The organism is Pseudomonas sp. S2_E02, from assembly GCF_054668355.1.
In genome coordinates, this window is record NZ_CP162761.1 from 4,215,397 (window position 1) to 4,271,472 (window position 56,076).

The following is a 56,076-nucleotide window of genomic DNA, read 5'->3' on the forward strand; positions in this document are numbered from 1 at the left end:
CAGGAACTGGGGCGTTCGCAATCGCTGTTCAAGCACGGTTTCGTCAGCGCCCAGGTTATCGATCAATTGCAGTCGCGTATCGGCACCGGCAATGCTGCCGTGACGGCGGCCCGCGCCCAAGTGTCGGCGGTCGCTGCAGCGATCGGCGCGGCGCAGGCACAGGTCGCTCAACTGACCAGCGAAATCGACGACAGCAGCCTGCGCGCGCCGATTGATGGGGTGATCCAGTTGCGCATGGCCGAACCCGGCGAAGTGCTGGGGGCCGGTGGCCGCGTCCTGCTGTTGATTGATCCCAACGATCAGTACATGAACCTCTACCTGTCTGCCTCGGTGGCCGGGCGTCTGGCCGTAGGCGATGAAGCCCGGGTGCTGCTCGATGCCCTGCCCGACAAACCCTTGCCGGCGAAGATCAGTTTCGTCGCCGGCAAATCGCAGTTCACCCCCAAAGAGGTCGAGACCCGTGACGAGCGGCAAAAACTGGTGTTCCGCGTCAAGCTGCGCCTGATCCAACCCAGCGCCGTGCCGCAAGCCAAGCCCGGCATGCCCGGCGCCGGTTATGTGCGCATCGCGCCGATTGCCTGGCCGGCCAATTTGCAATGAATAGCCTCGCGGTTCAGGCGAACGCGATCGCGCACCGTTACGGCAAACAGCAAGCGCTGAGCGCTATCACCTTCAGCCTGCCCGCCGGCACCCGTTGCGGGCTGATCGGCCCCGATGGTGCGGGCAAGTCCAGCCTGCTCGGGCTGATCGCCGGCGTGAAGGCCTTGCAGCAAGGGCAACTGGACGTCCTCGGCGGGCAAATCCAGCAGCGCCGCCACCGCGACACGCTGTATGCGCGCATCGCCTTCATGCCCCAGGGATTGGGCGGCAACCTCTATCCCGAGCTGTCGATCCGCGAAAACATCCAGTTCTTTGCCACGCTGTTCGGCCTGTCGAAAGCCGACAGCGAGCAACGCATGCACAATCTGCTGCTCGCCACCGACCTGCTGAAGTTCGCCGAGCGCCCCGCCGGCAAGTTGTCCGGCGGCATGAAACAGAAGCTGGGCCTGTGCTGCGCGCTGATCCATGAACCGGATCTGTTGATTCTCGATGAGCCGACCACCGGCGTCGACCCGCTCTCACGCCGACGCTTCTGGGAGCTGATCGACGATGTACGGCGCGAGCGCCCGCAACTGACCCTGCTGGTTGCCACCGCGTATATGGAAGAAGCCGAACAGTTCGAGCATTGCCTGATGCTCGACAACGGCCAATTGATTGCCACCGGTCTGAGCCGCGAGTTGGCAGCCGTCACCCCCAGCGGCAAACTCGATGAAGCCTTCACACACTTCCAGGGCGACAGTCATCACGACGCTCAGCCGTTGGTCATTCCGCCGCGTACTGGCGGTACCACAGACATTGCCATCGAAGCCCACGACCTGACGCTGCGCTTCGGCGACTTCACTGCGGTGGATCACGTCAGCTTCGCCATCGGTCGCGGCGAGATTTTCGGTTTTCTCGGCTCCAACGGCTGCGGCAAGACCACAACCATGAAAGTCCTGACCGGGCTGATGCCGGCCAGCGAAGGCAGCGCGACACTGCTGGGCAATCCGGTGGACGCCAAGGATCTGGCCACGCGCAAGCGGGTCGGCTTCATGTCCCAGAGCTTTTCGCTGTATGGCGAACTCAGCGTGCGGCAGAACCTTGAGCTGCACGCCCGTCTGTTCGACTTGCCCAAGGCCGAAAGCGCGCAACGCATCGACGCATTGATTCAGCGCTTCAACCTGCTCAGCGTCGCCGATCAGCCGTCCGGTGCCCTGCCTCTCGGGCTGCGTCAACGCCTATCGCTGGCGGTCGCGGTGTTGCATCGTCCGGAAGTGCTGATCCTCGATGAGCCGACCTCCGGCGTCGACCCGGCAGCCCGTGATGACTTCTGGCGACTGCTGATCGAACTGTCCCGCGAGCAAGGCGTGACGATTTTTCTCTCCACCCACTTCATGAACGAAGCCCAGCGCTGCGACCGCATTTCGCTGATGCACGCCGGCAGAGTCCTCGCTTGCGACACCCCGGCAGCGCTGCAGCGTCAGTTTGCCGGAGAGACGCTGGAAGCCGCTTTCGTGACGTGTCTGGAACAGGCCCAAGGCAATACCCCATCGCCTCCCGCGAGTGAATCGCCGACAGCGCCTTCAGCGCCAGCCGCCGCGCCGCCAGACCAGCAACGCGGTTTCAGCCTCGGTCGCCTGCTGGCCGTGGCCAGTCGCGAAGGCAAGGAGCTGCTGCGCGACAAAGTGCGCATGGCTTTTGCGCTGGCGGGGGCGATTTTCATGATGGTGATTTTCGGCTACGGAATTTCCCTCGACGTAGAGAACCTCGCGTTCGCCGTTTACGATCAGGATCAAACCCCGCAGAGCCGAACCTATCTGGAAGCCTTTCGCGGCTCGCGCTACTTCGATGAGCGGCCGGCCATCCACGACGCTCAAGAGCTGCACCGCCGCCTGCAACGCTCGGAAATCAAACTGGCGCTGGAAATCCCGCCCGGCTTTGGCCGCGACCTGTACGCCGGACGCCAGCCTGCGGTGGCGGCGTGGCTGGACGGCGGCATGCCGTTTCGCGCCGAGACCAGCCGCAATTATGTCGAAGCCGTGCACCTGGCCAACCTGCAGCAGTTGGCCGAACAGAGCAGCCCCGCCATCAGCCACCAAGCGGGTGCCAGCCTGGAAACGCGCTTTCGCTACAACCAGGATGTGGTCAGCGTCAACGCTATTGGCCCCGGGGTCATGGCGCTGATTCTGGCGTTCATTCCGGCGATGCTCACCGCACTCGGCATCGTGCGCGAAAAAGAACTCGGCTCGATCACCAACTTCTACGCCACGCCCCTGACCCGCCTGGAGTTTCTGCTGGGCAAACAGGCGCCATACCTGCTGGTCAGTCTGGTCAATCTCGCGCTGCTGGTGGCGATGAACCGCTGGCTGTTTGGCGTGCCGTTCAAGGGCAGCCTGCTGACGCTGGCGTTTGGCGGCCTGCTGTATGTGCTGGCGACCACCAGCATGGGCCTGCTGATCTCGGCGTTCACCCGCACGCAAATCGCCGCGATCCTCGGCACCATGATCATTACCAGCCTGCCGACCATCCAGTTCTCCGGACTGATCGTGCCGCGTTCTTCACTGGAAGGAGCGGCTGCGGTGATGGGCATGCTGTTTCCGGCAGGACACTTTCTCGACATTGCCGTGGGGACGTTCACCAAAGCGCTGGACCTGCGGCAGCTGTGGCCGCAGTGCCTGGCGCTGTTCGGGTTCTTTGTCGGGTTCACCGGGCTGAGCCTGATCATGCTGAAAAAGCAGGAGGCCTGATGCACAAGTTCGCGCACATCCTGCGCCTGGGGCTCAAGGAACTGACCAGCCTGCGCCACGACAGCGTGTTGCTGCTGTTCCTGTTCTACGCCTTCACCGTGGCGATCTACATGCCTGCCGCCGGCTCGGTGATCGGCGTGCACAACGCCAGCGTGGCGATCGTCGACGAAGACCACAGCGCCCTCTCGCGCCAGTTGGCCCAGGCCCTGCAACCGCCGGAATTCCAGACGCCAGTGTTGCTCCCCTACCCGCAACTGGACCAGGTCATGGACAGCGGCCAGTACACTTTCGTGATCAACATTCCGGCGGGGTTTCAAACCGATCTACTGGCGGCGCGGCAACCGGCCATTCAGGTCAACGTCGATGCCACCGCGATGAGCCAGGCGTTCATGGGCGCTGGCTACATCAGCCGGATTTTCCAGCGCGAGCTACAGGCCTTTGGCGACCAGGACGATGCCGCGAGCAAAACGCCGATTCAACTGACCACCCGCGCGCTGTTCAACACCAACCTGGAGGGTGGCTGGTTTCTGGCGGTGATTCAGATCGTCAACAACATCACTATTCTGGCAATCATCCTCACGGGCACGGCGCTACTGCGCGAACGCGAACACGGCACGCTTGACCATTTGCTGGTGCTGCCGCTGACGGCGCTGGAAATCATGCTGGCGAAAATCTGGAGCAACCTGCTGGTGGTGGTGCTGTGCACCTGGCTGTCGCTGGAGGTGGTGGTCAAAGGCGCACTCGGCGTGCCGCTGTCGGGCTCGATGAGCCTGTTTTTGCTGGTGACTGCGGTTTACCTGTTTGCCAGTACCGCGTTGGGGATCTTTCTGGCGACACTCGCACGTTCGACGCCGCAGTTCGGCTTACTGGCGATTCCGGTGATCATCCCGATGTTGCTGCTGTCGGGTGGCAGCACGCCACTGGACAGCATGCCGCAATGGCTGCAGTGGGTCATGCAGGGCTCGCCGTCCACGCACTTTGTCAGCCTCAGCGCCGCGATTCTGTTTCGCGACGCCGGGCTGAGCGTGGTCTGGCCGGACTTGCTGGCGCTGACGGCCATCGGCCTGCTGTTCTTCGTCATTGCGCTGGCGCGCTTTCGCAAAAGCCTGGCGTCCTGAACAGCAGCCAACGCACTTACTGAATGATCAGGTTGTTGAACAACAGATCCTCAACCACCGGCTTGCCGGTCTCGTCATTCATCACTTGCTGGGTCTGCTTCAACGCTTCCTGACGCAGCTTCTCTTTACCCTCGATGCTGCCCATCCCCTCGGTGGTCTGCTGGGTGAACAGTGCCACCAGCTGATTACGGATCAGCGGCTCGTTGGCCTTGACCAGTTTGGTCGCCTCCTCACCGGTCACGCGCAATGCCACATCGGCCTTGTAAACCTTGAGCTTCGGCGTGCCGTCCAGCCCGTAGTTGCCCACGAACGGCGGGCTCAGGGTGATGTAGTTGACCTTCGGCGCCTCGCCTTCTTTGGCTTCTTCGGCCAGCGCTGCCACAGGCAGAGACAGGGCCAGCAACAACATGATCCACGCTTTCACAATTCGCTCCTTATCCGGTTTGCGGCCTAGCATAACGACCCGCCACGCAAGCACAAGCTTATGGCTGACTATCAGGGCCGGGCATGCTCGTTGACCCGTTGACTGACACACCTACACTTATCGGCCATCACTCCCAAAGGAATAGCCCTGATGAAAGCCGTGCTGTGCAAAGCCTTCGGCCCTGCCGAATCGCTGGTGCTGGAAGACGTCGCCAGCCCTGTCGCGAAGAAGAACGAAATCCTCCTGGAGGTGCACGCCGCCGGGGTCAACTTCCCGGACACGCTGATCATCGAGGGCAAGTACCAGTTCAAGCCGCCCTTCCCGTTCTCGCCGGGTGGTGAAGCGGCTGGCGTGGTCACGGAGGTCGGGGAAAAGGTCAGCCACCTCAAGGTCGGTGACCGAGTCATGGCGCTGACCGGTTGGGGCAGCTTCGCTGAACAGGTCGCGGTGCCGGGCTACAACGTCCTGCCGATTCCGCCGTCGATGGATTTCAACACCGCCGCCGCGTTCAGCATGACTTACGGCACCTCGATGCACGCCCTCAAGCAACGCGCCAACCTGCAAGCGGGGGAAACCCTGCTGGTACTCGGTGCGTCCGGCGGCGTCGGTTTGGCGGCGGTGGAAATCGGTAAAGCCATGGGCGCCCGCGTCATTGCTGCCGCCAGCAGCGCGGAGAAGCTCGCCGTGGCCAAGGCTGCCGGCGCCGATGAGCTGATCAACTACAGCGAAACCAGCCTCAAGGACGAAATCAAACGCCTCACCGACGGCCAGGGCGCCGACGTGATCTACGACCCGGTCGGCGGTGATCTGTTCGACCAAGCCATCCGCGCCATCGCCTGGAATGGCCGTCTGCTGGTCGTCGGTTTCGCCAGCGGGCGCATCCCGGAGCTGCCGGTCAACCTTGCCCTGCTCAAGGGCGCGGCGGTGCTCGGCGTCTTCTGGGGCTCCTTCGCCCAGCGCCAGCCGCAGGACAACGCGGCGAACTTCCAGCAGTTATTCGGCTGGTTCGCCGAGGGCAAGTTGAAACCGCTGGTGTCGCAGGTCTATCCGCTGAGCAATGCGGCGCAGGCGATCAATGATCTTGGCCAGCGCAAGGCTGTCGGGAAGGTTGTGGTGAAGGTTCGCTGAGACTCTTCAACGACCGGGCGACGCCGCAATGTCGCCCGGCATCAGATGTTCCTGAACCTTTTCGCTCTGTGACCCAACCAGCTTTCCCTTGTCATCGAAGCGCAGAACGATCAGCCAGTCGTAAACATCCACCGGCCATTTCGGCTGGCCGATCAGTGCCGGACCATCGCCGCCGAAAGCGGCAATCAGTTTATTGATGTGGCCGTGATGCCAAGCGATCAGCACTGTTTTCGCCTGATTGTTCTTGCGCAGCAGGCTGACCAGTTTGTCGACGTCGTTATTGGCGTAGGGCTGCTCGATGGGCAATTGCAGGCGCTGGGACAGTGGAATCAGTGTCTGACGCGGTCGGATGCTTTCCGGGCTGTCGGCGGTAGCGATCAGACGCTGGGGCGTGAGTGTCTGGTCGTCCAGTTGCAACGAGGTGAAATAGTCCGCGTAGGCAGCGGCGCGCTGTTCGCCCCGGGCATTGAGTTCACGGCCGACTTCAGGCTTTTCCGCATGACGGACGATCAATACGGTGACATTGCGCAGGCCTGGCGCTGCAGAACCCTGTGCGAAGCTCAACACCAGTACTGAAGCAGTCACCGCAGCAACCATCAACAGTCTGGGCAATAGCCTGCGAACTTTCGGGGTCATCGTTTATCTCGCGAAATCAGTCGATCTGTAAATCGCGAGTCTAAGTCACAACGTCCCGAGCGCGACGAAAACGCCCTGTTCTTACAGCTGAGCGACAGGTTCGTAAAGGAACGCGCGACTTCCAACATTTTCCGCTATTTGCTCGATGCGAACCGGTGCTATTTTCGGTAACGAAACTGTAACATTCGCATCCGCAGTCAAAACAAGAAATCTGGAGCTCTTGAATGTTTGCTTTCTTTCGTCCTGCCGCACATCAGGCTCCATTGCCTGAAGAAAAAATAGACAGCACGTACCGACGCCTGCGCTGGCAGATCTTCGCCGGTATTTTCTTTGGCTACGCCGGTTATTACCTGCTGCGCAAAAACTTCTCGCTGGCCATGCCGTACCTGATCGACGAGGGCTACAGCCGTGGTGATCTGGGTCTGGCGATGTCGGCGATCGCCATTGCCTATGGCCTGTCGAAATTCCTCATGGGCCTGGTGTCCGACCGTTCCAATCCGCGCTACTTCCTGCCGTTCGGTCTGCTGGTCTCGGCCGGGGTGATGTTCATTTTCGGTTTCGCGCCTTGGGCAACGTCCAGCGTGACCATGATGTTCATCCTGCTGTTCATCAACGGCTGGGCCCAGGGCATGGGCTGGCCGCCAAGTGGCCGGACCATGGTGCACTGGTGGTCGCAGAAGGAACGTGGCGGCGTGGTGTCGGTGTGGAACGTGGCGCATAACGTTGGCGGCGGCCTGATCGGCCCGCTGTTCCTGCTCGGCATGGGCTTGTTCAACGACTGGCACGCGGCGTTTTACGTGCCAGCAGCCGTGGCGCTGGGCGTGGCGGTATTTGCCTTCATCACCATGCGCGACACTCCGCAATCAGTCGGCCTGCCGCCCATCGAGAAGTACAAGAACGATTACCCGGAAGGCTACGACGCCAGCCACGAAGACGAATTCAGTGCCAAGGAAATCTTCGTCAAATACGTGCTGCGCAACAAAATGCTCTGGTACATCGCCATGGCTAACGTCTTCGTTTACCTGCTGCGCTACGGCGTACTGGACTGGGCGCCGACCTATCTCAAGGAAGCCAAGGGTTTCACCGTCGATAAAACTTCGTGGGCTTACTTCTTCTACGAGTGGGCGGGCATTCCCGGCACGCTGCTGTGCGGCTGGATGTCGGACAAGATCTTCCGTGGCAACCGTGGCCTGACCGGTATGGTGTTCATGGCGCTGGTGACCGTGGCGACCCTCGTTTACTGGCTGAACCCGGCCGGCAACCCGACCGTCGACATGATCGCGCTGTTTTCGATCGGCTTCCTGATCTACGGCCCGGTGATGTTGATCGGTCTGCAGGCGCTGGAACTGGCGCCGAAGAAAGCCGCCGGCACGGCTGCGGGTTTCACCGGCCTGTTCGGCTATCTGGGTGGTTCGGTCGCAGCCAGTGCAGCGATGGGCTACACCGTTGACCACTTCGGCTGGGACGGTGGTTTTGTGCTGCTGGTGGGCGCTTGCCTGCTGTCGATGGCGTTCCTGGCCCCGACGCTTTGGCACAAGCAAATCGCCAGTCAGAGCCGTGAAGCAGTCGCTTGATCGCTTTGTGATTTACAGCGCTTGAGCCGCGCCTCCAGATTACGGTCTGGCATGGCGTGGCTGCGCAGGGCGTGGGCGGTCTGCTCGACATAATCGCGAGTAGTGCCGTAACGCCCGCAAGCGCTTGCGAACACCTGGCTCAGCACGTGATCCGGCAAGTTGCCGGCATAGCTGGGCAGGTGTCGCTCCAATACGAATCCCAGGGCCTGCACCTGAGTGCCATCTTCGAGCCGGCAGTTGAGCCAGTGTGGCCGGTAGGACGGCACCGGCATCTCGCGTTTCCACAAGGCGTACAGCGCCGCGTCGAGATTATCTTCCGGCAAGCGATAGGCGAAGCCACTGCACGAACCGCCGCGATCCAGACCAAACACCAGACCGGGCATTTCCGGCGTGCCGCGATGCTCGTGCGACCACAGGTACAAACCGCGATGGTAACCATGCACGCGGCCGCGCACCCGCTCCACCGCCGAGCATTCAGGCCGCCAGATCAGTGAGCCATACGCGAACAGCCACACCGGCCCGCCCTTGTGGCGCGCCATGGTTGACTGCATGGAAGCGAGAAGTTGTTCGTGCGTCAGCTGCGGCCCAAGATCGAGCCGCGGAGGGTAATTCAAATTCAGAAAAGCGTTTTCAATGGCGCTCATGGCGAATAGCGTTCAGCTCCCCGCGGGTGAAGAATTACTTAATAGAACGCACCGCTGTAACAATAAGGCACATATGTTTTAAGGCAATTTGAGTGCCATGGCACAGTTCTTAATTGATTGCCTGATTGCTATATAACCTAGCGGCATTTATGCAATTACATAAATACCGATCGGCTATATAGCGAGTTATAACGAATCAGGAGCGGGGGGCGTAAGCGAACACGTCGGCGCGCATTTGATGAGCGTCCATACCCGCTTCAACCAGAGCGTCCAGCGTGCCGTAGACCATGGCCGGCGAGCCGCTGGCGTAGACGTGCAGCGGTTTCAGATCCGGGAAATCTTCACAGACTGCCTCGTGCAGCATGCCGCAGCGCCCTTCCCAACCGCATTGATCGCTGACGACTTTATGCAGGAACAGATTGGGTAATTTCAGCCACTCGTCCCAATGTTCGATCTCATAGAAATCTTCCGGACGGCGCACGCCCCAGTACAGATGCACCGGGTGTTTGAAGCCTTTGGCGCGGCAGTGTTCGATCAGGGCGTGAATCTGGCCCATGCCGGTGCCGGCGGCAACCAACACCAGCGGCCCGTCGGGCAGCTCGGCCAGATGCGTATCGCCGAACGGCAACTCGACCCGCACCATCGCATTGCGTTGCAGCTGTTCGATCAGGCTCAGTGCACTGGCTTCGCGCGCCAGCACATGGATTTCCAGATCACGCCCGCCGTGGGGTGCCGAGGCCATGGAGAACGCCGACTTCTCGCCGTTCTCGCGCTCGATCATCAAATATTGCCCGGCGTGATAACGCGGTGGCTTGCCCGCCGGAGCGCGTAGCCGCACACGCCAGGTGTCGCCGCCGACGTCCCGGCACTCGATGACCTGACACGACAGGCTGCGCACCGGCAGTTCTCCCAGCGCGAGCACGCCATCCCACAGCAGGATGCAGTCTTCCAGCGGCTCGGCTATGCAAGTGTAGAACTCGCCGTGGTCGTGCACTTTGCCATCCTGCGCGACGCGGCCTTCAACCAGCAACGCCGCACACACATGACAATTACCGTTGCGGCAGCTTTGCGGGCATTCGTAGCCCAGACGCCGCGCGCCGTCGAGAATCCGCTCACCGGGCTGTATCTCAAGCACTGCTCCGGAGGGCTGCAGGGTTACACGCATCAATCTATTCCTAACTGATTCCAGATGGCATCGATCCGTTGGGTGACGGCGTCGTCCTTGACGATCACACGACCCCACTCGCGAGTGGTTTCGCCCGGCCACTTGTGGGTGGCATCGAGGCCCATTTTCGAACCTAACCCTGAGATCGGCGAGGCGAAGTCGAGGTAGTCGATCGGCGTGTTATCGATCATCACCGTGTCGCGCTTGGGGTCCATGCGCGTAGTGATGGCCCAGATCACGTCGTTCCAGTCACGGGCGTTGATATCGTCGTCAGTGACGATAACGAACTTGGTGTACATAAACTGTCGCAAAAACGACCAGACACCGAGCATCACGCGCTTGGCGTGCCCCGGATACGACTTCTTCATGGTCACGATGGCCATGCGATACGAGCAGCCTTCCGGCGGCAGGTAGAAGTCGGTGATTTCCGGGAACTGCTTCTGCAGGATCGGCACGAACACTTCATTCAGCGCCACACCGAGGATCGCCGGCTCATCCGGCGGACGGCCGGTGTAGGTACTGTGGTAGATCGGTTTGATCCGGTGGGTGATGCGCTCGACGGTGAACACCGGGAAGCTGTCGACTTCGTTGTAGTAACCGGTGTGGTCGCCGTAAGGACCTTCGTCAGCCATCTCGCCCGGGTGAATTACGCCTTCGAGGATGATTTCGGCGGTGGCCGGCACTTGCAGGTCGTTGCCACGGCACTTGACCAGTTCGGTGCGATTACCGCGCAACAGACCGGCGAAAGCGTATTCGGAGAGGCTGTCCGGCACTGGCGTCACCGCGCCGAGAATGGTCGCCGGATCCGCACCCAGGGCGACGGACACCGGGAACGGCTGGCCCGGATGCTTCTCGCACCACTCGCGGAAGTCGAGAGCGCCGCCACGGTGGCTGAGCCAACGCATGATCACCTTGTTGCGGCCGATCACTTGCTGACGATAGATGCCGAGGTTCTGACGATCCTTGTTCGGGCCTTTGGTGACGGTCAGACCCCAGGTGATCAGCGGGCCGACGTCGCCGGGCCAGCAGGTCTGCACCGGCAGCATCGCGAGGTCGACGTCGTCGCCTTCGATGACCACTTCCTGGCACACCGCGTCTTTGACGACTTTCGGCGCCATCGAGATGATCTTGCGGAAGATCGGCAGTTTCGACCATGCGTCTTTCAAGCCCTTCGGTGGCTCCGGCTCCTTGAGGAACGCCAGCAGCTTGCCGATTTCGCGCAGCTCGCTGACCGATTCGGCGCCCATGCCCATCGCCACCCGTTCAGGCGTGCCGAACAGGTTGCCGAGCACCGGGATGTCGTAGCCGGTGGGTTTCTCGAACAGCAACGCCGGGCCCTTGGCCCGCAGCGTGCGATCGCACACCTCGGTCATTTCCAGCACCGGCGAGACGGGAATCTGGATGCGTTTCAACTCTCCGCGCTGCTCAAGCTGCTGCACGAAATCCCGAAGATCCTTGAATTTCATTGACGATGGCACCCTCAAAATAGGCGTACATCCTACCTGCTCTGACGGGCAAACAGCAGCCCGTCAGCGCCCGGGATCGCTCAATTGTGGCTAGTACCCAGCAGCAATGGTGCAAACAACGGGCTCAGTCTGGCACTGCCCACGTCCGAAAGATGATCGGCATCCTTGTATTGCGAGTGGCCATCGACATCAATGGCGCACAAGCCGTCCTTGCACATCAGCGAGGTCGGGTCGATAACATGCACGCCGGGATCCGCCGCACTCATCGAGCCGAACAGCTCGGTGAAAAACCGCTGGCGCGCCAGATGCTCGTTGAGCGGGCGACCGAGCCCTTGCGCCGAGCGCCCGATGCGCGCGAGGCTGGTCAGGCGGTCGATGTAGCTCTTGTGCTGCAGCGGCACTTCCTTGAACAGCCAGACTTGCACACCAGCCGCGCGCAGCTCAGCCACTTGCGCCTTGAGCCCGGCAGCCAGACGCTGTTCGGCTTGCGCCGGACTGTCCTTGCGCTCAAGCAGAAACTGTCTGTCGCCGTCGCCGTCTTCGCGACCATAAATGTACAGGCTCCAGTTCGCCGCCAGTACGACATCCTTGATACCTCGACTGAGCACCAGCGCCATGTTGCGTTTGTTGAAGTCCTGGCATTGAGGGCGCAGGCGGTCTTCGACAATCGGCGGGCAGGCCGTCAGGCTGTACAACCAGACCGGCTGCGCGTCGCGACCGAGAGTGCCGGCGATGGCCGGCAACAGTGCCGCCGTGTGACTGTCGCCCCAGAACATCTTGGTCGGAGCGACCTGTTCATCGCCGCCCAACCGACAGGCCTTGTCCAGCGTTTTGTCCGTGCTCAGCTGCATGCAATCCGCTTGCCCGGCCTTCCACTCCCGCGATTGCGCGTATTCCAGCGCCTTGCCGGTCAGACGCTGTGGCACACCGTCTGACGAGTTAATCACCGAGCCGGTAATCGCCAGCACGGTGATCGACAGCAAACCACCGACCAACATGGAATTCCGCTTGGCGAACACTCGTTTCTCACGAAAGGGCAGCTCGATATAACGCAGGCTCAACCACGCCAGGGCCAACGCCAGCGCCATCCAGCCAAGCGCCTCCAGCGGCTGGATGCCGTCGATGGAAATTGCATTGGCATACACATAAACCGGCCAGTGCCACAGATACAGGGAGTAGGACAGCAGGCCGACCCACACCAGAACGCGGACACTCAACAGACGGCTGGCCCACGTCGCACCTTGCGCGCCCGACCAGATCAACGCGGTAGTGCCCAATACCGGCAGCAATGCCGCCCAGCCCGGGAACACCGTGGACTTGTCAAAGGTGAATATCGCCAGCAGCACCGCCGCCAGTCCGGCCAGGCCCACCGACTGGCGCAGCCACGGCCGTGCGACGTGTTTCGACGCGGGCAGCACCGCCAGCATTGCTCCGCAGAGCAGCTCCCAGGCGCGGGTCGGCAGCGCGAAGAAGGCGAATTCAGGCCGGCGTTCGATATAAATGAGGTTCAGGCCAAACGACACCAACAGGACCGCGAACAGCATCCAGCGCCAATGACGGACATACCGCATCAGCAACACCATCATCAACGGGAAGAAGATGTAGTACTGCTCCTCCACCGCCAGCGACCAGGTATGCAGCAGCGGTTTGAGCTCCGACGCCGGCGCAAAGTAGCCGTCTTCACGCATGAACAGAATGTTGGAAATGAACAGCGACTGGTAACGAATCGTCCGCCCGAGTTCAGCCAGGTCTTTGGCCGTCAGCAACAGCCAGCCTAATGCCAGCGTCACGATAACCACGACGGTCAATGCCGGCAGGATACGCCGGGCACGACGGCCCCAGAAGTCCAGAAAACTGAAACGCTGAGCGCTGATTTCGCGGAACAGAATCGAGGTGATCAGGAAGCCGGAAATGACGAAGAACACATCAACGCCGACAAAACCACCGCTGAATGTAGTGAATCCGAAATGAAACAGTACGACGGGAATAACCGCCAGTGCCCGTAATCCGTCGATATCACGGCGATTGCCAAACGTGTGCATGAAAAAACCTTACCTGTTCTGGATACAAAATCCCTTGAAGGCGCGAAGTTATCAGCCGCGCAAACTTCAATCCAGATACAAATAATTCAAGGCAAAAAAAAGCGCCCTTTCGGACGCTTTTTTCAAACGGCTTGCGTATTACTTGCGCTTCATCGACAAGAAGAACTCGTCGTTGGTCTTGGTCGTTTTCAGTTTGTCGACCAGGAACTCGATGGCAGCCACTTCGTCCATCGGGTGGAGCAGCTTGCGCAGGATCCACATACGCTGCAGTTCGTCGTCGGCAGTCAGCAACTCTTCGCGGCGGGTGCCGGAGCGGTTGATGTTGATGGCCGGGAACACGCGCTTCTCGGCGATCTTGCGATCCAGAGGCAGTTCCATGTTGCCGGTACCCTTGAACTCTTCGTAGATCACTTCGTCCATCTTCGAGCCGGTTTCAACCAGCGCGGTGGCGATAATGGTCAGCGAGCCGCCTTCTTCGATGTTACGCGCGGCACCGAAGAAACGCTTTGGCTTCTCGAGGGCGTGGGCATCGACACCACCGGTCAATACCTTGCCGGAGCTCGGGATCACGGTGTTGTAGGCACGGGCCAGACGGGTGATGGAGTCGAGCAGGATCACCACGTCTTTCTTGTGTTCAACAAGGCGCTTGGCCTTCTCGATCACCATTTCAGCAACCTGCACGTGACGGGTCGGCGGCTCGTCGAAGGTCGAGGCAACCACTTCGCCACGCACGGTGCGCTGCATTTCGGTTACTTCTTCCGGACGTTCGTCGATCAGCAGCACGATCAGGTGAACTTCAGGGTTGTTACGGGCGATGTTCGCGGCGATGTTCTGCAGCATGATCGTTTTACCGGCTTTCGGCGGTGCAACGATCAGACCACGCTGGCCTTTGCCGATCGGGGCGCACAGGTCGATGACACGACCGGTCAAGTCTTCGGTGGAGCCGTTACCGGCTTCCATCTTCATGCGCACGGTCGGGAACAGCGGAGTCAGGTTCTCGAAGAGAATCTTGTTTTTCGCGTTCTCGGGACGATCGAAGTTGATCGTGTCGACCTTGAGCAGGGCGAAATACCGCTCGCCTTCCTTCGGAGGGCGGATCTTGCCAACGATGGTGTCACCGGTGCGCAAGTTGAAACGGCGGATCTGGCTTGGCGAGACGTAGATATCGTCCGGGCCGGCCAGGTAGGAAGCGTCAGCGGAGCGCAGGAAGCCGAAGCCGTCCTGGAGAATCTCCAGCACGCCATCACCGGAGATTTCCTCGCCGCTTTTCGCGTGCTTTTTCAGCAGGGAGAAAATCACGTCCTGCTTGCGCGAACGGGCCATATTTTCTATGCCCATCTGTTCGGCCAATTCGAGCAGTTCGGTAATCGGCTTTTGCTTGAGTTCAGTCAGATTCATATAGGAATGACGTAATCATTTATGGAGGGGGGGAAATTAAGCTTTTGGCTTAATGAGGCCGCGCCGCGGAGAAGGCGACAGGATCGCGAACTAATTCGAAAAGGAGTGCGTCGGCGACGGCTAGCAGGGGGCAATGGAGAAACCAGTGCGGGGCCGAATGTACCACCTGAGTTTCGGAGCGTCTAGCCCTGAATACGCAAAAAGCCCCGCTAATTTGCGGGGCTTTTTTTCAGGCACTTTACAGCGACGCTTAGATGTTGGCGTCGAGGAAAGCCGCCAGTTGCGACTTCGACAGGGCGCCGACTTTGGTCGCTTCAACGTTGCCGTTCTTGAACAGCATCAGCGTCGGGATACCACGCACGCCGTGCTTGGCCGGGGTTTCCTGGTTTTCGTCGATGTTCAGTTTGGCAACGGTCAGCTTGCCTTTGTAAGTCTCGGCAATCTCGTCCAGAACCGGAGCGATCATTTTGCAAGGACCGCACCATTCAGCCCAGTAATCGACCAGGACAGCGCCTTCGGCCTTGAGTACGTCGGCTTCGAAGCTAGCGTCGCTAACGTGTTTGATAAGATCGCTGCTCATGGAATTCTCCAGGTTGTAAGCAAAAAAACGTGGCCCATCATAGCCGCCCTTCCCCTGTTCAGGAAGCCGCAGTTGATTGAGTCTTGCTATGGCACTCGATGAGTTTGGGTATAGCTCAAGTCACGTCGTGGCGGGGGCAATGAAAGCAATTCCGGTACGCAGGGCGGCGTTGCGCACGTGTTCCTGCATGGCTTTTTGTGCCGCGCCCGACGCCCGGCGCGCGAGGGCGCGGAGGATCTTGCGGTGTTCCTGCCAGGTTTCCATGGCGCGTTCGGCACGGATGAACGGTAGTTTCTGGCTCTCCAGGAACATCTCGGCGCTGGCGGTAAGGATGCTCAGCATCGCCTGATTGCCGCTGGCCAAGAGGATTCGGCGGTGGAATTCGAAGTCGAGTTTCGCCGCCGCTTCAAAGTCACCGACCTTCAATTGGTCACGCATGGCCGCAACGTTGTCTTCGAGCGCATCCAGATCGAACGTGCTTAACGTGACCGCCGCCAGCCCTGCGGCGAAGCCTTCCAGCGCATAGCGCAATTGAAAGATGTCCAGCGGTGACGCTTGCGCCGCAAATGGCCAGCCCGGTGCCTGCGCACCACGCGGCAACTCTACGGGCGACTGCACGAACACGCCTTTGCCCGGCTGAATACTGACCACGCCCAGCGCACTCAGCGACGACAGCGCCTCACGCAACGATGCCCGGCTAACGCCCAGTTGTAGCGCCAGGTCCCGTTGCGACGGCAACGCATCGCCCGCACCGAAACCCTGCTCAGTGATCAGTTTGCGGATCGCTTGCAGCGCCACTTCGGGTACCGCACGGGAAATCGAGTTCATGGTTTTTCAGACGCGCCAGGCCAATGTGCGGCTAGTTGTAAAGCTATTCGCCGAGTCCGGCAAGTCGTGCCCCAGCAGGGTTCGGCAAACCACACCGGTGCGCCATGGCAGTGCGAAAAACAACCTGACTGTTCAGACCAGTAAGACCGAGCAAAGTCGCTGAAACTGCGGTCTGCGGGGGCGAAAACCACGTATTGGCACGGCCCATGCTCTGTCCGATCGCAGAAATCACTTCTCGCCGATCCGGAGATTGTCCATGACCAAGCGTTACAGCGCCCTCCTCGCCGCTCTGTTTTCCTCTCTGTTGCTCAGCCAGGCTCCCGCGCACGCCGACGGTCTCGACGACGTGGTCAAACGCGGCACGCTGAAAGTCGCCGTGCCCCAGGACTTCCCGCCATTCGGCTCGGTCGGCCCGGACATGAAGCCTCGCGGCCTGGACATCGACACGGCGAAACTGCTGGCCGATCAACTCAAGGTCAAACTCGAACTGACCCCGGTGAATAGCACCAACCGCATCCCGTTCCTGACCACCGGCAAAGTCGATCTGGTGATCTCCAGCCTCGGCAAAAACCCTGAGCGCGAAAAAGTCATCGACTTCTCCCGTGCTTATGCGCCGTTCTACCTCGCCGTGTTCGGCCCGTCAGATGCAGCCATCGCCAGCCTCGACGACCTCAAGGGCAAGACCATCAGCGTCACCCGTGGCGCCATCGAAGACATCGAACTGAGCAAAGTCGCCCCCGAAGGCGTGACCATCAAGCGCTTCGAAGATAACAACTCGACCATCGCCGCCTACCTCGCCGGCCAGGTTGATCTGATCGCCAGCGGCAACGTGGTCATGGTCGCCATCAGCGAAAAGAACCCGAAACGCGTGCCGGCGCTGAAAGTGAAACTGAAGGATTCGCCGGTCTACGTTGGCGTGAACAAGAACGAAGCGGCGCTGCTGGCCAAGGTCAACGACATCCTGACCACCGCCAAGGCTGACGGCGCACTGGAAAAGAATTCGCAGACCTGGCTGAAAGAGCCGCTGCCGGCCGATCTCTGATCGACTGCGCGGGAGACCTTCATGGCTTATCAGTTCGATTTCATGCCGGTAGTGGAAAACACCGACCTGTTGCTGCGCGGGGCGCTGTTCACCCTTGAGCTAACGGCCATCGGTGCGCTGCTCGGGGTCGGTGTCGGAGTTGTCGGGGCTTTGGTGCGGGCGTGGAACATCCGCCCGTTCTCGGCAATCTTCGGCGTCTACGTCGAGTTGATCCGCAACACGCCGTTTCTGGTGCAGTTGTTCTTTATCTTCTTCGGCCTGCCGTCGCTGGGCGTGCAGATTTCCGAGTGGCAAGCGGCGGTGCTGGCGATGGTGATCAACCTCGGTGCTTATTCGACGGAAATTATTCGCGCCGGCATTCAGGCAATCCCGCGCGGACAGCTGGAAGCCGCTGCGGCGCTGGCGATGACGCGCTTCGAGGCGTTCCGCCACGTGGTGCTGCTGCCGGCATTGGGCAAGGTCTGGCCGGCGCTGAGCAGCCAGATCATCATCGTCATGCTCGGTTCAGCGGTGTGTTCGCAGATCGCTACCGAAGAGCTGAGCTTTGCCGCCAACTTCATTCAGTCGCGCAACTTCCGCGCCTTTGAAACCTATGCGCTGACCACGCTGATCTACCTGTGCATGGCGCTGCTGATTCGCCAGTTGCTGAACTGGATTGGCCGACGCTATATCAGTCGAAGCGGGAGCCGCGTATGAGCGATTTCACCTTTTGGGACATCCTGCGCAACCTGCTCACCGGCCTGCAATGGACACTGGCGTTGTCGCTGGTGGCGTTCATTGGCGGCGGGATCGTCGGGCTGCTGATCCTGGTCATGCGCATCTCGAAAAACTCTGTGCCGAGCAGCATCGCCCGCACCTGGATCGAGCTGTTTCAGGGCACGCCGCTGTTGATGCAGTTGTTTCTGGTGTTTTTCGGCGTGGCGCTGGCCGGGATCGAAATCTCGCCGTGGATGGCCGCAGCGATTGCCCTGACCTTGTTTACCAGCGCTTATCTGGCGGAGATCTGGCGCGGCTGCGTCGAGTCGATCCCCCATGGCCAGTGGGAAGCCTCGGCGAGTCTGGCGCTGAATCCGCTGGAACAGCTGCGCTACGTGATCCTGCCGCAAGCACTGCGCATCGCTGTGGCGCCGACCGTGGGTTTCTCGGTGCAAGTGGTCAAAGGCACCGCGGTGACCTCGATCATCGGTTTCACCGAGCTGACCAAGACCGGCGGCATGCTCGCCAATGCCACGTTTGAACCGTTCATGGTCTACGGCCTCGTCGCCCTCGGCTACTTCCTGCTCTGCTACCCCTTGTCCCTCAGTGCGCGCTACCTGGAAAGGAGACTGCATGCCTCTGCTTAGAATTTCCGCCCTGCATAAATACTACGGCGATCACCATGTGCTTAAAGGCATTGACCTCAGTGTCGAGGAAGGCCAGGTGGTGGCGATCATCGGCCGCAGCGGCTCGGGCAAATCCACCCTGCTGCGCACCCTCAATGGGCTGGAGTCGATCAATGACGGCGTGATCGAAGTCGACGGCGAATACCTCGACGCCGCCCGCGCCGATCTGCGCAGCCTGCGGCAGAAAGTCGGCATGGTCTTTCAGCAGTTCAATCTGTTCCCGCACCTGACCGTGGGCGAAAACGTCATGCTCGCACCGCAAGTAGTGCAGAAAGTGCCGAAAGCCAAAGCGGCTGAGCTGGCCCGGGAAATGCTGGAACGCGTGGGCCTTGGGGAAAAATTCGATGCCTTCCCGGATCGGTTGTCTGGGGGCCAGCAACAGCGGGTAGCGATTGCCCGGGCGCTGGCGATGTCGCCGAAAGTGTTGTTGTGCGATGAAATCACCTCGGCGCTCGACCCGGAACTGGTCAATGAAGTGCTCAGCGTGGTGCGGCAACTGGCCAAGGAAGGCATGACGCTGATCATGGTCACCCACGAAATGCGCTTCGCCCGCGAGGTCGGGGATAAATTGGTGTTCATGCACCATGGCAAAGTCCATGAGGTGGGGGATCCGAAGGTGTTGTTTGCCAATCCGCAGACGGCAGAGCTGGCGAACTTTATTGGCACGGTGGAAGCGACAGCCTGAATCTGCCTCATCCTGATCGTTCCCACGCTCCGCGTGGGAATACAGCCAGGGACGCTCCGCGTCCCAAAAGCGGACGCAGAGCGTCCGGTGAGGCATTCCCACGCAGAGCGTGGGAACGATCAGGTTCGGGGTGCGCGCTCCGGCGGTTTGAACCGTGCGCGTTGGCGCCAGCGTTTGATCGTGGCACGATGACGGGGTTATCGACCGAGACCCCCTGACCATGCCGCAATCCCAAGCCAAGAATCTGTCCCTGATCGCCGCAATCGACCTGGGCTCGAACAGCTTTCACATGGTCGTGGCCAAGGCCCAGAACGGTGAGATCCGCATTCTCGAACGCCTCGGGGAGAAGGTTCAGCTCGCCGCCGGCATCGACGATGAGCGCCATCTCAACGAAGAATCGATGCAACGAGGCCTCGATTGCCTCAAGCGTTTCGCCCAACTGATCAACGGTATGCCGCTGGGCGCCGTGCGCATCGTCGGCACCAACGCCTTGCGTGAAGCGCGCAACCGCCTCGAATTCATCCACCGCGCCGAAGAAATCCTCGGTCATCCGGTGGAAGTCATTTCCGGCCGTGAAGAAGCGCGCCTGATTTATCTGGGCGTGTCGCACACCCTCGCCGACACCCCGGGCAAACGTCTGGTCGCCGATATCGGCGGCGGCAGTACCGAATTCATCATTGGCCAGCGCTTTGAGCCATTGTTGCGCGAAAGCCTGCAAATGGGCTGTGTCAGCTTCACTCAGCGCTACTTCAAGGACGGCAAGATCACCCCGGCCCGCTACGCCCAGGCGTATACCGCGGCGCGGCTGGAGATCATGAGCATCGAACACGCCCTGCATCGCCTGACCTGGGATGAAGCCATCGGCTCCTCGGGCACCATCCGTGCCATCGGCCTGGCGCTGAAGGCCGGCGGTCACGGCACTGGCGAAGTGAATGCCGAAGGCCTGGCGTGGCTCAAGCGCCGCCTGTTCAAGCTCGGTGACGTCGACAAGATCGATTTCGAAGGCATCAAGCCTGATCGCCGGACAATCTTCCCGGCGGGTCTGGCGATTCTCGAAGCGATTTTCGACGCCCTCGAACTGCAACGCATGGACCACTGCGACGGCGCACTGCGTGAAGGCGTGCTCTACGACCTGCTCGGCCGTCATCATCATGAAGACGTGCGCGAGCGCACCCTGACCTCGTTGATGGAGCGCTATCACGTTGATCTGGAGCAAGCCGCACGGGTTGAGCGCAAAGCCTTGCACGCGTTTGACCAGGTTGCGGTGGACTGGGAGCTGGATGACGGCATCTGGCGCGAACTCCTCGGCTGGGCGGCGAAAGTGCACGAAGTCGGCCTCGACATCGCTCACTATCACTACCACAAGCACGGCGCCTACCTGATCGAGCACTCGGACCTCGCCGGGTTCTCCCGTGAAGACCAACAGATGCTCGCGCTATTGGTGCGCGGCCATCGCCGCAACATTCCCAAGGACAAGTTTGCCGATTTCGGCGACGACGGTGACAAGCTGATTCGCCTCTGTGTGCTGCTGCGTTTTGCAATCCTGTTCCACCACATTCGTGGCACCCAGGCGATGCCGCAGGTGGTGTTGCATGCCAAGGGCAACACCCTCGATGTGGAGTTTCCGGAGAATTGGCTGGATGAGAATCAGCTGACTCAGGCGGATTTCGGGCTTGAGGCGGATTGGCTGACGCGGGTGGGGATTGTGCTCACTGTTCACTGATACCCAGCAAATTTGTGGATAACAGGTACAAAAAAGGCGATCCGCAGGGATCGCCTTTTTATTGGGTTCGGCTTGAAATTGGAGTTGGGCCTTCCCCTCACCCCAGCCCTCTCCCGAGGGAGAGGGAGCCGATTTGTGGGCTTTTCAAATCCTGAGTTCGACTCGATTTCTCAGGTCGGTTATAGCGTAAGACACCTCGGTCAGTCCCCTCTCCCTCTGGGAGAGGGTTAGGCGGGCGGCGTTCCGATGAGGGGCTTTTGACCTTCAAGGCCTCAACTGCTCACCGGCAAGATCGGGCTACCCAGCCGCTCCAGCAACGTCGCCTGCGCACTCCTCGGGTTCTGGTTGCCGGTCGGCGTGTTGCGAATATAACGACCATCCGACTGCAAACTCCAGCTATGCGTATTGTCAGTCAAATACAGCTCCAGCTCTTTCTTCACCCGGGTCAGCAGCTTCTTGCCTTCTACCGGGAAGCAAGTCTCGACGCGCTTGTCGAGGTTGCGCTCCATCCAGTCGGCGCTGGAGAGGAACATCTGCTCGTCGCCGCCATTGAGGAAGTAGAACACGCGGGTGTGTTCCAGGAAGCGGCCGATGATCGAGCGCACATGGATGTTGTGCGAAACACCGGCGATGCCAGGACGCAGGCAGCACATGCCGCGCACCACCAGATCGATGCGCACGCCGGACTGGCTGGCCTTGTACAGCGCGCGGATGATCTTCGGATCGGTCAGCGAGTTGAACTTGGCGATGATGTGCGCCGGTTTGCCGTCGAGCGCAAATTGCGTCTCGCGGGTGATCATGTCGAGCATGCCCTTCTTCAGGGTGAACGGCGCATGCAGCAGCTTCTTCATGCGCAGGGTTTTACCCATGCCGATCAACTGGCTGAACAGTTTGCCGACGTCTTCGCACAAGGCATCGTCGGAGGTCAGCAGGCTGTAGTCGGTGTAGAGCTTGGCGTTACCGGCGTGGTAGTTACCGGTGCCGAGATGCGCGTAGCGGACGATCTCGCCGGCCTCGCGACGCAGGATCAGCATCATCTTGGCGTGGGTCTTGAAGCCGACCACGCCGTAGATCACCACCGCACCGGCCGCTTGCAGACGGCTGGCCAGTTGCAGGTTGGACTCTTCATCGAACCGTGCACGCAGCTCGATGACTGCCGTCACTTCCTTGCCGTTACGCGCGGCATCCACCAGCGCATCGACGATCTCGGAGTTGGCGCCGGAGCGGTACAGCGTCTGGCGCACAGCGAGTACATGCGGGTCTTTCGCCGCCTGACGCAGGAGGTCGACCACCGGGGTGAACGACTCGAACGGGTGCAGCAGCAGGATGTCCTGCTTGCTGACCACGCTGAAAATGTTTTCGCTGTTCTGCAGCAGTTTCGGGATCTGCGGGGTGAACGGCGTGTATTGCAGCTCCGGATGACTGTCCAGACCGGTGATGCTGAACAGCCGCGTCAGGTTGACCGGGCCGTTGACCTGATACAGCTCGCTCTCGCTCAGGTTGAACTGCTTGAGCAAGTAATCCGAGAGGTGTTTCGGGCAGGTGTCAGCGACTTCCAGACGCACCGCATCGCCGTAACGACGCGAGAACAACTCGCCACGCAGGGCGCGGGCCAGGTCTTCGACGTCTTCGGAGTCGAGCGCGAGGTCAGCGTTTCGGGTCAGGCGGAACTGATAGCAGCCTTTTACCTTCATGCCCTGGAACAGGTCATCGGCATGGGCGTGGATCATCGACGACAGGAACACATAGTTGTCGCCGGGACCGCCGACCTCTTCCGGCACCTTGATGATCCGTGGCAGCAGACGCGGTGCCGGGATGATCGCCAGACCGGAATCGCGACCGAAGGCGTCGATGCCTTCCAGTTCGACGATGAAGTTCAGGCTCTTGTTCACCAGCAACGGGAACGGGTGCGTCGGGTCGAGGCCGATCGGGGTGATGATCGGTGCGATCTCGTCGCGGAAATAACGGCGCACCCAGGTTTTGATCTTGACCGTCCAGTGGCGGCGACGGATGAAGCGCACCTGATGCTTTTCCAGCTCCGGCAACAGAATGTCGTTGAGGATCGCGTACTGGCGGTCAACGTGACCGTGGACCAGCTCGCTGATCCGCGCCAGCGCCTGATGCGGCTGCAAGCCGTCAGCACCGGCCTGTTCACGGGCGAAGGTAATCTGCTTCTTCAGGCCGGCGACGCGAATTTCAAAGAATTCGTCAAGGTTGCTGGAAAAGATCAGCAGGAACTTCAGGCGTTCCAGCAACGGATAGGACTCGTCCAGCGCCTGTTCCAGCACGCGGATGTTGAATTGCAGTTGCGAAAGCTCACGGTGGATGTACAGGCTGCTGTCATCAAGGCCCGGTATCGCAATCACTGGCGCCGCCGCGACAGGTTCGGTGACTGGCGCGGGTGGCGCAGGCTCCAGCTCAGGCGGGGTCTCGGTGATTTGCTCGACCACCGGTTGAGCTTCTTTTACTGCAACTTCCGTGAGTCCTTCGGTATTCATTGAATGTTCCTGGGAGGGCTATTTCTGCTCTCGTAACAATTGAGCGGCGCGGACAGCAAAGTAAGTCAGGATGCCATCAGCGCCGGCACGTTTAAAGGCGGTCAGTGATTCGAGAATCACCGCCTCGCTCAACCAGCCATTCTGGATCGCCGCCATGTGCATGGCGTATTCGCCGCTAACCTGATAGACGAAGGTCGGCACTTTGAAGGCATCTTTTACCCGGAAAAGAATGTCCAGATACGGCATGCCGGGTTTGACCATGACCATGTCCGCGCCTTCAGACAAGTCGGCGCCGACTTCGTGCAGCGCTTCGTCGCTGTTGGCCGGGTCCATCTGATACGAGGCCTTGTTGGCCTTGCCTAGGTTCGACGCCGAACCGACTGCATCGCGGAACGGGCCGTAATAGGCGCTGGCGTACTTGGCCGAATAAGCCATGATCCGCACGTTGACGTGGCCGGCGATTTCCAGCGCTTCGCGGATCGCCTGAATGCGACCGTCCATCATGTCCGACGGCGCCACCACCTGCGCGCCGGCTTCAGCATGGGACAACGCCTGACGAACCAGCGCGTCGACGGTAATGTCGTTCTGTACGTAGCCTTCTTCGTCGAGAATGCCGTCCTGGCCGTGGGTGGTGAACGGATCGAGCGCGACGTCGGTGATCACACCCAGCTCCGGGAAACGCTCACGCAGGGCGCGGGTGGCGCGCTGGGCGATGCCTTGAGGATTCCAGGCTTCGGCGGCGTCGAGGGATTTAAGCTCAGGAGGGGTGACCGGGAACAGCGCCAGCGCCGGAATCCCCAGCTCGACCCACTTGTCCGCTTCTTCGAGCAGCAAATCGATCGTCAGCCGCTCTACCCCGGGCATCGAGGCCACGGCTTCGCGGCGGTTTTCACCGTCGAGCACGAACACCGGCAGGATCAGGTCATCGACTGTCAGCACATTTTCCCGCACCAGCCGCCGCGAAAAATCATCACGACGATTGCGCCGCAGGCGCGTGGCAGGGAACAGACGATTGGCGGGGGTAAAGCTCACGGCAGACTCCTGAGCCCGCGCAAACGGGCGAGCGTGACAGTTATAGACGGCCATTATGACGAACAGATGACAGTTGTGTGAGACCTGTGACAGGTAGCCGCATTCCATTCTCAGTGTAGGAATTGTTCACGTCGAGACACATTTGGACACTTTCATGAATGTGTCCGAAGGGTTAGGCTGCGCGTTCATTTCGCCAGCACCCAGACAATGCTCCAACAATTTCTGCATGACTTTGGCTACTTTGCCTTGTTCCTCGGCACGTTCTTCGAAGGCGAAACCATTCTGGTGCTCGCGGGCTTCCTCGCGTTCCGTGGATACATGGACATCAACCTGGTGGTGGTTGTGGCGTTCTGCGGCAGCTATGCCGGCGATCAGTTGTGGTACTTCCTCGGCCGCAAGCACGGGCGCAAATTGCTGGCGCGCAAACCGCGCTGGCAGATGATGGGTGACCGCGCGCTGGAGCACATCCGCAAGCATCCCGACATCTGGGTGCTGAGCTTCCGCTTCGTCTATGGCTTGCGCACGGTGATGCCGGTGGCGATCGGTTTGTCGGGTTATCCGCCGGGACGTTATCTGCTGCTCAACGGCATCGGTGCGGCGATCTGGGCGACCGCACTGGCTGCCGCCGCTTATCACTTCGGTGCGGTACTGGAAGGCATGCTCGGCAGCATCAAGAAGTACGAGTTGTGGGTACTCGGTGCGCTGCTGATTCTTGGCGTCGGCCTGTGGCTGCGCCGCCGCTTCAAGAATGCGCGGCTGGCCAAACAGGTTTATGCGGACGAGCAAGCCGCGAAAGCTGCACTGCTGAATCAAGACGAAGCGTCCAAGGCTGCCGAACCGAAGACGCCAGCCGAGTAACTCGCTGGCGACTTGCTACAGCCCGCCAGCACTGAGCGGGCTGGCCGACCCTTTCAGTCAGACGGATCACTTTTATCCTCGCTACTCTGGGGCATTCAAGTTCGCCAGTGGCGTAGTCACGCCAAAAATCTCCCGCTCGTTACGCCGCAGGCAACCGCAAATAATGAACACCCCGCCGTCGTTGCGATCCATGTAGAAAGCGCTCCATACAGGTGCAGCCGCCACTTGGGCCTATGGCAACGCGCGACAATTTAGTGGACATTTAGCGCCATGAATCTGGAGAGAAACCCATGAGCAAAAAAGTTGCAGTGATCCTGTCCGGCAGTGGCGTATACGACGGCGCCGAAATCCATGAAAGCGTCATCACCCTGCTCCGTCTCGACCAACGCGGTGCGCAGGTGCAGTGCTTCGCACCGAACATCGCGCAATTGCACGTGATCAATCACCTGACCGGCGAAGAAATGCCCGAGTCGCGGAACGTTCTGGTGGAATCGGCGCGCATTGCTCGCGGCAACATCAAAGACATCCGCGAAGCCGACGTCGATGACTTCGATGCGCTGATCGTGCCGGGCGGTTTCGGGGCGGCGAAGAACCTGTCGAACTTCGCTGTTGAAGGCGCTGGCTGCAGCGTGCAGCCGGAAGTACTGGCGCTGGCCGAGGCATTTGCCGAAGCGGGCAAACCGGTCGGTCTGATGTGCATCTCGCCGGCACTGGCGGCGAAGATCTACGGCCCGGGCGTAACCTGCACCATCGGCAACGACGCCGACACCGCCACGGCGATGAACAAGATGGGCGCCACCCACGAAGACTGTGCGGTGACGGAAATCATCGAAGACAAGGCGCGCAAACTGGTGACGACCCCGGCTTACATGCTGGCGCAGAACATCAGTGAAGCGGCGTCGGGGATTAACAAACTGGTCGATCGCGTGCTCGAGCTGACCCACGAAAACGACGCCTGATTCCCAGCAGTACACAAATCCCAATGTGGGAGCGAGCTTGCTCGCGAAAGCGGTGTGTCATTCAACACAGCGTTGCCTGACCTGGCGCCTTCGCGAGCAAGCTCGCTCCCACAGGTTTTGTGTACCGCTCAAGACTGGCGCGTCAGTCGGGTGAGGATCCGATCCAGCGCATTGGCGAACGCCTGCTTCTCGCGATCGCCAAACGGCGCCGGTCCGCCGCTCATCTGGCCTTGTTCGAGCAGATCAGTGAACAGGTTACGCACGGCCAACCGCTCGCCCATGTTCTGTGCATCGAACTCCTTGCCGCGCGGATCGAGCGCCGCGACGCCCTTCTTCACCAAACGATCAGCCAACGGGATATCGCTGCAAATCACCAGCTCACCGGGCACTGCGTGTTCGACCAGATAATCGTCTGCCGCATCCGGACCACTCGGCACCACGATCAGTTTGACGATGGCCAGCCCCGGCTTGATCTGCGGCTGCCCGGCCACCAGCACCACTTCGAACTGGCGCTTGAGGGCGAACTTCACCACCAGATCCTTCGCCGCCCTCGGGCAGGCGTCGGCATCGATCCATACACGCATTTTTCTAACCTCCAAAAACAACTCGCGAGCAAGTCGAATCGTCGCTCCGTCACTCCCACAGGTTACGCGTAAACCCTGTGGGAGCGAGCCTGCTCGCGAATGTGAGCGCAGCGAATGCTGTCAGGCGACTACCCGCCGCTTCTCCGCCACCCAACTACGCCCATACAACACAACAATCGCCAGAATCGCCACCGCCTGCGCAGTCAGCGAATAGGCATCGGCATGAATCCCCAGCCAATCGAATTCAAAGAACGCCACCGGCCGCGTGCCGAAGATCCCGGCTTCCTGCAACGCCTTCACGCCATGCCCGGCAAACACCACCGACAACGCGCAGAGCAGCGCCGCGTTGATGCTGAAGAACAGCGTCAGAGGCAGCTTCGCCGAACCGCGCAGAATCACCCACGCCAGACCGACCAGCAGCACCAGTGCGGTCGCACCGCCGGCGAGTACCGCGTCATGCCCGGCCGGGCCGGCCTGCAACCACAGGGTTTCGTAGAACAGGATCACTTCGAACAGCTCGCGGTACACCGAGAAGAACGCGAGGATCGCGAAGCCGAAACGCCCGCCGCCGCCAACCAGGCTGCTCTTGATGTAATCCTGCCAAGCTGCGGCATGGCGACGGTCGTGCATCCACACGCCCAGCCACAAGACCATGACACTGGCGAACAGCGCCGTCGCGCCTTCGAGCAGTTCACGCTGCGAACCACTGACGTCGATCACATACGCCGCCAGCGCCCAGGTGCCGAGGCCGGCCAGCAACGCCAGGCCCCAACCGACGTTGACGCTGCGCACCGCCGATTGCTGGCCGGTATTGCGCAGGAACGCGAGGATCGCCGCCAGCACCAGAATCGCTTCCAGGCCTTCTCGCAGCAGAATCAGCAGACCGGAGATGTAGCTCAGCGACCAGCTCAAGCCATCACTGCCGAGCAACCCGGCGGACTCCTTCAGCTTGGCCTTGGCGGCGTCCAGGCGCTGCTCGGCCTGCTCGACCGGCAAGCCGTCCTGCAACGATTGACGGTAAGCCATCAGGGTTTTTTCGGTGTCCTTGCGCACATTGGCGTCGACGTTATCCAGCGAGCTTTCGACCAGCTCGAAGCCTTCCAGATAGGCCGCGACCGACAGGTCGTAGGCCTGATCGTGTTCACCGGCGCGGTAGGCGGCAAGGCTCTTGTCCAGCGTTGCGGCGGTGTAGTCGAGCAACTGCGCCGGGCCACGCTTGACCTGCGGCGGCTGCGCGCGTTGCGCACGGAACGTCGCCGCCGCTTGCTGGCCTTCGGCAGCCTGCACTTCGGCCGGGGTCTGACGCGCCAGATCGGCGATGTTGTAGGTTTTCTCCGCTTTGGCCGCCGCCGGATCAGCGCTGAACCCGGCAATGTAGGTCGCCAGATCCCAACGCTGCCGGTCATCGAGCTGATCGGCAAACGCCGGCATGTCGGTGCCTTCGACGCCTTGGCCGAGGGTGTTGTAGATCGCGTACAGACTCAGGTGATCAAGACGCGCCGCATCACGCAGATTGGCCGGTGCCGGGGTCATGCCGAGGCCCGCCGGGCCGTCACCGGCGCCACTATCGCCGTGGCACACCGAGCAATTCTGCGCATAGAGCGGCGCACCCCGGGAGGGGTCAGGGGTGATGATCGGCGCTTGGCTGACCTCATATGCCACCGCCAGTTGCGCGCCCAGTTGCCGTGCCTGTCGGGCCACTTCGGCGCCATCCTGCCTGGCAGTGATTGCCGCGTGCAAAGCGCTGACACCCTGCTCCAGCGCAACCTTTTCAGGCTTGGCCGGCATGCCGGCGATCAAGCCTTGCAGCGCCCGCGTGAACTCCAGTTGCTCGCGGTATTCGGAATCATCGACAACCTTGCCCGCCGCTACCGTCGGCGGGTAGTCGGCGCTGATGTAATCGAGCAGGTGCAGCGCTTGCGGCGCGCCTTCCACGGTATCGGCCAGCAGATTAAAGCTGCTCAGGGCAAACAACGGGAACACCAGCCAGGCCAGAAAACGGGACGAGGCAGTCATGAATGAGTCTCAAATGGAAATGCGAAGTTACATATTGTTCACTTCGAACGCGTTTCCCTCAAGCTTTGTCGACGTAACGCCACACAAGACGCGAGCCATCGGCCTGCAAAAACGCCAGATCACTTAGCCACTATTGCACCCTATACTGCGCGACCTGTCGCATTTCCCGCTCAAGGATGAACCCCTTTCATGCGCCACCGCTTGCACTTGCCCCTGTTGATCGCCGCCGTTGTGCAACTGAGCGGCTGCGGTGCATATCGCAACTACGATCTGGAACTGCAACAGACCACCGACCCGTTCAAGGCCGGCAACATCAACAGCGCCCTGGCCGTGATCGAAGCGAACAATCCGGCCGTGGAAAAAGACCTGCTCTACTATTTCGAAAAGGGCGCCGTACTGAGTGCGGGCGGCGAGTTTGCGCAGAGCCAGACAACCTGGCGCAGCGCCGAGCAGATGATCATCGAGCGCCAGGACACGATCCAGACCACCGGCGACAAGCTGCTCGCCGCCATGGGCGATCACTGGGGCAGCATCATCAATGACAAGCTGCGCCGCTACGATGGCTACGACTACGAAAAAGTCATGCTGACCACGCAAATGGCCCTCAACCAACTGGCCATGAATGATTTTGACGGCGCCCGTGCCGACATCAAGAAAACCCACGAGCGCGAAGCGCTTATAGCCCGACAGCGGGAGCTGGAATACGAGCGTGTCGAAGCAGCGGCCAAGGCCCAGGGCGCGCGCGTGCATTACAAGGACCTGCAGGGTTACCCCGTGGTGATGCTCGAATCGCCTGCGGTGATTGCGCTGAAAAACGGCTACCAAAGTGCATTCAGTCACTATCTCGCCGGCTTCACCTACGAAGCGCTGGGCGAGAAAGATCTGGCAGCGCCCGGCTATCGTCAGGCAATTGAACTGCGTCCGGATATGGCGTTTTTCCAACAGGCACTGCGCGACCTCGACAGCCCTGGTCTGAAGGCAGACGAAAGCGATGTACTGATCATCGTACAGAGCGGCCTGGCGCCGGCCCGCAGCTCCGTGCGCGTGCCCTACCCGGTGAAGCTCGCGGACGGTCAGGTCATCGTCGCCAATATCTCGTTCCCCGTAATGGTGCCCGACATCTCGACGCCTTCATTCAACCAACTGAGCATCGATGGTCGTCAAAAAAAGCTGATTGCGGTCAACAGCATTGCCGACATGTCCTTGCGCACCCTGCGTGACGACATGCCGGGCATTATCCAGCGCACAACCTATCGGGCATTTCTGGCAGCAGATGTTCAGGCCAGGGACAATCGACGCGATCCGAGCAAAGCCTCCTACGTCACCCACTGGGATGCTTTCGAGCATGCCGACACGCGCACTTGGCGCACCTTGCCCAACCTCACCCAAGTCGTGCGCCTGCGCTTGAAAAAAGGTGAGCACCTGATCAGCCTGCCCAACGCTCCCGGTGCTGCGCCCATGAAAATCCGCATCGACCAGAGCCGCCAGGTCATCGGCCTGCGTGCTTTGGGTGAGCGAGTGTTTGCCAATGGCAGCGCGTTCCAGCCCAGCGGAGCGCCGAGCGGCAGTGTGGTATCCGACCTGAAATAAATAATGGCACCAAACTAACAAGTGCAATTAAAAAGATATTACATAGCCACCACTGCCCGCCTATAATGCCGCGCCCTCGCTATCGCGAAACGGCATTAAAGCTCCTCAGGTTATGAGGAATTGGCAGGAGGCCAGCGCCACTGTCGATGGGTCACACCAGCCCGACCAGCATTCGCGGCTGTATTACTCCAGGGAAGAAGTACCCCCATGGCATTCCGCGCTCCCACTCTGATTGCGCTCAGCGCCGTCACTCTGCTGTCCGGCTGTTCGGCGTTTCGCAACTACGACTCCGAACTGGCCCAGACCAATCAGCAACTGGCCACCGGCAATGTTGACGCCGCGCTGACTCTGCTGGAAAAGAACAACACCGGCCCGGACAAAGACCTGCTCTATTACTTCGAGAAAGGTGAATTGCTGCGCGCCAAGGGCGACCTGTCCGGCAGCCAGAACGCCTGGACCAGCGCTGATCAGGTGGTGGGCAAGTGGGAAGACTCGGTCAAGCTCGACACCGACAAATATCTGGCCCAGTTCGGCAGCTTCCTGGTCAACGACAAGGTGCGTCGCTACGAAGGCTACGACTACGAAAAAGTCATGCTGACCACGCAGATGGCCCTGAACCTGCTGGCGGTCAACGACTTCGACGGCGCGCGCACCGCGATCAAAAAGACTCACGAACGTGAAGCGGTGATCGCCGAGCTGCGCGACAAGGAATACCTCAAGAGCGAAGAAGAGGCCGAGAAAGAAGGCATCAAGACCCAGTACAAAGACCTGCAGGGTTATCCGGTCGCCAGCCTCGACGCACCGGAAGTGGTCGGTCTGAAGAACAGCTACCAGAGTGCTTTCAGCCATTACCTGTCCGGTTTCGTCTACGAAGCCCTGGGCGAAAAAGGCCTCGCGGCGCCGGGTTACCGCAAGGCTGCCGAACTGCGTCCGAACACGCCGTTGCTGGAGCAGGCACTGGTCAACCTCGACAAGCCGAGCAAGTCTGACGACAGCGATATTCTGATCGTCGTGCAAAGCGGTCTGGCGCCAGCTCGCGACTCGATCCGCGTGCCGCTGCCATTGCCGATCTCCAACAACGTGGTGATCACCCCACTGTCGTTCCCGATCATCAAGCCGGACACCTCCACCGCGCCGTTCGCGCAGATCGGTGTCGATGGCCAGCAGGTCGATCTGACCGCTCTGAACAGCACCACCGCCATGTCCCGCCGCGCCCTGCGTGACGATATGCCGGGGATCATCCTGCGCACCACCGTGCGGGCGATCACCAAAGGCGTGGCGCAGAAGAAGATCAACGAAACCAATCCACTGGCCGGTCTGGCCGTCGGCATCTCTTCAGCTGTGCTTGAAGGTGCCGATACCCGTACGTGGCGCACTCTGCCGGACAATACTCAAGTGGTGCGTCTGCGCTTGAAGAAAGGCGAGCATCAGGTCAGTCTGCCGAGCGCCGTCGGCGGTTCGGTGGTCAAGGTCACCGTCGATCAGCGTTATCAGGTGATCACCCTGCGCGCCGTGGGCAACCAGGTGTTCGCCGGTGGCCTCGCCGCCCACGTCATCCCGAGCGCCAGCGCGACCAACGTCGCCAGCCTCAAACAACCTTAAGAACGGAGTCTTTGCATGCGCTTCAAACTCATCGCCGTCGCCGCCCTCGCCTTGCTGGCGAGCGGCTGCGCTACCCCGCCACCGCCAGAGCCGGGCAGCGCCGCGAGCAAAGTCGTGGCCATGGGCCCGCAGAAACACATCGTCGTCGGCGCCATGCGCGTCGCTCGCGAAAACGGCTTCATGACGGTCAACGTGCAGTTGAGCAACACCCTCAACAGCAACAAGATTTTCTACTACCGCTTCGCCTGGCTCGGCGCGGAAGGTTTCCCGATTGCCGAAGAAGAAGTGTGGAAAAGCCAAATGATGTACGGCGCCCAGACCAGCTTCATTCAAGGCATCGCCCCGACCCCGAAAGCCGTGGACTTCCGTCTGGAAATCAAGACGCCGTAAGCCTGTCACCCTATTTCTGTTTTAGAGAGCATTCCCATGTTTGCACGCTTTTCCTGCATCGCTGTTATCGCCCTGCTGGCCTCCGGTTGCGCCAACACTTCGCCGACCCTGGGCAGCAAGAACATCAGCTACGGCGACACCAAAGCGGTTGAAACCGTGACCAACGAATTCGGTTCGACCGACCTGCAAATGATCGCCGAGTCGATGACCCGCTCGCTGGCCCAGTCCGGCATTCTGCAGGGCCGCCCGGTGGTTCAGGTCTACGACGTGAAGAACAAGACCAGCGAATACATCGACACCCGCGAAATCACCACCAGCATCAAGACTCAGCTGATGAAAACCGGCGTGGCCCGCTTCGCCAGCGACAACAACGCCATGCAGAGCCAGGTTGACCAGCTCAAGCTGCAAAACCAGAGCGGCCTGTACAAGAAGAGCACCGTGGCCAAGACTGGCAACATGGTTGCCGCCAAGTACCGCATCGAAGGTTCGATCAGCTCGATCGTCAAACGCAGCAGCGACTATAAGGACGTCTTCTACAAATTCAGCCTGCAACTGATCGACGTTGAAAGCGGTCTGGCCGAGTGGATGGACGAAAAAGAGATCCGCAAAACCACGGAGCGTTAATTGATGCGCGCATGGATTGGCATGATGGCCCTGGCTTGCGCGTTCAGCGTGCAAGCGGCCCCGAAAGTCGCGGTGACGGATCTGGCTTACCAGGAACGTGTGGAGCAATACATCCACATCGTTTCGGCCCAGAGCAATCATCGCGAGGGTTACTACAGCTCCAGCGGCTCGTCGAGCTACAACGAGATCGAAGCGAGCACCAGCTACATCGAGCAAGGCGAGTTGCGCAAATTCACCGGCGACATCAAGGGTGAAATTTTGCGCACCGGTATGTTCCAGCTGGTGCAGGGCACGCCGTACACCGCGTCGTCCAAGGGTGACGTCTACGACGTGATCAAGCGCATCAAGGCCGGCAACTTCAAAGGCGCCGACTATGTGCTGTTCGGTACCGTGTCCGATATCGACTTCACTCAGGACATCAACGAGCTGGCGAATACCGACAGCTATTCGGCGGTGCTGGGCCTGACATTGGTGGCGGACTTCAGCCTGATCAACACCAAGACCTTCGAGATCACCTCGGCCTTCACGGCGATGGGCGAAGCGCAGGACACCAAACTGGTGAACCACCGCGACATCAAGATCTCGCTGAACCGCCCACGGGTGGTGCGCGACGTGTCCAAGGCGCTGGGTGAAGACGTGGCCGGGCAACTGAGCATGCAGCTTGGTGGCGGCGGTTACGAGCAGCCGCGTGAGGCGCCGCAGCGCAACAATTTGCCGCGTGATACTGCGCCGGTGATCTTGCGCTGATGACTGGCGCCTGATCGTCCCCATGCTCGACGTGGGAATGCATCCCGGGACGCTCTGCGTCCCAGCACAAAAAAGGCGACCCGCAAAGGTCGCCTTTTTTTGTGCTGGCGAGGTTTACGCCGCCGCTTTACGCAACGTCGCCATAAACGCCGCCGCACCGATGAACAGCCCGGCAAACGTGCGGTTCATGCGCTTCTGCTGTTGCGGGGTGCGCAACAGACGCAGCACCTTCGACGCCAGACCGGTGTAGCCCGCCATGACAATCAGGTCGACGAAGATCATCGTCACACCAATTACCACATACTGAATCAGCAACGGCGCATGCGGGTTGATGAACTGCGGCAGGACCGCGAGCATGAACACCAAAGCCTTGGGGTTGCTGATGTTCACCAGAAAGCCGCGGAACACCAGCGCCAGCGGCTTGCCGATCGGTCGTACCGTCGCGTCGTCGCTCATGTCCATGGGCAGCGCACGCCATTGCTTGATGGCCAGGTACACCAGATAAGCCACACCGAACCATTTAATCGCGTGGAAGGCGGTGGCCGAAGCGGTCAGGATCGCGCCAACACCGGCGCCGACAATCGCGATCTGCACCGCCAGGCCAATCTGCAGGCCGAGGGCGTTCCAGTAACCGCGCCAGAAACCGTATTGCAGACCGCTGGACATCGACGCAATGGCGCCAGCACCCGGGGACAGACTGATCACCCAGCAGGCGGCAAAAAATGCCAGCCATGTTTGAAGCTCCATCGCACACCTCGCATCTGAATTGTGACAGACGCTCAAGCTAATGCGGATTGGGCCTAAAAGCAAAAGATCGCAGCCTCCGGCAGCTCCTACTTTGGAATGCGACCCCTGTAGGAGCTGCCGAAGGCTCGGGCCGCGATCGGACGATCTTTTGATCTTGCTGTAAGACTTACTTCTCGAACCCGCTGGAAGGGAATACATCCGTCCCGCGCCAACGTCGCACCGAGCGCTGGAAAAACAAGCTGTTCGGCACCTGCACCATCGCGCTGCCAGTCCCAAGCTCTTCCGCCTCGATCAACGTGGTGTAAAGCAGATTGATCGCCACCACCCGGCCCTTGACGCCAGGCTTGTCCGTGGTGTCCACCAGCTCAACGATATCGCCCAGCCGGAACGGCCCAACCGTGAAGATCAGAATCGCGCAGAGCAGATTCGACAGCACACTCCACATCGCGAAGAACGCCACCGCCGCCACGGCGACGAACCCTGACAGCGCCGTCCACAGCACCGTGGCCGAGACACCGAGGCGTTCCAGAACAAAGATCAGCGCACTGCCCATGATCAGCCAGCGCAACACGCCGCGCAGTGGCATCAGCAATTGCGGCGGGAACGGATAGCGCTCGCCCAACCGGGTCAGGCCTTTGGCGACGAAGCGCTGAGTGAGGTAACCGGCCAGCAGGATCAGCAGAATCTGCACCGCGAACCAGATCGGCTCGACCCACTCCGCCGGCAGCGGCAGCTTGAACGCTTCCATCAGGACAGCGCCTCCAGCTCCGCCTGCATGCTTTCCAATACCTCGAGAGCTTCCATCCACGCCTCTTCCAGCTCGCCTTCACGAACCTTCAGCTTGGCCTGTTCAGCGAGCAGATCACGCAATTCGTTCTTGCGTGCCGGCTCGTAGATGTCGCTGTCGCCGAGGCTGGCGTCGACCTTGGCCAGTTTCTCGTGAAGCTTGCCCAGCTCGGCTTCGAGCTTGTCAGCTTCACGCTTGTGCGGGGCCAGTTGCTGACGCAACGCAGCAGCAGCCTGACGCTGGGCCTTTTTGTCGGTCTTGTCCGGATTCACCGGGGTGTTACTGACCGGCGCGTTACGCTGGCGGTACTCCACCAGCCAGCGCGCGTAGTCTTCGAGGTCGCCATCGAACTCTTCGACCTTGCCATCAGCGACCAGGTAGAAGTTGTCGGTGGTGCTCTTGAGCAAGTGACGATCGTGAGACACCACCAGCACCGCGCCGCTGAATTCCTGCAGCGCCATGGTCAGCGCCAGGCGCATTTCCAGGTCGAGGTGGTTGGTCGGTTCGTCGAGCAGCAACAGGTTCGGGCGCTCCCAGGCGATCAACGCCAGGGCCAGACGCGCTTTTTCACCACCGGAGAAATTCAGTACCGGCTCATCAATGCGCGCGCCACGGAAGTCGAAACCGCCGAGGAAGTCACGCAGTGTCTGCTCGCGCTCGGTCGGCGCCAGACGCTGCAAGTGCAATAACGGGCTGGCCTTGGAATCCAGCGAGTCGAGCTGATGCTGGGCGAAGTAGCCAACCACGGTGTTCTCGCCACGGGTCAGCCGCCCGCCCAGCGGTGACAGTTCACCGGCGAGGTTTTTGATCAGCGTCGACTTACCTGCGCCGTTCGGGCCGAGCAGGCCGATCCGCGCGCCCGGGGTCAGTTGCAGCTTGACCTTCTCCAGGATGGTTTTGTCGCCATAGCCCAGACGCGCATCCGACAGGTCGATCAGCGGGCTGGAGATCTTGGTCGACTCGCGGAAGACGAAGTCGAATGGCGAATCGACGTGGGCCGCCGATAGCTCTTCCATCCGTTCCAGTGCCTTGATCCGGCTCTGTGCCTGACGGGCCTTGGTCGCCTGGGCCTTGAAACGGGCGATGTAGCTTTCCATGTGCGCACGTTGCGCCTGCTGCTTCTCGTAGGCCTGTTGCTGCTGGGCCAGACGCTCGGCACGGGCGCGTTCGAACGCGGTATAGCCGCCGCGATACAGGGTGATTTTGCGCTGATCGACGTGGGCCACGTGATCGACGACTTCATCGAGGAAATCACGGTCGTGGGAGATCAGCAGCAAGGTGCCCGGGTAGCTTTTCAGCCACTCTTCGAGCCAGATGATCGCATCAAGGTCCAAGTGGTTGGTCGGTTCATCGAGCAACAACAGGTCGGACGGGCACATCAATGCCTGCGCCAGATTCAGACGCATCCGCCAGCCACCGGAGAAATCTCCTACCTGGCGATCCATCTGCTCGTTGGTGAAGCCGAGACCGGCGAGCAATTTGCGCGCCCGCGCGTCGGCGGTGTAGCCGTCGGCGCTGTCGAGTTCCGAGTGCAGGCGGGCCTGAGCGGCACCGTCGTGCGCCGCTTCGGCGGCGGCGAGGTCACGTTGCACCTCGCGTAGACGCAAATCGCCATCGAGCACATAGTCGACGGCAAGACGCTCAAGGGTCTCGATCTCCTGGCGCATGTGGGCGATGCGCCAGTCAGCCGGCAGGAAGCAATCACCCGAGTCGGGGTGCAGTTCGCCCCGAATCAAGGCGAACAGGCTCGATTTGCCGGCGCCGTTGGCACCGATGAGGCCGGCTTTGTGGCCGGCGTGCAGGGTCAGCTCGGCGTCTTCTAGCAGACGTTGCGGGCCACGCTGTAAAGTCAGGTTCTGAAGTCGGATCATAATGGCGGCGGAGTCTACCAGCTTCGCTCACAACTGGCGCGAGTAGCACGATGTCCTCTGACCTGTGGAGCTTTTCCCTTGCCACCTACGCCCGCCCGGGCGTGGAAGATGCCTGCCTGCGACTGCAAACGGCGGGCGCCAATGTGTGCCTGCTGCTGTGCGGTTTATGGCTCGAACAACGCGGGGTGATCTGTGATGAACAACGTGTAAGCCAGCTTCAGACGCTGACCGAGCCTTGGGATACCGAGGTGGTACAGCCGCTGCGCTCACTGCGGATGCAATGGAAAGCACGGGCCGTTGATGATGCGGTGCTGAAAGGCATGCGCGAGCAGATCAAATCACTGGAGCTTGAGGCTGAGCGAGCGTTGCTGTCACGGCTTGAAGGGGCGGCGCAGGAATGGCCGCTAAACGATGCAGGCTCGAAGACCTGGCTTGAAGGATTGGCCGGCATGGCGGCCAGCCCGAACCGCGACGCGCTGCAAGTGCTGCGCGTCGCGGCAACCGGCACTTAGGAAGCGCTGGTCGGGTTGTTGCTGACGCTCGACGCAGCGGCTGGCGATGGCGCAGTCGAAGGAGTCGAGGTGGTGGCGGCTGGAGCAGCGGCGGCTGGCGTGGCCGGAGTGGCTGGCACGGCAGGCTTGGCAGCTGGAGTGGTAGCCGGTTTGGCGGCAGCTGGTTTGGCAGCGGCAGGCTTTTTCACGGCCGGTTTGGCAGTTGGTTTGGTGGCCGGTTTTGCAGCAGCAGGCTTGGCAGCAGTGGTCGCTGGTTTAGCAGCGGCGGCTGGCTTGGCGGCGGCTTTCACTGCTGGTTTTGCCGCCGGCTTGGCGGCAGGTTTTGCCGCGGGTTTTACAGCGGGTTTAGCGGCAGCCGGTTTGGCGGCTGGCTTGGCAGCGGCGGTTTTGGCAGCAGGTTTTGCGGCTGGTTTCGCCACAGCTTTCGCCGCAGGTTTAGCGGCCGGTTTGGCAGCTGCAGCTTTCGCGGGAGCAGCTTTGCTCGCGGCTGGTTTTGCAGCCGGTTTGGCGGCGGCCGTTCTAGCGGCTGGCTTGGCAACAGCTGGTTTTGCAGCAGTGGTTTTAGCCGCCGGTTTGGCAGCGCTCGCGGCAGCCGGTTTTTTCGCCGCAGGTTTGGCCGCGGTTTTGGCAGCTGGCTTGGCCGCCGCTTTCACCGGTGCCTTGGCAGCAGGTTTGGCCGCCGGTTTTGCAGCAGGTTTAGCCGCTGCGGTTTTCGCTGCAGGCTTGGCTGCAGCCGGTTTGGCAGCCGCTTTCTTCGCCGGTGCCGCTGCCGGTTTGGCGGCGCGGGTGGACAGTACTTTGCCCACGGCTTCTTGAACGCGACCCACACCCTGGGCCAGTTTCAGGCTTTCCTGGGCATCGCGCTTGAGTTGCAGAATGTAGCTGCGAGTGTCGGACTGACGATCCTTCAAGGCATCGAGCAGGTCTTCCAGTTCTTTCACTGCGGCCTTGGCTTTGTTCTGTGCCTTGGCTTTACCGGCAGTGGCTGCGTCCTGCAATTTGGTGCGGGATTTGTGCAGTTTTTCTTGCGCCTTGCCGCGTTGCTTTTCCAGTTTGGCGAGCAGTTTTTCAGCATCAGCCAAGGCTTGGGAGCAAGCGTTTTCCAGATGCTCGAGCAGGCTGCCCGAGAGTTGTTGGAGTAAGTGCAACGGAGTATTTACAGGCTTCTTGGTGGCCGACATGGTTTACCTCCTGGCTGACGTGAGTGCGGCTCATACTAGACCTCTGCAGTTACCGCCGCTAGGGCATCTTGACAGTATCGATTGCGTTGCGTTGCACCGAATCGAAAATGTTCTGCGCGAAGTCAAAAGCAGTTCACCGTTGCAGACGTTCGCGCTGGCATAATCCACCGCATCTCAGGACGGAGTGTGCCCATGTCGCGCTACTTTTTTTATCCCTCTGCATGGTTTTTTCGGCCGTTCACGCTGACGAAAAAGACACCGCGAACGATGCTCACGATCTGGCCTACAGCCTCGGTGCCAGCCTCGGTGAACGGCTGCGTCAGGAAGTCCCGCAACTGCAGATTCAGGCGCTGGTCGATGGCTTGCAGCAAGCCTACCAAGGCAAGCCGCTGGCTCTGAGCGAAGCACGCATCGAGCAGATTCTGGCCGATCATGAAGCGCAAAACGCCGAGCACTCTGCACAGCCTTCAAGTGATGCCGCGATGGAAAACGAGCAACGTTTTCTTACCGCTGAAAAAGCCAAACCGGGCGTGAAGGAACTGGCCGACGGCATCCTGCTCACCGAACTGACTCCCGGCACAGGAGCCAAGGCCGGCCCCGATGGAAAAGTGCAGGTGCTGTACGTCGGACGATTGCCGGATGGCACCGTGTTCGATCAGAACACTCAGCCGCAATGGTTCAACCTCGACAGCGTGATTGCCGGCTGGCGCACCGCGTTGCAGAACATGCCGGTAGGCGCGAAATGGCGCCTGGTGATTCCATCGGATCAGGCCTATGGCGCTGACGGTGCCGGTGACCTGATTGCGCCGTTCACACCGCTGGTGTTTGAAGTGGAATTGCGTGGAGCGACGAGTTGATCGGGCAATAAAAAACGGTGCGCTTTCGGGCGCACCGTTTTTTTTGATCAGGGTTCGGGATCAGGCCTGAACCGGATCTTCTTCCTTGTGTGCTGTGTGCAGCACTTCAATCAGGCAGTCTTCAAGTTCGAAGCGTTCGTGGAGCAGGCCACCTAGCTCTTTGAACTTCTCTGCAACGCATTTACCTTCATCGCACAGGTCGTTGAAGGCTAGAAGCTTCTCGGTGATGACATCGATGCGCGGATAGATCGTCTCGGCGAGTTCAAGACCACGCGTATCACCGAACGCCTTGGCTTCGCCAGTCAGCTGTTCGTAGATTTCGAAGTGCCCAGCCGAGACGTAATCGACCAACACGCCGCAGAACTCCTGCAAGGGCTTGCGGCTCTCGGACAGCGAATCAGGCTCTGCGCCGAGCTTGTCGTAGGCACCGATCAGATCTTCACGCTCTTGCAACCAGCGGTCGATCAGCAGATGAACCCCACCCCAACGTTCCTGAGCATTCTGACAACTTTCGAGCATGGCGATCTCTCTTCCCTTGTGGGTCATGCTGCTCTACACCCGCGCCCCTCTTTTGATTCTGGCTTGGGGGTCGGCCGGGCAGAGCGTCATCGAGCAACATAAATCCAATGACACGTGCGGGCCAGATTATGCCCGCACGCCTATGGCTTCAAGGTACGCAGGAGATAAAGTTCATACAAGTGTTTAATCCCGCAACAGCACCGGGTGCGACGCTTGGCCGCTGAGCGGGCGTTGCAGAGCACTCCATACCAGCCGCAACAATTGATACACCGCCAGAATCGATACCGCGACAAAGAACAGCAGGCTCCACTCCGGGATACTCAGGTCGAACAGCGTCCAGGAAATTTCCGCACAATCGGTACCGCCGCTAAACATTGTTTGCAGGGCACAGATCCATGGCAGACCACTGAACAAGGCCTCGGGAGCAGGCGAGCAATTGAGCAGGTGCAGCATCGGATCGCTCTGTATCAGTACCTGCCGCCAGGCCGCCGTGGTCCCACCCAGGCTGGCGCCCAGGGTCAACAGCCAGTAGAACCACAAACCGACACGTTTGGGACCGTGCACCGCCGCCAGACCACTGACTACGCACAGCAGCGTGAGGAACAGGCGCTGCACCAGACACAGGCTGCACGGCGTCAGGCCGACTGCATATTCAAGATAATAGGAAGCTCCCAGAGCAAAGGCCCCCGCAGTGAAAGCCATGAAGAACAAGGAGCGTGAGCAGGCCAACGACATGGCTTTTCCGTAACAGTAGAGACAGACGGTTACGGTAGAGGAAAGCGTGTCAGCCTTTCAAGGCGAGGCCCTGCCGACAGTTCACCAGAGGTGTAGGGAAAACCCGACAGGATCGAGAGGAATTGGTGTAGACCGCTGTAGGAATTTGCCTCAAGCGCTCAACGAAGTGGAAAATTCAGCCACAAAAGGTAAGCGAGGGAGCGAACTCCCTCGCCACTTCAGACATGGGCCGGAACCGGCAACGGCGCGGCCAGCAGGCGCTCGTCCAGCAGACCAAGGCCTTCCTGGAACAACTGATTGCTGCGCTCGGTATCGCCCAACTGGGCGAGCAGGCGCGCCAGCTCCGCACAGGCCTCGGGATTGCGCTGCACACGCAGACTGCTTTCCAGGTAATCCCGTGCCTTGCCCCACAGACTGGTTTGCAGACACAGTCGGCCGAGGGTCAACAGCAGGCTCGGATCGTTCGGATGCTCCTTCAGCCAGCCTTCGGCGGTTTGCAACTGGCGGGCCGGATCGCTGCCGCGCACCAGCCCGTAGAGACGGGCCAGATGGCTGTCGTACTTGCGTTTGAGGGCAGTGCGCAGCACCTCCTCCGCTTCGACCTGAGCGCCCAACTGCCGCAACTGTTCGGCGTACGCCAACACCAGCGGCGGCTCCTGCCGTTGCGCCGAAGTGAGCTGTTCCCAGGCGCGCGTGAGCGACTGCAAACCCACGCTGCCATCCTCTTCCCGTTGCGCAGCCAGCGAGAGGTTTTCACCCCAGGCGCGGCGCTCGAGTTCAGCCAGTTCGGCGCGCGGCAGGACTTTGTCCTTGCGCAATTCCGGCAGCAAACGAATCACCGCCGACCATTCGCCGCGCTGCTGATACAAGCGCTGCAACTGCCGCAACGTCTGCGCATTGTGTGGATGGCGATCGTGCATCGCTTGCAGCGTCACCAAGGCACCGTCGGTGTCGCCACGGTCAGTCTGCAACTGCGCATGACTCAAAGCGATGGCCAGCTCCGCCTGGGGCTGACGTTCAAGCGCGCGCTCCAGCAAACGATCGCACTCTTCGAAAAGACCTTGCTCGTTGGCTGCGCGGGCAGCACCGAGGTAGTACAGCAATGGCTGGCGCTCGGCTTCAGCCGCTCGAGACAGGTGACGCTGAGCGCTGGCCCAGCGACCTTCGGCCAGATCCAGTTGACCGTGCTCGATCGCCACCTGCACGCGCCGACTGCGGTTGCGGCGCGACCATGGGTTGACCACGCCACTGGAGGCCATGACCAATTCGACCAGTGCCTTGATCCCCCAGATCAGCAGCCACAGCACCGCGATGACCGCCAGCGTCGCCCACAGGCTGGACTCGTAGCGGAAGCTTTTGTAGGCCACCAGCACGTAACCGGAATGCTCGGCAATCGCCAGACCCAGCGCCGCTGTCGCCGCGATCACCAGAAACACGATCACATACAGGCGTTTCATGGCGTGGTCTCCTGCGCGGTGTTGGCGGCAGGCTTGGCGAAGGGTTTCACCGACTCTTCGGCGTTAACGTTGCGCCGTTCAAGGTAGGCTTGCACCGCACTCAGCGTGCCGGCCAGATCCGGCGTGGTGACCGTGACCGGTTCCTTGCTCAACTCACCGACCTGCTCGAGCATCACTTTGCTTTGCGGATTGTCCGGGTTGAAATTGCCCTTGAGCACATCGCGCGCTTCGGCCAGCGCCTGGGTATAGACCGGCGCCTGACCGTTGAGGGCTGCCCACTGCGCCTGCTCAAGCGCAAGGCTCAGGGCCAGGCGCACCTGACTCAGGCTCTGCCCGGCCAGCAGCGGCCGCACATTCTTGTCGGCATTGAAATCGATACGGATATAGCGCGAGACCTGGTCCCACCACTGCGCCCAACGACTGGCGCCGTCACCGTCAGCGGTCAGGCCCAGCAGCGATTCGCCACGATCCTTGTACTCCGGCGCAAGCTCGGTGAGGTCGATGACTTGATCACGCAGCGCGCCGAGACGCAGGAACAGACCGGTGCGATCCGGTTGCGAAGTACTGCGCAGCGCCACCAGGGTTTTCGCCACTTGCTCGCGGGCGGCGAAAGAGCCTGGATCGTTTTGCTCACGGAGAATTTCGTCAGCGCCCTGGACCAGCGCCTGAGCGCTGCTGATGTCCTGTAAAGCCGACAAACGCAGGCTGGCCAAGCGCAGCAAATGCTCGGCCTCGGCCAGACGCCAGTCCTTGCGACTGGCGCCCAGCACCGTTTCCAGACGTTGATTGAGGCGCTGTTGATCACCTTGAAGCTGGGTCACCAGACGCTGGCGCTCGGCAAGTTCGTCGGCATCCGGCAGCTGCGCGAGGCGCTCGGTCAGACGCTGTTCATTGAGCTTCAGGCTCTGCGCCTGATCGTTCAATGCCTGCACTTCACCGGACTGCTGTTGAGTGTTGGTCTGCAGGTGACGAACCTGCCAGACACCCCAGCCGCCGATCGCAACACCGGCAGCACCGAGCAACAAAGCGACGATGGCCAGTCCATTGCCTCGGCGCGGCTCTGTGGCCGGCGGTGGAGTTTCAACCTGGGGTTCAATCACAGGCTGGACGTCATCTTTTGGCAAGGCTGTTTCGCTCACGTATCCATCCTTTGCATTAGAAAACGGGTTCGGGATACTCCCGCAACGCCGTCAGCAAAGCCGCGGCGCTCGCGCCGCGGCAATCCACAACTGTTTGAGCCCCGGCGGCACGTGCCAGCTCGGCGACCCTTGGGCTTGGTACAAACAACGGCAACGGCGCGATGGCCGGCCAGGTATCACCGGCCATTCGGCGCAGGTGCTCGAAACCCTGTCCACTGCTGACCACCAGCCCGTTCAAGCGTTCCGCTTCGATCCGCCGTGGCAGCTCATCCAGGGCATAGGCTGGCAGGTCGCGTCGATACAATTCCAGATACTCGACACTAGCACCTAGCTCACGCAAGCGCTCGGCGAGCAGTTCACGCCCACCCTCCCCGCGCAAGATCAACACCTGCGCGCCGGGCTGGCTGACCGCCTCACGCAGACGCGGCAATTGCAGCAAGGCTTCGCTGTCATCGCCGGCGGCCGGGAAGTTCGCGTCCAGACCGTGATCCAGCAAAATCTGCGCAGTCGCCGCGCCGACACTGAACCACGGCATCGTCAGCGCAGATGCACCTTCGAGCAGATCCAGCGCAATACGCGCCGCCGGTTTGCTGACGACAATCACTGCACTGCAACTTGGCAACTGCGTAATCGCCTGACGAATTTTCTCAGAGACTGGCAGCGGGACAATGTCCAGAAGCGGCAAACAGCTACTGAAAACGCCCTGCCCGGCCAACGTCTGCGCCAGCGCCGCACAGTCTTCCGCGGGGCGCGTCAGCAGCAGGCGCCAACCGGTCACTCGTGACCTGCCTCGCCGTAGACCGCTTTGAGAATGTCGTCGGCACCCTGGCTGAGCAGGTCTTCGGCGACCTTCACACCCAGTGCTTCGGCATCGGCCCGTGGCGCGCGCGCTTGGGCGCTGAGCAGCTTGCCGCCACTTGGCTCACCGACCAGACCACGCAACCACAATTGCTCGCCTTCGAGCACGGCATAGCAGGCGATCGGCACTTGGCAGCCGCCATTCAAATGTTTGTTGAGGGCACGCTCGGCGGTGACGCGCGACGAGGTGTCGGCGTGATGCAGCGGTGCGAGCAAGGCGTGGATTTCGGTGTCGGCGCTGCGGCATTCGATGCCGACTGCACCTTGGCCACCGGCAGGCAGGCTGTCATCAACACTGATCGCCGAAGTGATGCGATCTTCGAAGCCGAGGCGGATCAGGCCGGCGGCGGCGAGGATGATCGCGTCGTATTCACCGGCATCGAGTTTGGCCAGGCGAGTGTTGACGTTGCCGCGCAGAAAGCGGATCTGCAGATCCGGACGACGGGTGAGCAACTGTGCCTGCCGACGCAGACTCGACGTGCCGACAATGCTGCCGGCAGGCAATGCTTCCAGGCTGGCATACGTATTGGAAACGAAGGCATCACGCGGATCTTCACGCTCGCAGATGCAGAACAGGCCGAGGCCTTCCGGGAAGTCCATCGGCACATCTTTCATCGAGTGGACGGCGATGTCTGCTTGGTTTTCCAGCAGCGCAGTTTCCAGTTCCTTGACGAACAGGCCCTTGCCACCGATTTTCGACAGTGGCGAATCGAGCAGTTTGTCGCCGCGACTGACCATGGGCACCAGCGTCACCAGCAGGCCCGGGTGGGCCGCTTCAAGACGTGCTTTGACGTATTCGGCCTGCCAGAGGGCAAGCGCACTTTTACGGGTGGCGATGCGGATTTCGCGAGAGGACATGGATCAATCCGTACTGAATAGATACGGCGGATAATAACAGCTCAGCCAAATCCACTTTGACTTGAATCAGAGTCGGCGCGGCCTCCCTGGCCCGCAGTGCCTGGTAAAAAGGAGCTGGAGCTGTCCGGAATGACCGGGTTACAGGCCCTGCATCATCTTGCGCACACCGGCCACGTGCCGACGACTGACGATCAGCGCGTCACCATTTAGACCCTTGAGAAACAGCTGGAAATGCCCCAGCGGCGTACGCTGCAGACGTTCGATGCGGTCGCGGGCGACCAGCGCGTTGCGATGGATACGCACAAAGCGCTCGCCGAATTCGTCTTCGAGGGCCTTGAGCGGCTCGTCCAGCAACACTTCACCGGCCTCGTGGCGCAGGGTCACGTACTTGTGGTCGGCGATAAAGTAGACCACCTGATCCAGCGGGATCAGTTCGATGCCTTTGCGGGTTCGGGCGCTGATATGGCTGCGCGGGCCGTTGCCGCTTTCAGCAGCAGGACGGGTCAGGGCCGAGAGTTGCGCCCGATTGGGACGTTCAGCCCGTTTCAGGGCGTCATGCAGATGTTCGGTTCGCACGGGTTTCACCACATAGCCCACGGCGCTGGCCTGCAGGGCTTCCACGGCAAATTCATCGGGGCTGGTGCAAAACACCACGGCCGGCGGCGTTTCACGTTCGCACAAACGGGCAGCGACCTGCAGGCCATCGAGACCCGGCATGCGGATATCGAGCAGCACGATATCCGGCTTGTGGCTGTCGATCAGTGCCAACGCCTCTTCGCCATTCGTGGCGCCGGGCTCCAGAACTGTATAACCCTCGAGCTCGCTCACCATTCGGCTGAGGCGCTCGCGAGCCAGTGGTTCGTCATCAACGATCAGGACATTCATATTGCGCTGGATTCCTGCGTGAGTCTCGCACAAGGATAGCGTAGACAGGTGAAGTGACGTCCGTCACCGCGATCCACGCTAAGACTAGCCCGAGCGCCAAAAAGTGCCGTACGTCGGCCAGCAATATTTGCCAGTGTCCGGGTCGTACTGCTCAAAGCCCGCTGTTTCCTGCGTTTCTCACGGGGTTTGCCGAAGGACAAAACACCCACCCCCTCTTCTTATAGTCGCCGGCCAGACCTTTGCGCGATCCAGAGCCGCGTCGACCCTTATGTCCAACTGTAGACGCTCGCCGGGCCGATATTGCTCAATCGAAAAATATCCTTGTGCAAATCCCCCGGCACCAGCGGCCACTATGGCTGACGCAATGAGAAAAAAACGTATCGACCAGTGTCAGCGACAGGATTGGCAACCCTGTTATTATCCGCGCCAGCGTTTCACGCCTTCTTTCTTCAAGCCGATACGAGCGAATTCATGAGCACTGACAAGACCAATCAGTCCTGGGGCGGCCGCTTCAGTGAACCCGTCGACGCCTTCGTCGCCCGCTTCACCGCCTCCGTCACTTTCGACCAGCGCCTGTATCGCCACGACATCATGGGCTCGATCGCCCACGCCACCATGCTGGCCAAGGTCGGCGTGCTGACCGATGCCGAGCGCGACAGCATCATCGACGGCCTGAAGACCATTCAGGGCGAAATCGAGGCCGGCCAGTTCGACTGGCGTGTCGACCTCGAAGACGTGCACATGAACATCGAAGCACGCCTGACCGACCGCATCGGCGTCACCGGTAAAAAGCTGCACACCGGGCGTAGCCGTAACGACCAGGTCGCCACCGACATCCGCCTGTGGCTGCGTGACGAAATCGACCTGATCCTCGCCGAGATCACCCGCCTGCAGAAAGGCCTGCTGGAGCAAGCCGAGCGCGAAGCCGCGAGCATCATGCCGGGCTTCACCCACCTGCAGACCGCGCAGCCAGTGACCTTCGGGCACCACATGCTGGCCTGGTTCGAAATGCTCAGCCGCGACTACGAGCGTCTGGTCGACTGCCGCAAGCGCACCAACCGCATGCCGCTGGGCAGCGCCGCGCTGGCCGGCACCACCTACCCGATCGACCGCGAATACACCGCGCAATTGCTGGGTTTCGACGCCGTCGGCGGCAACTCGCTGGATAACGTTTCCGATCGCGACTTCGCCATCGAATTCTGCTCGGCCGCGAGCATCGCGATGATGCACTTGTCGCGCTTCTCCGAAGAGCTGGTGCTGTGGACCAGCGCGCAGTTCCAGTTCATTGATCTGCCGGACCGCTTCTGCACCGGCAGTTCGATCATGCCGCAAAAGAAAAACCCTGACGTACCGGAGCTGGTACGTGGCAAGACCGGCCGTGTGTTCGGTGCACTGATGGGTCTGCTGACCCTGATGAAAGGCCAGCCGCTGGCCTACAACAAGGACAACCAGGAAGACAAAGAGCCGCTGTTCGACGCCGCCGACACCCTGCGTGATTCGCTGCGTGCCTTTGCCGACATGATCCCGGCGATCAAGCCCAAGCACGCGATCATGCGTGAAGCGGCGCTGCGCGGTTTCTCCACCGCGACCGACCTGGCAGATTATCTGGTGCGCCGTGGTCTGCCGTTCCGTGATTGCCACGAAATCGTCGGTCACGCGGTGAAGTACGGCGTCGACACTGGCAAGGATCTGGCCGAGATGAGCCTGGAAGAACTGCGTCAGTTCAGCGATCAGATCGAGCAGGACGTGTTTGCCGTGCTGACCCTGGAAGGCTCGGTGAATGCTCGTGACCATATCGGCGGCACTGCCCCGGCGCAGGTCAAGGCAGCGGTGGTGCGCGGTCAGGCGCTGATCGCTAGCCGCTAAAAGCCAAAAGCTTCGCGAGCAGGCTCGCTCCCACAGGGGATTTTTGTCGGCCACAAATTTTGTGTTCAACAAAAATCCAAATGTGGGAGCGAGCCTGCTCGCGAAGGCTTCCTTCAGAGCGCTATAAAACTCATTTCTTGGCAGCGATCATCGCCAAAAACGCCGGCATCGCAGCTTCCTTGTCTGCCGCGATCTTCTGCACATGCGGATTCTGCTCCAACCGCTCCAGCAGCGCCTTCGCCTGTGGCATCTCCGCCAGCAGATCAATCCCGAACAGCTTCTGCCCGACCGCACAGGCCAGCGGCACGCTGTAGAGGAAATACAAATCGGCAATGCTCAGACTGGCGCCCGCCACGTACGGAGAAAATTTTCCGTGTCGTCCCAGCGCGGCGAAACCCAGCTGCAATTCAGTCTTGGTCTTTTCCTTGATCGCCTCCGGCAGGGTCATGCCGAAGAACGCCTCGCCGTAACAAGCGCGCCCCGGCAACTCGATGTACAGCTCGATTTCCTTGGCAATCGCCAGTACCTGCGCGCGCTGGAACGGATCGCTCGGCAGCAGTGGTGTGCCTTTCTGGGTCTGTTCGAGGTATTCGAGGATGATTGCGGTTTCGTTGATAAAACCAGCGTCTACACCCAGCACCGGCACTTTGCCGCGCGGGCTGATGGCCAGAGACTCCGGTGTCTGCGTCGGGTAGAACGTGACCTCTTCGAACGGCAGGCCTTTTTCCAGCAGTGCCAGTTTGACCATGTTGTAGTAGTTGCTGACTGAGAATCCGTAGAGCTTGAACATCACATAGCCTCCAGGCCGTGCGGGGTGGGCAGTGCCTGTTTATAGATCGCTCAAGCCTTTCCCGCCAGCAGCATCACACCGCTGAATGCGGGTAAACTGGCGCCTTTCCATGAAGGAGCCTGCCATGAGCGAGCCGACAGACATCGAGATTGAAGACGAAGAAGAGTTCACCGAGGCTACCTTGATCGAAGCCATCGAGAACCAGATTGAAAACGACAACCCGCCAGCGGCCAAAGCGACCTTCAACAAGCTGACCCTAGTGGGTGTCGAGCGCGAAGAAATCCTCAATCTGATGGCTCACGTGCTGGCTTACGAAATCGACGCGATGCTCGATGAAGACCGTGCATTCAATACCGAATGGTACGAAGCGGCGCTGCGCGCTTTGCCAGAGTTGCCACCCGAAAAGCAGTAAGCCCCGATCCTGTAGGAGTGAGCCTGCTCGCGATAGCGTTCTGTCAGTGAAAAAGATGCTGACAGGCACCCCGCTATCGCGAGCAGGCTCACTCCTACAATGTTTGTAACGTATCCATCCAGCCAACTCCCGCCTCCCGACTACACTGCAATCCGCCTCAAGACAAAATCCCTGATCTGAGCACTGGACATGCCGCAAAAGCGGGTTCACCTTAGGGACGCTGTCGTCCAATTCCTAGAAAGTCTGGAGTCCTTATGTCGCTTACCCCTGAGTTGGTTGCCGAACTGGAAGTCCTCGCACTCTTCAACCTGGACAGTTCCCAGGAAGGTCTGAAAATTCATCAGACCGCTGCCCCGAAACACATTGCTGCCGCCAAACGCCTCTTTGAAAAAGAACTGACCGACCAGCCCGATGGCGGGTATCTGACCAGCCTCGGTCGCGACGCCGCACAAAATGTGCAAACCGTGCTGACCATTCTGAGAGAGCAAGAAACCGCCTGATTCCCCCTGACTTTGCCCACGGGAACTCCTGCCACGGGATTTCCGCGGGCCTGCCCGGTCATCCGCGATAGAAATCTGACGTCAAAAAACAAATTCAGCTTAAAAGTCCCGCTGCGCAAAGGCTAAACTGCCTCCCATTCCGAGACCCTCTTCGTCCGAGCTTGCGAGCCGGTTTGAGCTGACATGACGCGCACCCACGAAATCCGCCCTGACCTGGACGAAGGCATCGACCGCAAGGTACTCAGCCAGCTACGCGCGCGCTTTCTCAAACTCAATGAAGGCCGCCTCGGCCGCGCCCTTGAAGGGCTGTCGACACGCCAGCAAAGTGTGTTGACGCTATTGCCGCTGTTCTTTCATGTTAATCACCCGCTGCTGCCGGGATACGTATCGGGCAGCACGCCGGCCGGCCTGTCGAATTACGAGCCCGACGCCAACGTGCTGACCGACGCACAGCGTCTGACTCGTTCGTTTTCGTACAAACCGCGTCACGGCAGCAATCCGCCGCGACCGATTCACGGCCTGTTCCTGATGGGCAGCCTTGGCACGCTGGCACAGGCCGATCAGAGTGACATGGACGTGTGGGTCTGCCACGCGCCGGACTTGAACGAAAGCGAGCTCGCCGAACTGCGCAAAAAATGCCAGCTGCTGGAAGCCTGGGCCGCGAGTCAGGGCGCCGAAGCGCATTTTTTCCTGATCGACCCGGAGCGCTTCGTCAAAGGCGAACGCGACACCCAGCTCAGCTCGGAAAACTGCGGCAGCACTCAGCACTATCTGCTGCTGGACGAGTTTTACCGCACCGCGATCTGGCTGGCCGGGCGCACACCCATTTGGTGGCTGGTGCCGGTTTACGAAGAAACCGCGTACAACCTTTACACCCACACCCTGCTGTCCAAGCGTTTTATCCGGGCCGACGAGACCCTCGACCTCGGTCATCTGGCGCGGATTCCGCCGGGCGAATTCATCGGTGCCGGATTGTGGCAGTTGTTCAAGGGCATCGAGTCACCCTACAAATCGGTGCTCAAGCTGCTGCTGACCGAGGTCTACGCCAGCGAACACCCGCAAGTGCAATGTCTGAGCCTGCGCTTCAAAAAAGCCGTGTTCGCCAACCAGCTGGATCTGGATGAACTGGACCCGTACATGGTCGTGTACCGGCGTATCGAGGAATACCTCACCGCGCGCAACGAGCCGGAGCGGCTGGAACTGGTGCGCCGCGCGCTGTACCTGAAGGTCAACCGCAAGCTCACTGGCAACAGCCGCACCCAGAGCTGGCAACGCACGTTGCTGGAACGACTGGCCAGCGAATGGCATTGGGATCAGCGACAACTGACGCTGCTCGACAGCCGCAGCCAGTGGAAAGTCCGCCAGGTCAGCGCCGAACGCCGCGCGCTGGTCAATGAGCTGAACTACAGCTATCGCTTCCTGACCCAGTTCGCCCGCACAGAACAAACCGTCAGCCTGATCAATAAACGCGATCTCAATGTGCTGGGGCGCCGGCTCTACGCGGCCTTCGAACGCAAGGCCGACAAGGTCGAATTCATCAACCCCGGCATCGCCCCGGATCTGGCCGAAGACACCCTGACCCTGGTGCAATCACGCAATAAAAAGGAACCGGGACAAACCCAGTGGGGCCTGTATAACGGCAGCCTCACGGCACTTGAGTGGGAACATTTTGCGCCAATCAAGCGCAGCCGCGAGTTACTGGAGCTGTTGACCTGGTGCCACCGCAACGGCGTGATCGACAGCAGCACCCGCCTGGCCCTGCATCCCGGTACCAGCGACCTGAGCGAGTTCGAGCTGTTCAACCTGCTCGGCAGCCTGCAACAGTGCATCGCCCTGCCCTTGCCCACCGTCGCGGAAGAACCGTTGCTGCGTGCAGCGGTGCCAAGCGAAGTGCTGATTCTGGTCAACGTCGGCGTCGACCCGCTCAAGCATCACCGCGACCTGAATATCCTGATGACCACCGAGCGCACCGACTCGCTGAGTTACGCCGGGGTGCGCGAAAACCTCGTGCTGACCCTGGATCAGGTCACGCTCAATAGCTGGAACGAAGTACTGGTCAACCGCTTCGACGGCCCGCATGCCCTGCTCGACTGCCTACGCGATTACCTCAACAACCTGCCGCGCGGGCCGTTGCAGCCGTCATTGAAGGTGCGCTGCTTCTGCCACAACCGCGCGCAGTTCATTGCCCGTCGCGTTGAAGAAATCATCGACACCGCGCAGAACCTGTTGCTCAGCGAGTTGAACCATCGCTACCTGATTCAGGTGCAGCAGCATTATCACGTGCTGGAATTGGTGCCGGGTCAGGTCAACCATGTGGCGCTTGCCACCCTGCCGGCCCTGCTCGACTACCTTGGCGAAGAACAGCCGCGCTACAGTCCGCTGCACCTGGATCCCATGGCACTGGAAGATAACGACCTTGCGCTGATCCTGCCGATGGGTCAGCCGGAGTGCATTCAAGTGTTCTATCGGATCACCGAGCAGCAGGCCGAGCTGTACGTGCTGGATGAGTTCAACGCGCTGTGGCAGCAACATGTGCCTTATCACGACGAGCAGAGTCTGCTGGTGCCGTTGCAACGCTTCCTGCAATCTATTCTGTTCCGCCGCGAAGCCGTGCTGCCGATGGACGCCGGTCCCGACGGCCGTCTCGAAACTTTGTATTACCAGTTATTGCCTTCAGGTCCGGGACGTGCGCGCCGGGTCGAAGCGCGGTCGGCACCACAGACGCCAGTGAACAAGCCGTTCTACGACGTACAGGCGATCGTCGGCAAAGCCGCACCGGGCGAAGTGCAGGTCACGCTGTATTGCAATCAACGGGAATTCAGCGAACTGGAACATGGCGACCAGCTGTTCAGCGTGGTCGCCCGGGAGATCGTCGAGCAGCGCCGCGAGAGCGAACGCTATCGCTGCTACATCACCGACCTCGACCTTTCCGGCCTGCTCGGTGACGGGCAGAGTTCAAGCAATCTGTATCTGCGCTACAAGGCTGACCTGGAGCGCGCTCTGAACGAGGCACTCGAACAGGTCTGAGGCGGGCTTACTCGCGGAATTCACCGCCGTTGGCCGGCTGCGATTCGACTTCAAGCAAGGTCAGTTTGAGGGTCTTGCCACCCGGAGCCGGCCAGTCGATGTGCTGACCGACCTTGAGGCCCAGCAGTGCGCTGCCGACTGGCGCCAGAATCGAGATCTTGCCTTCATCGGCGTTGGCGTCCTTCGGATAGACCAGCGTCAGGTGGTAATCCTTGCCACTGCCTTCTTCGCGGCAATGCACACGGGAATTCATCGTCACGACATCGGCGGGCACTTCATCGTGACCGACCACGGTGTCGGCGCGGTCCAGTTCGGTTTGCAGCGCGATGACGCCCGGCAGCGTGTCATCCAGGCTGTCGATCAGGCGCTCCAGACGTTGCACGTCCAGACGGGTAAGGGTGATGGAAGGTGCGGTCATGATCCGGGCAGACTCCTTTCTTCTGCACACAAAAAAAGCAAAACCCCGCCAAAAAAGACGGGGTTTTCACCAGGCCTCGATGGGTTGAGGCGTGTTCGGACACTATCACAGCTCAAAAAATATACAAGTCACGCCCCGCCGCACTGTTTGCGCTGCGACGCCTGCGCGCAAATCACACGTCGCCGGTCATCATCTGCCGAGCGCCATTCGCGAATGTCTTCGACATGGCGGAAGCAGCCGAGGCAGACCTTCTGCTCATCCAATCGGCACACACCGCTGCACGGCGAGGGCACGGCCGGGCTGATGTTGCTGTACAGCGGCTTCGGTGGACGAACGGGAGCGGTGTCAGTCACGGAATCACAGACCTTCGAAGTCGAATTCAGCGCCAGCCTGCTGCTTGACGATGCGCTCGAGCATTTCGCCCAGTTGCTCTTCGCTCTTGTCGCACATCCAGCGCTCGCTTTCTTCGTCGTAGTCGAAGTGGAAACCACCGGACACCGCCGCCAGCCACAGCTGACGCAGCGGCTCCTGGCGGCTGAAGATCAGCTGCGAGCCGTTTTCGAACTTGACGGTCAGCACACCGGCCGAACTTTCCAGATCGATGTCCAGGTCGCTCTCTTCAAAGATGTCTTCCAGTTTTTCCTGGGTTTCATCGACCAGATCGTGGAAACGGGCTTCGGACAAACTCATTGCGGCAACCTCAAAAAATGTCTGATCAGGCACAAGCGCCGAAAGATACGGACGCTGCTGGCCGATTGCAAAGATTAACGACCAAGCACCGGTCAGGGCATCGAACACCCAACCCTGTGGGAGCGAGCCTGCTCGCGAATGGCCGGCACATTCAACATTATTGTTGCCTGACACACCGCCATCGCGAGCAGGCTCGCTCCCTCAGGGTTACCAGTGCTCACGGACAAGCCCCGCCGGACGGGAACCCCCTCGCATAGGCAAGCTGCCGGGTGGCCGGTATACTCCGGCGCAATTAACGCATTTTTCAAGGATTTCGCCATGAAGCGCCTGATCTCTTCCCTTGCTGCGCTCGTCGCGGTTGCCTGCCTCGTTTCGGCCTGTGGTCAAAAAGGCCCGCTGTACCTGCCGGATGACGATCAGGACCCGGCCGAGCAAGCCCAGTCTTCGCAGAAGCAGCCGTCCAAAGCACACAAGCACGACGTTTACCAATAAGGGATCGCCATGGACGCTTTTAACTACCGTGGCGGGGAGCTGTTCGCGGAAGGTGTGGCGCTGTCCGCCATCGCCGATCGCTTCGGCACGCCCACCTACGTCTACTCCCGCGCGCACATCGAAGCCCAGTATCTGGCCTATGCCGATGCGTTGGCCGGCATGCCGCACCTGGTGTGCTTTGCGGTCAAAGCCAACTCCAACCTCGGCGTGCTGAATGTCCTGGCCCGTCTCGGTGCCGGTTTCGACATCGTTTCCCGTGGTGAGCTGGAGCGAGTGCTGGCCGCTGGCGGCAGCCCTGACAAGATCGTCTTCTCCGGTGTCGGCAAGACCCGTGACGACATGCGTCGCGCCCTCGAAGTCGGCGTGCACTGCTTCAACGTCGAATCCACCGACGAGCTGGAGCGCCTGCAAGTGGTCGCCGCCGAGCTGGGCGTTCGCGCCCCGGTATCGCTGCGGGTGAACCCGGACGTCGATGCCGGCACCCACCCTTACATTTCTACCGGTCTCAAAGAGAACAAGTTCGGCATCGCCATCGCCGACGCCGAAGACGTGTACGTGCGCGCCGCGCATCTGCCGAACCTGGAAGTGGTCGGTGTCGACTGCCACATCGGCTCGCAACTGACCACCCTGCCACCGTTCCTTGATGCGCTCGATCGCTTGCTGGATCTGGTCGATCGTCTCGGCGACTGCGGCATTCACCTGCGCCACATCGATCTCGGTGGTGGTTTGGGCGTGCGCTATCGCGATGAAGAGCCTCCATTGGCTGCCGACTACATCAAGGCTGTGCGCGAGCGCTTGAACGGACGTGACCTGGCGCTGGTGTTCGAGCCGGGCCGTTTCATCGTCGCCAATGCCGGCGTGCTGCTGACGCAGGTCGAGTACCTCAAGCACACCGAACATAAAGACTTCGCCATCGTCGACGCGGCGATGAACGACCTGATCCGCCCGGCGCTGTATCAGGCGTGGATGGACGTCACTGCGGTCAAACCGCGTGACACCGCTGCGCGCAAATACGACATCGTCGGCCCGATCTGCGAAACCGGTGACTTCCTCGCCAAGGACCGTGAATTGGCCCTGGCCGAAGGCGATCTGCTGGCCGTGCATTCGGCCGGTGCCTACGGTTTTGTGATGAGTTCCAACTACAACACCCGCGGCCGTGCTGCCGAAGTGTTGGTAGACGGTGATCAGGTTTTTGAAGTGCGCCGCCGCGAAACCGTGGCCGAGCTGTTTGCCGGCGAAAGCCTGCTGCCGGAGTAACCCATGCTGCTGCGTTTTACCAAAATGCACGGCTTGGGTAATGACTTCATGGTTCTCGACCTGGTCAGCCAGCACGCGCATATTCAGCCAAAGCACGCCAAGCAGTGGGGCGACCGCCACACCGGCATCGGTTTCGACCAGTTGCTGATCGTTGAGG

General features: G+C 60.6%; 54 protein-coding genes and 1 pseudogene (2 of these 55 cut by a window edge). 26 read left to right on the forward strand and 29 right to left on the reverse strand.

All coding sequences use genetic code 11. The features are described from left to right. The 3 genes in view from AB4O01_RS19000 to AB4O01_RS19010 are tightly spaced (each overlapping or abutting the next) and all read left to right on the forward strand, a layout consistent with a single transcriptional unit that may run on beyond the window. On the forward strand, window positions 1-600 hold the 3' portion of the coding sequence (locus AB4O01_RS19000) for an HlyD family secretion protein (protein WP_460089214.1). The gene continues 366 nt to the left of window position 1, outside the view; 600 of the gene's 966 nt are visible here — the last part of the coding sequence; its start codon lies beyond the left edge, outside the window; the stop codon is at window positions 598-600. Then, window positions 597-3,326, forward strand: a complete 2,730-nt coding sequence (gene rbbA, locus AB4O01_RS19005; protein WP_460089215.1) for a ribosome-associated ATPase/putative transporter RbbA — start codon at window positions 597-599, stop codon at window positions 3,324-3,326. The genes AB4O01_RS19000 and rbbA overlap by 4 nt, the downstream gene beginning before the upstream one ends. After that, window positions 3,326-4,444, forward strand: a complete 1,119-nt coding sequence (locus AB4O01_RS19010; protein WP_099757476.1) for an ABC transporter permease — start codon at window positions 3,326-3,328, stop codon at window positions 4,442-4,444. The genes rbbA and AB4O01_RS19010 overlap by 1 nt, the downstream gene beginning before the upstream one ends. 16 nt (window positions 4,445-4,460) lie before the next feature. On the opposite strand, the gene AB4O01_RS19015 is transcribed toward AB4O01_RS19010, so the two are convergent. After that, on the reverse strand, window positions 4,461-4,868 hold the full coding sequence (locus AB4O01_RS19015; protein ID WP_460089217.1) for a flagellar basal body-associated protein FliL: 408 nt from the start codon (window positions 4,866-4,868) through the stop codon (window positions 4,461-4,463). Between the two features lie 150 nt (window positions 4,869-5,018). Here AB4O01_RS19015 and AB4O01_RS19020 point away from each other — a divergent pair, with 150 nt between their 5' ends. Then, window positions 5,019-5,996: an NADPH:quinone oxidoreductase family protein gene (locus AB4O01_RS19020; protein WP_460089219.1), complete on the forward strand. Its 978-nt coding sequence runs from the start codon at window positions 5,019-5,021 to the stop codon at window positions 5,994-5,996. Between the two features lie 6 nt (window positions 5,997-6,002). Here AB4O01_RS19020 and AB4O01_RS19025 read toward each other — a convergent pair whose 3' ends face one another. Then, on the reverse strand, window positions 6,003-6,632 hold the full coding sequence (locus AB4O01_RS19025; protein ID WP_116254274.1) for a flagellar basal body-associated protein FliL: 630 nt from the start codon (window positions 6,630-6,632) through the stop codon (window positions 6,003-6,005). A 224-nt stretch (window positions 6,633-6,856) separates the two neighbouring features. On the opposite strand from AB4O01_RS19025, the gene glpT reads away from it, so the two are divergent. Next, the gene (gene glpT / locus AB4O01_RS19030; RefSeq protein ID WP_186620111.1) at window positions 6,857-8,206 is read left to right on the forward strand and encodes a glycerol-3-phosphate transporter; all 1,350 of its coding nucleotides are present in this window, start codon (window positions 6,857-6,859) and stop codon (window positions 8,204-8,206) included. Here glpT and AB4O01_RS19035 read toward each other — a convergent pair. From AB4O01_RS19035 to AB4O01_RS19065, 7 genes are all read right to left on the reverse strand, one after another. Beyond that, a complete protein-coding gene (locus tag AB4O01_RS19035) occupies window positions 8,182-8,850 on the reverse strand; it encodes a gamma-glutamylcyclotransferase (RefSeq protein ID WP_093429749.1) in 669 nt (222 codons plus the stop codon). The two genes, glpT and AB4O01_RS19035, sit on opposite strands and share 25 nt — an antisense overlap. A 196-nt stretch (window positions 8,851-9,046) precedes the next feature. Continuing rightward, window positions 9,047-10,015, reverse strand: coding sequence for a CDP-6-deoxy-delta-3,4-glucoseen reductase (locus tag AB4O01_RS19040; RefSeq protein ID WP_095049381.1), 969 nt, complete (start codon window positions 10,013-10,015; stop codon window positions 9,047-9,049). Continuing rightward, window positions 10,015-11,481, reverse strand: coding sequence for a 4-hydroxy-3-polyprenylbenzoate decarboxylase (gene ubiD / locus AB4O01_RS19045; RefSeq protein ID WP_007911173.1), 1,467 nt, complete (start codon window positions 11,479-11,481; stop codon window positions 10,015-10,017). The genes AB4O01_RS19040 and ubiD overlap by 1 nt, the downstream gene beginning before the upstream one ends. 80 nt (window positions 11,482-11,561) lie before the next feature. Beyond that, window positions 11,562-13,523 (reverse strand): acyltransferase family protein, encoded by a 1,962-nt coding sequence (locus tag AB4O01_RS19050; RefSeq protein ID WP_460089221.1) that lies wholly within the window; start codon window positions 13,521-13,523, stop codon window positions 11,562-11,564. Between the two features lie 138 nt (window positions 13,524-13,661). Continuing rightward, a complete protein-coding gene (gene rho / locus AB4O01_RS19055) occupies window positions 13,662-14,921 on the reverse strand; it encodes a transcription termination factor Rho (RefSeq protein ID WP_003229334.1) in 1,260 nt (419 codons plus the stop codon). A 250-nt stretch (window positions 14,922-15,171) separates the two neighbouring features. After that, window positions 15,172-15,501 carry a thioredoxin TrxA gene (gene trxA, locus AB4O01_RS19060; protein ID WP_003206727.1) on the reverse strand — a complete coding sequence of 110 codons (330 nt, stop codon included), beginning with the start codon at window positions 15,499-15,501 and terminating at the stop codon, window positions 15,172-15,174. Window positions 15,502-15,621: 120 nt separating this feature from the next. Next, a complete protein-coding gene (locus tag AB4O01_RS19065) occupies window positions 15,622-16,329 on the reverse strand; it encodes a FadR/GntR family transcriptional regulator (RefSeq protein ID WP_093429746.1) in 708 nt (235 codons plus the stop codon). Window positions 16,330-16,585: 256 nt separating this feature from the next. Here AB4O01_RS19065 and AB4O01_RS19070 point away from each other — a divergent pair, with 256 nt between their 5' ends. From AB4O01_RS19070 to ppx, 5 genes are all read left to right on the forward strand, one after another. After that, on the forward strand, window positions 16,586-17,371 hold the full coding sequence (locus AB4O01_RS19070; protein WP_460089224.1) for a transporter substrate-binding domain-containing protein: 786 nt from the start codon (window positions 16,586-16,588) through the stop codon (window positions 17,369-17,371). Between the two features lie 21 nt (window positions 17,372-17,392). Next, window positions 17,393-18,067, forward strand: a complete 675-nt coding sequence (locus tag AB4O01_RS19075; protein WP_093429744.1) for an amino acid ABC transporter permease — start codon at window positions 17,393-17,395, stop codon at window positions 18,065-18,067. Continuing rightward, window positions 18,064-18,714: an amino acid ABC transporter permease gene (locus tag AB4O01_RS19080; protein WP_093429743.1), complete on the forward strand. Its 651-nt coding sequence runs from the start codon at window positions 18,064-18,066 to the stop codon at window positions 18,712-18,714. Before AB4O01_RS19075 ends, AB4O01_RS19080 begins: the two co-directional genes overlap by 4 nt. Beyond that, window positions 18,701-19,438 (forward strand): amino acid ABC transporter ATP-binding protein, encoded by a 738-nt coding sequence (locus AB4O01_RS19085; RefSeq protein WP_007911148.1) that lies wholly within the window; start codon window positions 18,701-18,703, stop codon window positions 19,436-19,438. Before AB4O01_RS19080 ends, AB4O01_RS19085 begins: the two co-directional genes overlap by 14 nt. Window positions 19,439-19,658: 220 nt before the next feature. Beyond that, entirely contained in the window at window positions 19,659-21,161 is a 1,503-nt protein-coding gene (ppx, locus tag AB4O01_RS19090; protein ID WP_093429742.1) for an exopolyphosphatase, read from the forward strand. A 272-nt stretch (window positions 21,162-21,433) separates the two neighbouring features. Here ppx and ppk1 read toward each other — a convergent pair whose 3' ends face one another. Both ppk1 and hemB read right to left on the reverse strand, forming a co-directional pair. Then, window positions 21,434-23,659 carry a polyphosphate kinase 1 gene (gene ppk1, locus AB4O01_RS19095; RefSeq protein WP_034152005.1) on the reverse strand — a complete coding sequence of 742 codons (2,226 nt, stop codon included), beginning with the start codon at window positions 23,657-23,659 and terminating at the stop codon, window positions 21,434-21,436. Between the two features lie 18 nt (window positions 23,660-23,677). After that, window positions 23,678-24,691: a porphobilinogen synthase gene (gene hemB / locus AB4O01_RS19100; protein ID WP_460089227.1), complete on the reverse strand. Its 1,014-nt coding sequence runs from the start codon at window positions 24,689-24,691 to the stop codon at window positions 23,678-23,680. Window positions 24,692-24,898: 207 nt separating this feature from the next. Here hemB and AB4O01_RS19105 point away from each other — a divergent pair, with 207 nt between their 5' ends. Together AB4O01_RS19105 and elbB are read left to right on the forward strand one after the other, a co-directional pair. Next, window positions 24,899-25,549 carry a DedA family protein gene (locus AB4O01_RS19105; RefSeq protein ID WP_460089228.1) on the forward strand — a complete coding sequence of 217 codons (651 nt, stop codon included), beginning with the start codon at window positions 24,899-24,901 and terminating at the stop codon, window positions 25,547-25,549. Window positions 25,550-25,839: 290 nt separating this feature from the next. Next, on the forward strand, window positions 25,840-26,508 hold the full coding sequence (elbB, locus tag AB4O01_RS19110) for an isoprenoid biosynthesis glyoxalase ElbB (protein ID WP_038359087.1): 669 nt from the start codon (window positions 25,840-25,842) through the stop codon (window positions 26,506-26,508). Between the two features lie 128 nt (window positions 26,509-26,636). On the opposite strand, the gene AB4O01_RS19115 is transcribed toward elbB, so the two are convergent. After that, entirely contained in the window at window positions 26,637-27,092 is a 456-nt protein-coding gene (locus AB4O01_RS19115) for a YaiI/YqxD family protein (protein WP_460089231.1), read from the reverse strand. Window positions 27,093-27,212: 120 nt separating this feature from the next. After that, on the reverse strand, window positions 27,213-29,108 hold the full coding sequence (locus AB4O01_RS19120) for an FTR1 family protein (protein ID WP_460089233.1): 1,896 nt from the start codon (window positions 29,106-29,108) through the stop codon (window positions 27,213-27,215). 189 nt (window positions 29,109-29,297) lie between these two features. Here AB4O01_RS19120 and AB4O01_RS19125 point away from each other — a divergent pair, with 189 nt between their 5' ends. From AB4O01_RS19125 to AB4O01_RS19145, 5 genes are all read left to right on the forward strand, one after another. After that, window positions 29,298-30,698: a COG3014 family protein gene (locus AB4O01_RS19125; protein WP_116254266.1), complete on the forward strand. Its 1,401-nt coding sequence runs from the start codon at window positions 29,298-29,300 to the stop codon at window positions 30,696-30,698. Window positions 30,699-30,905: 207 nt separating this feature from the next. Next, the gene (locus tag AB4O01_RS19130) at window positions 30,906-32,300 is read left to right on the forward strand and encodes a COG3014 family protein (protein WP_093429735.1); all 1,395 of its coding nucleotides are present in this window, start codon (window positions 30,906-30,908) and stop codon (window positions 32,298-32,300) included. Between the two features lie 15 nt (window positions 32,301-32,315). Then, entirely contained in the window at window positions 32,316-32,690 is a 375-nt protein-coding gene (locus AB4O01_RS19135; RefSeq protein ID WP_007911131.1) for a YcfL family protein, read from the forward strand. A gap of 36 nt (window positions 32,691-32,726) precedes the next feature. After that, window positions 32,727-33,314, forward strand: a complete 588-nt coding sequence (lpoB, locus tag AB4O01_RS19140) for a penicillin-binding protein activator LpoB (RefSeq protein ID WP_016772610.1) — start codon at window positions 32,727-32,729, stop codon at window positions 33,312-33,314. A gap of 3 nt (window positions 33,315-33,317) precedes the next feature. Further along, window positions 33,318-34,061 (forward strand): penicillin-binding protein activator LpoB, encoded by a 744-nt coding sequence (locus AB4O01_RS19145; protein ID WP_093429734.1) that lies wholly within the window; start codon window positions 33,318-33,320, stop codon window positions 34,059-34,061. A 114-nt stretch (window positions 34,062-34,175) separates the two neighbouring features. Here the strand turns inward: AB4O01_RS19145 and AB4O01_RS19150 are convergent, their stop codons facing one another. From AB4O01_RS19150 to AB4O01_RS19160, 3 genes are all read right to left on the reverse strand, one after another. Beyond that, on the reverse strand, window positions 34,176-34,808 hold the full coding sequence (locus AB4O01_RS19150; protein WP_093429733.1) for a LysE family transporter: 633 nt from the start codon (window positions 34,806-34,808) through the stop codon (window positions 34,176-34,178). 166 nt (window positions 34,809-34,974) lie between these two features. Further along, window positions 34,975-35,556: a mechanosensitive ion channel family protein gene (locus AB4O01_RS19155; RefSeq protein WP_093429732.1), complete on the reverse strand. Its 582-nt coding sequence runs from the start codon at window positions 35,554-35,556 to the stop codon at window positions 34,975-34,977. Then, window positions 35,556-37,466: an ATP-binding cassette domain-containing protein gene (locus AB4O01_RS19160; RefSeq protein WP_186620123.1), complete on the reverse strand. Its 1,911-nt coding sequence runs from the start codon at window positions 37,464-37,466 to the stop codon at window positions 35,556-35,558. Before AB4O01_RS19160 ends, AB4O01_RS19155 begins: the two co-directional genes overlap by 1 nt. Before the next feature lie 50 nt (window positions 37,467-37,516). On the opposite strand from AB4O01_RS19160, the gene AB4O01_RS19165 reads away from it, so the two are divergent. After that, the gene (locus AB4O01_RS19165) at window positions 37,517-37,978 is read left to right on the forward strand and encodes a TIGR02444 family protein (protein WP_257356588.1); all 462 of its coding nucleotides are present in this window, start codon (window positions 37,517-37,519) and stop codon (window positions 37,976-37,978) included. Here AB4O01_RS19165 and AB4O01_RS19170 read toward each other — a convergent pair. Then, a complete protein-coding gene (locus AB4O01_RS19170; protein ID WP_460089236.1) occupies window positions 37,975-39,159 on the reverse strand; it encodes an AlgP family protein in 1,185 nt (394 codons plus the stop codon). The genes AB4O01_RS19165 and AB4O01_RS19170 overlap by 4 nt on opposite strands. A 221-nt stretch (window positions 39,160-39,380) precedes the next feature. Between AB4O01_RS19170 and AB4O01_RS19175 the strand changes: the two genes are divergently transcribed. Next, entirely contained in the window at window positions 39,381-40,016 is a 636-nt protein-coding gene (locus tag AB4O01_RS19175) for an FKBP-type peptidyl-prolyl cis-trans isomerase (RefSeq protein ID WP_460089238.1), read from the forward strand. A 60-nt stretch (window positions 40,017-40,076) separates the two neighbouring features. Here the strand turns inward: AB4O01_RS19175 and rsd are convergent, their stop codons facing one another. The 8 genes and pseudogenes from rsd to AB4O01_RS19215 all read right to left on the reverse strand — a co-directional run. Beyond that, the gene (rsd, locus tag AB4O01_RS19180; protein WP_320336163.1) at window positions 40,077-40,535 is read right to left on the reverse strand and encodes a sigma D regulator; all 459 of its coding nucleotides are present in this window, start codon (window positions 40,533-40,535) and stop codon (window positions 40,077-40,079) included. Window positions 40,536-40,718: 183 nt separating this feature from the next. Further along, entirely contained in the window at window positions 40,719-41,270 is a 552-nt protein-coding gene (locus AB4O01_RS19185; protein ID WP_093429726.1) for a disulfide bond formation protein B, read from the reverse strand. A gap of 218 nt (window positions 41,271-41,488) precedes the next feature. Further along, window positions 41,489-42,727: a heme biosynthesis HemY N-terminal domain-containing protein gene (locus AB4O01_RS19190; protein ID WP_460089240.1), complete on the reverse strand. Its 1,239-nt coding sequence runs from the start codon at window positions 42,725-42,727 to the stop codon at window positions 41,489-41,491. Beyond that, entirely contained in the window at window positions 42,724-43,866 is a 1,143-nt protein-coding gene (locus AB4O01_RS19195) for a uroporphyrinogen-III C-methyltransferase (protein WP_320336161.1), read from the reverse strand. The genes AB4O01_RS19190 and AB4O01_RS19195 overlap by 4 nt, the downstream gene beginning before the upstream one ends. 16 nt (window positions 43,867-43,882) lie before the next feature. Continuing rightward, entirely contained in the window at window positions 43,883-44,644 is a 762-nt protein-coding gene (locus tag AB4O01_RS19200) for a uroporphyrinogen-III synthase (RefSeq protein ID WP_460089242.1), read from the reverse strand. Next, complete coding sequence (gene hemC, locus AB4O01_RS19205) at window positions 44,641-45,582, reverse strand: hydroxymethylbilane synthase (RefSeq protein WP_093429722.1); 942 nt, start codon at window positions 45,580-45,582, stop codon at window positions 44,641-44,643. Before hemC ends, AB4O01_RS19200 begins: the two co-directional genes overlap by 4 nt. Before the next feature lie 138 nt (window positions 45,583-45,720). Next, complete coding sequence (locus AB4O01_RS19210) at window positions 45,721-46,467, reverse strand: LytR/AlgR family response regulator transcription factor (RefSeq protein WP_093429721.1); 747 nt, start codon at window positions 46,465-46,467, stop codon at window positions 45,721-45,723. Then, window positions 46,464-46,604 (reverse strand): annotated as a pseudogene (locus AB4O01_RS19215) (sensor histidine kinase); the annotation flags it as partial. The pseudogene AB4O01_RS19215 and the gene AB4O01_RS19210, both read right to left, overlap by 4 nt. 334 nt (window positions 46,605-46,938) lie before the next feature. Between AB4O01_RS19215 and argH the strand changes: the two are divergent. After that, entirely contained in the window at window positions 46,939-48,333 is a 1,395-nt protein-coding gene (gene argH, locus AB4O01_RS19220) for an argininosuccinate lyase (protein WP_095049356.1), read from the forward strand. A 130-nt stretch (window positions 48,334-48,463) separates the two neighbouring features. Here the strand turns inward: argH and AB4O01_RS19225 are convergent, their stop codons facing one another. Continuing rightward, complete coding sequence (locus AB4O01_RS19225) at window positions 48,464-49,123, reverse strand: glutathione S-transferase family protein (RefSeq protein ID WP_186620130.1); 660 nt, start codon at window positions 49,121-49,123, stop codon at window positions 48,464-48,466. Between the two features lie 124 nt (window positions 49,124-49,247). Here AB4O01_RS19225 and AB4O01_RS19230 point away from each other — a divergent pair, with 124 nt between their 5' ends. The 3 genes from AB4O01_RS19230 to AB4O01_RS19240 all read left to right on the forward strand — a co-directional run bounded on the left by AB4O01_RS19230 (window position 49,248) and on the right by AB4O01_RS19240 (window position 53,062). Continuing rightward, window positions 49,248-49,535 (forward strand): hypothetical protein, encoded by a 288-nt coding sequence (locus tag AB4O01_RS19230; RefSeq protein ID WP_460089244.1) that lies wholly within the window; start codon window positions 49,248-49,250, stop codon window positions 49,533-49,535. Between the two features lie 254 nt (window positions 49,536-49,789). Continuing rightward, the gene (locus AB4O01_RS19235) at window positions 49,790-50,035 is read left to right on the forward strand and encodes a TIGR02647 family protein (protein WP_003229392.1); all 246 of its coding nucleotides are present in this window, start codon (window positions 49,790-49,792) and stop codon (window positions 50,033-50,035) included. 183 nt (window positions 50,036-50,218) lie between these two features. Continuing rightward, on the forward strand, window positions 50,219-53,062 hold the full coding sequence (locus AB4O01_RS19240; protein WP_460089245.1) for a class I adenylate cyclase: 2,844 nt from the start codon (window positions 50,219-50,221) through the stop codon (window positions 53,060-53,062). A gap of 7 nt (window positions 53,063-53,069) precedes the next feature. Here the strand turns inward: AB4O01_RS19240 and rnk are convergent, their stop codons facing one another. The 3 genes from rnk to cyaY form a co-directional block, all read right to left on the reverse strand. Beyond that, on the reverse strand, window positions 53,070-53,480 hold the full coding sequence (gene rnk, locus AB4O01_RS19245; protein ID WP_027610444.1) for a nucleoside diphosphate kinase regulator: 411 nt from the start codon (window positions 53,478-53,480) through the stop codon (window positions 53,070-53,072). Between the two features lie 128 nt (window positions 53,481-53,608). Beyond that, the gene (locus AB4O01_RS19250) at window positions 53,609-53,833 is read right to left on the reverse strand and encodes a DUF1289 domain-containing protein (RefSeq protein ID WP_093429716.1); all 225 of its coding nucleotides are present in this window, start codon (window positions 53,831-53,833) and stop codon (window positions 53,609-53,611) included. 4 nt (window positions 53,834-53,837) lie between these two features. Beyond that, window positions 53,838-54,170 carry an iron donor protein CyaY gene (cyaY, locus tag AB4O01_RS19255; RefSeq protein WP_460089247.1) on the reverse strand — a complete coding sequence of 111 codons (333 nt, stop codon included), beginning with the start codon at window positions 54,168-54,170 and terminating at the stop codon, window positions 53,838-53,840. 318 nt (window positions 54,171-54,488) lie between these two features. Between cyaY and lptM the strand changes: the two genes are divergently transcribed. The 3 genes in view from lptM to dapF are tightly spaced (at most 9 nt apart) and all read left to right on the forward strand, a layout consistent with a single transcriptional unit that may run on beyond the window. Then, entirely contained in the window at window positions 54,489-54,662 is a 174-nt protein-coding gene (gene lptM / locus AB4O01_RS19260) for an LPS translocon maturation chaperone LptM (RefSeq protein WP_007911098.1), read from the forward strand. Window positions 54,663-54,671: 9 nt separating this feature from the next. Then, window positions 54,672-55,919: a diaminopimelate decarboxylase gene (lysA, locus tag AB4O01_RS19265; protein WP_077575015.1), complete on the forward strand. Its 1,248-nt coding sequence runs from the start codon at window positions 54,672-54,674 to the stop codon at window positions 55,917-55,919. A 3-nt stretch (window positions 55,920-55,922) separates the two neighbouring features. Then, window positions 55,923-56,076, forward strand: partial view of a diaminopimelate epimerase gene (gene dapF, locus AB4O01_RS19270; protein ID WP_257356594.1) — the 5' end (the start) only. 677 nt of this gene lie beyond the right edge of the window; only the first 154 of its 831 coding nucleotides appear in the window; it begins with the start codon at window positions 55,923-55,925; its stop codon lies off the right edge, out of view.

What these genes read in the sequence shown, in the direction of transcription:
- rbbA (WP_460089215.1), top strand. Translation starts at nt 597, where the DNA reads ATGAATAGCCTCGCGGTTCAGGCGAACGCGATCGCGCACCGTTACGGC.
- AB4O01_RS19010 (WP_099757476.1), top strand. Translation starts at nt 3,326, where the DNA reads ATGCACAAGTTCGCGCACATCCTGCGCCTGGGGCTCAAGGAACTGACC.
- AB4O01_RS19020 (WP_460089219.1), top strand. Translation starts at nt 5,019, where the DNA reads ATGAAAGCCGTGCTGTGCAAAGCCTTCGGCCCTGCCGAATCGCTGGTG.
- AB4O01_RS19025 (WP_116254274.1), bottom strand. Translation starts at nt 6,632, where the DNA reads ATGACCCCGAAAGTTCGCAGGCTATTGCCCAGACTGTTGATGGTTGCT.
- glpT (WP_186620111.1), top strand. Translation starts at nt 6,857, where the DNA reads ATGTTTGCTTTCTTTCGTCCTGCCGCACATCAGGCTCCATTGCCTGAA.
- AB4O01_RS19035 (WP_093429749.1), bottom strand. Translation starts at nt 8,850, where the DNA reads ATGAGCGCCATTGAAAACGCTTTTCTGAATTTGAATTACCCTCCGCGG.
- AB4O01_RS19040 (WP_095049381.1), bottom strand. Translation starts at nt 10,015, where the DNA reads ATGCGTGTAACCCTGCAGCCCTCCGGAGCAGTGCTTGAGATACAGCCC.
- ubiD (WP_007911173.1), bottom strand. Translation starts at nt 11,481, where the DNA reads ATGAAATTCAAGGATCTTCGGGATTTCGTGCAGCAGCTTGAGCAGCGC.
- AB4O01_RS19050 (WP_460089221.1), bottom strand. Translation starts at nt 13,523, where the DNA reads ATGCACACGTTTGGCAATCGCCGTGATATCGACGGATTACGGGCACTG.
- rho (WP_003229334.1), bottom strand. Translation starts at nt 14,921, where the DNA reads ATGAATCTGACTGAACTCAAGCAAAAGCCGATTACCGAACTGCTCGAA.
- trxA (WP_003206727.1), bottom strand. Translation starts at nt 15,501, where the DNA reads ATGAGCAGCGATCTTATCAAACACGTTAGCGACGCTAGCTTCGAAGCC.
- AB4O01_RS19065 (WP_093429746.1), bottom strand. Translation starts at nt 16,329, where the DNA reads ATGAACTCGATTTCCCGTGCGGTACCCGAAGTGGCGCTGCAAGCGATC.
- AB4O01_RS19070 (WP_460089224.1), top strand. Translation starts at nt 16,586, where the DNA reads ATGACCAAGCGTTACAGCGCCCTCCTCGCCGCTCTGTTTTCCTCTCTG.
- AB4O01_RS19075 (WP_093429744.1), top strand. Translation starts at nt 17,393, where the DNA reads ATGGCTTATCAGTTCGATTTCATGCCGGTAGTGGAAAACACCGACCTG.
- AB4O01_RS19080 (WP_093429743.1), top strand. Translation starts at nt 18,064, where the DNA reads ATGAGCGATTTCACCTTTTGGGACATCCTGCGCAACCTGCTCACCGGC.
- AB4O01_RS19085 (WP_007911148.1), top strand. Translation starts at nt 18,701, where the DNA reads ATGCCTCTGCTTAGAATTTCCGCCCTGCATAAATACTACGGCGATCAC.
- ppx (WP_093429742.1), top strand. Translation starts at nt 19,659, where the DNA reads ATGCCGCAATCCCAAGCCAAGAATCTGTCCCTGATCGCCGCAATCGAC.
- ppk1 (WP_034152005.1), bottom strand. Translation starts at nt 23,659, where the DNA reads ATGAATACCGAAGGACTCACGGAAGTTGCAGTAAAAGAAGCTCAACCG.
- AB4O01_RS19105 (WP_460089228.1), top strand. Translation starts at nt 24,899, where the DNA reads ATGCTCCAACAATTTCTGCATGACTTTGGCTACTTTGCCTTGTTCCTC.
- elbB (WP_038359087.1), top strand. Translation starts at nt 25,840, where the DNA reads ATGAGCAAAAAAGTTGCAGTGATCCTGTCCGGCAGTGGCGTATACGAC.
- AB4O01_RS19115 (WP_460089231.1), bottom strand. Translation starts at nt 27,092, where the DNA reads ATGCGTGTATGGATCGATGCCGACGCCTGCCCGAGGGCGGCGAAGGAT.
- AB4O01_RS19120 (WP_460089233.1), bottom strand. Translation starts at nt 29,108, where the DNA reads ATGACTGCCTCGTCCCGTTTTCTGGCCTGGCTGGTGTTCCCGTTGTTT.
- AB4O01_RS19125 (WP_116254266.1), top strand. Translation starts at nt 29,298, where the DNA reads ATGCGCCACCGCTTGCACTTGCCCCTGTTGATCGCCGCCGTTGTGCAA.
- AB4O01_RS19130 (WP_093429735.1), top strand. Translation starts at nt 30,906, where the DNA reads ATGGCATTCCGCGCTCCCACTCTGATTGCGCTCAGCGCCGTCACTCTG.
- AB4O01_RS19135 (WP_007911131.1), top strand. Translation starts at nt 32,316, where the DNA reads ATGCGCTTCAAACTCATCGCCGTCGCCGCCCTCGCCTTGCTGGCGAGC.
- lpoB (WP_016772610.1), top strand. Translation starts at nt 32,727, where the DNA reads ATGTTTGCACGCTTTTCCTGCATCGCTGTTATCGCCCTGCTGGCCTCC.
- AB4O01_RS19145 (WP_093429734.1), top strand. Translation starts at nt 33,318, where the DNA reads ATGCGCGCATGGATTGGCATGATGGCCCTGGCTTGCGCGTTCAGCGTG.
- AB4O01_RS19150 (WP_093429733.1), bottom strand. Translation starts at nt 34,808, where the DNA reads ATGGAGCTTCAAACATGGCTGGCATTTTTTGCCGCCTGCTGGGTGATC.
- AB4O01_RS19155 (WP_093429732.1), bottom strand. Translation starts at nt 35,556, where the DNA reads ATGGAAGCGTTCAAGCTGCCGCTGCCGGCGGAGTGGGTCGAGCCGATC.
- AB4O01_RS19160 (WP_186620123.1), bottom strand. Translation starts at nt 37,466, where the DNA reads ATGATCCGACTTCAGAACCTGACTTTACAGCGTGGCCCGCAACGTCTG.
- AB4O01_RS19165 (WP_257356588.1), top strand. Translation starts at nt 37,517, where the DNA reads ATGTCCTCTGACCTGTGGAGCTTTTCCCTTGCCACCTACGCCCGCCCG.
- AB4O01_RS19170 (WP_460089236.1), bottom strand. Translation starts at nt 39,159, where the DNA reads ATGTCGGCCACCAAGAAGCCTGTAAATACTCCGTTGCACTTACTCCAA.
- AB4O01_RS19175 (WP_460089238.1), top strand. Translation starts at nt 39,381, where the DNA reads ATGGTTTTTTCGGCCGTTCACGCTGACGAAAAAGACACCGCGAACGAT.
- rsd (WP_320336163.1), bottom strand. Translation starts at nt 40,535, where the DNA reads ATGCTCGAAAGTTGTCAGAATGCTCAGGAACGTTGGGGTGGGGTTCAT.
- AB4O01_RS19185 (WP_093429726.1), bottom strand. Translation starts at nt 41,270, where the DNA reads ATGTCGTTGGCCTGCTCACGCTCCTTGTTCTTCATGGCTTTCACTGCG.
- AB4O01_RS19190 (WP_460089240.1), bottom strand. Translation starts at nt 42,727, where the DNA reads ATGAAACGCCTGTATGTGATCGTGTTTCTGGTGATCGCGGCGACAGCG.
- hemC (WP_093429722.1), bottom strand. Translation starts at nt 45,582, where the DNA reads ATGTCCTCTCGCGAAATCCGCATCGCCACCCGTAAAAGTGCGCTTGCC.
- AB4O01_RS19210 (WP_093429721.1), bottom strand. Translation starts at nt 46,467, where the DNA reads ATGAATGTCCTGATCGTTGATGACGAACCACTGGCTCGCGAGCGCCTC.
- argH (WP_095049356.1), top strand. Translation starts at nt 46,939, where the DNA reads ATGAGCACTGACAAGACCAATCAGTCCTGGGGCGGCCGCTTCAGTGAA.
- AB4O01_RS19225 (WP_186620130.1), bottom strand. Translation starts at nt 49,123, where the DNA reads ATGTTCAAGCTCTACGGATTCTCAGTCAGCAACTACTACAACATGGTC.
- AB4O01_RS19230 (WP_460089244.1), top strand. Translation starts at nt 49,248, where the DNA reads ATGAGCGAGCCGACAGACATCGAGATTGAAGACGAAGAAGAGTTCACC.
- AB4O01_RS19235 (WP_003229392.1), top strand. Translation starts at nt 49,790, where the DNA reads ATGTCGCTTACCCCTGAGTTGGTTGCCGAACTGGAAGTCCTCGCACTC.
- AB4O01_RS19240 (WP_460089245.1), top strand. Translation starts at nt 50,219, where the DNA reads ATGACGCGCACCCACGAAATCCGCCCTGACCTGGACGAAGGCATCGAC.
- rnk (WP_027610444.1), bottom strand. Translation starts at nt 53,480, where the DNA reads ATGACCGCACCTTCCATCACCCTTACCCGTCTGGACGTGCAACGTCTG.
- cyaY (WP_460089247.1), bottom strand. Translation starts at nt 54,170, where the DNA reads ATGAGTTTGTCCGAAGCCCGTTTCCACGATCTGGTCGATGAAACCCAG.
- lptM (WP_007911098.1), top strand. Translation starts at nt 54,489, where the DNA reads ATGAAGCGCCTGATCTCTTCCCTTGCTGCGCTCGTCGCGGTTGCCTGC.
- lysA (WP_077575015.1), top strand. Translation starts at nt 54,672, where the DNA reads ATGGACGCTTTTAACTACCGTGGCGGGGAGCTGTTCGCGGAAGGTGTG.